Origin of the sequence: Polaromonas sp. (assembly GCF_013817205.1) — a bacterium.
GTDB lineage: Bacteria > Pseudomonadota > Gammaproteobacteria > Burkholderiales > Burkholderiaceae_C > Polaromonas.
Map to the genome: position 1 here is coordinate 1 of NZ_JACDDD010000007.1, position 57671 is coordinate 57671.

A 57671-nucleotide genomic window follows, 5' to 3' on the forward strand; every position below is an offset into this window, starting at 1 on the left:
TACGGACCGCGCGTTCGCGTACTTCGGGGGAAAACTTGTTTGATTTCTTCATGGCTCCATCTTCTCAAAGGTTGGAGCCTCCTCAATTCCCGGGGCGATTCATGTTGTGCTGGCGCAAGGGGCAGCGGAACATGCGGATATGGTTCGGAGTTGGGCCAGATCAGCTTGGGTAGCGTGGACGCCCCACCATGCAGTGGTGAAAGAATGGCTGGTGCGGTCTAACGTTCATAAGTGGACTCCCCCACAAGCGCAAAACTGACCGATAGTTTGGCAACTCAGCCCAACGACTCAATCAAATCCACATACTGCTGCATCGCGTCTTCCTGCGACGTGCCCTTGAGCTTGCTCCAGGCGTCCCATTTGGCGCGCGCGACCATCTCGCTGAAGCCTGGCTTTTTCTCCGTGTTGTCGCCCACGCTGCCCTGTTTGTACAGCGCGTAAATCTGTAGCAGGGTAGCGTTGTCGGGGCGCTCGCTGAGGTTCTTGGAATCGGCCATGGCTTTATCGAAAGCGGCTTTGAGGTCTGACATGAAGATGCTCCGTAGGTTGCGAAGGCCCCAGAAATTGGGGTAACTGCCCGGTATCTTAGCCACACCGTTGCTATCAGAATAGACCCTTGCCCCCACGCTTGTCACTGCGTGTACTGCGCTGCCCCCCGAGGGGGCGCATTTTTCTTGGGGCGGCCCTGCGAAAAACGGGCTCATCGCCTTTGATTTTTATCTGGAGTTTTCATGGTCACACGCGTTTCGGCCCAGGCAGCGGGCAAAAAAGTCGCGAAGAATGTACAGAAAAACGTGACGCGCGCGGTCTCCGGCACCCTGGGCCTGTCGGGCGAACGCATGAGCAAGGTGGACACCGCCTGGCTGCGCATGGACACCCCGTCCAACCTGATGATGATTGTCGGCGTCTGGCAGCTCACGCCGGGTGTCAGCCATGCGGCGGTCTGTGAGCGCATGGAGACCAGCCTGCTCAAGTACGGGCGCTTCCGCCAGCGCGTGATGGAAGACACCGCAGGCGCCACCTGGGTCGAGGACCGCTATTTCGACGTGAAGAACCACGTCATTGCGGAAAAGCTGCCCAAAAGCGCCAAAGGGCAGGAACAGGAGGTACTGCAGGACCGCGTGGCCGAGCTCGCCATGCAGCCGCTGGACCGCACACGCCCGCTGTGGCAAATCCACCTGGTCGAGGACTACACCAGCCCCGACGGCGTCAAGGGCAGCGCCATGATTGTGCGCATCCACCACTGCATTGCCGATGGCATCGCACTGATCTCGGTGACCATGTCGCTGGTCGATGGCGGCGCCGCGCCGCCCGAGCGACGCAAAAAGGAAACCGGCGGCGCCGAGGACTGGATTGCCGACACCCTGCTCAAGCCCTTTACCGACCTGACCGTCAAGGCGCTGGGCGCGGCCGGTGACGGCGCGGTGCGTTCGCTGCACCTGCTGAGCGATCCGCAAAAAGGCATGGCGGGCTCGATGGACATGGCCAAGGTCGTCTTGCAGGTGCTCAAAGACGGCGCCGCGCTGGCGCTGATGCCTGACGACTCGAAAACCCGGCTCAAGGGTAAACCGGGAACGACCAAAAAAGTCGCCTGGTGTCAGCCGATTCCGCTGGAGGAAGTCAAGGCCATCGGCAAGGCGCTGAACTGCTCGATCAACGACGTGCTGCTCAGTTGCGTGGCTGGCGCCATCGGCGAATACCTCAAGTCGCACGGCGACGATGTCAAAGGCCAGGAAATCCGCGCCATGGTGCCGGTCAACCTGCGGCCCATGGAGCAGGCCTACAAGCTGGGCAACCGCTTCGGCCTGGTGCCGCTGGTGCTACCCATCGGCGTGGACAATCCCGTAGAGCGCGTTTACGAAGTGCGCAGGCGCATGGCCGCGCTCAAGGGCAGCTACCAGCCGCTGCTGGCCTTCAGCCTGCTGGCGATCGCCGGCCTGCTGATCAAGCCGGCGCAGGACGCGATGCTGAACCTGTTCTCGAAAAAAACCACGGCCGTAATGACCAACGTGCCGGGCCCGCGCGAAAAACTGAAGTTCTGCGGCGCCACGCTGGAGCAAAGCATGTTCTGGGTGCCGCAGTCAGGCGACGTCGGCCTGGGCGTGTCCATCCTGAGCTACGGCGGCGGCGTGCAGTTCGGCGTAATCACCGACAGCACGCTCTGCCCCGAGCCCCAGCGCATCATCGACGAGTTCATTCCCGAATTTGCCAAACTATCCATCGTGACCTTGATGCTGCCTTGGGGGGAGTGAGCTGGTCTTGTAAGCTTTTTCGTGCTCTAGCCCACGACTGACGGGCGTAAGGAGCTATTGAATTCATAGCAACTCGTAGAGTCTGCAGGCATCGCGCTGTGGCACCGGCTTGCGGCGGGCAGTAGTTTTAACTCCCCACTCCCAACCCCCCGCCTCATTTGGCCGCGTGCGCTGCGCTCGCTTGCAAACATGACTGTTCGTTGGGATTCCCGCAGAAGAAGCGCTGCGCGCTTCTTCTGCTCCGGACTTTTGCCCCCGCATTAGTGTCGCCCCCACCCGTCGGGCTGGGCCGAGGAGCGGAGCCGAAAGTGGATCAGGACGGGCGATTGTCTGAGCGTAGCGAGTTCGAGCCCGGCCCCACTTTTGGCGAGCACCGGAGGTTGCCCGTAGCGAAGCGGAGGGACCCAGACCATCGGGTCGCCTTTCTTTCCGTTAGGTTTCTTTGGCGAGACAAAGAAAGGTAACTCGCCTGCCGGGGCGAGACCCGGCTTGTTCGAAGCACTCACACAGCACGGGCTTGCAAAAAAATTCGACCTGCCTCGAGGCTCAGACCTCGACCGGAAACCGCCGTGAAGCAATCTCCAGCAAACCATCAAAAATAAGCCCTTCCACCAGTTCCACTTCAATGGACATGCTGGGGGCCATCTTCCACCCCGCACCACCGGTCATGATGCATTCCGGCGCCTCACCGCAATGGCGGGTGGTGTTTTCGACCATGCGCTGCACCGCGCCGGCAATGGCAAAGGTGCCGCCACTGGTCAGGGCGTCGCTGGTGTTGGTCGGGAAGTCCTTCACGTCGCCGGTCGGCACATGCAGGCCGGCCGTGCCGGACTCGAGCGCGCGCAGCATGATGCCGTGGCCCGGCAGGATGATGCCGCCGAGGAACTTGCCCGAGGCGTCGATGACTTCGACGGTCACTGCCGTGCCCACCATCACGACCACGCAGGGCTTCTGGATCCCGCGGGCCAGCAGCCGCTGCCGCGCGCCTATCATCGCGACCCAGCGGTCGGCGCCCAGGCGTGCGGGATGGTCATAGCCATTGGTCACGCCGGCTTCCTGGGCACTCGGAATCACCCAGCGCGGCGCGACGTCCCAGAGTTCCATCTGTTCAATCACGCGGCGCTTGACCGCGTCGCCGGCGACGATGCAGCCAAGGATGTGCAAGGGGGCGGGCAGCCCGTTCCACTCATCGTCGGCGAGTTTGTCGATGTTTTCGAGAAACACAGCGCCATGGGCCAGCACCCGCGATCCCGCAACCGGGGCCTCGTACTGGGCCCACTTCAGGCGGGTGTTGCCCACGTCAAGTGCTAGAAATGTCATGTGACAGGATTATGAACACTTATGTGTGCGTGTCGGCGGGAGCCGTCACCGCAGTGACGTGAACGGCCGGCTGAAATCCACACTGCCGCCGCGCACGGCCTCATAGGCGCGTGAAGCGCGCAGCACCAGCGCATCGCCAAACATGGGACCGACAAACTGCAGGCCGATCGGCAAGCCATCGCTGGTTAACCCACAAGGCACGGTGCTGGCGGGTTGCTGGGTCAGGTTGAAGGGGTAGGAAAACGGTGTCCATCCCAGCATGGCGACAGGGTCCATGGGCGAATGGCCGGCGGGCCGTGCCTCGAAGGCCGGCACCGCGACGCTGGGCGTGACCAGCAGGTCGAAGCGCTGCATGAACAGGCGCATCTGCGAGCCCAGCGCGCCGCGTTGCAGATGCAAGCGCTGGATGTCGAGCAGGCTGAGCTTCTCGCCCAGCAGTGCCTCGGAACGAAAATCCGGGTCGGTCAGTGCCTGCTGCGCCGGGCTCAGGGTGTTCCAGACGGTCCAGGCACCCGCAAACCACAGACCAGTGGTGATCTCCAGCGGATCGTCAAAGCCCGGGTCGATCTGTTCGACGTGGGCGCCCAGTTCCGACAAAAGAGCCACGGCCTGCGCCACAGAACGGGCCACCTCCGGATGCACGTTTTTTGCATAACCCAGCGTGGGCGACCACGCAATGCGCAGGCCGCGTATGCCGCCGTCCAGCCCGTGCAGGTAATCGCTGCTGTCCGGCGGCAGCGAGGTCCAGTCGCGCGCGTCGGGCTTTTTGAGCACATTCATCATCAGCGCGGCATCAAACACGCTGCGGCTGTGCGGCCCCAGATGCGCCACCGAGCCAAAAGGCGACAGCGGGTAGGCGGGTACCCGCCCGAAACTCGGTTTGAGGCCAAAGTTGCCGCAGAAAGCCGCGGGGATGCGCACTGAACCGGCTCCGTCGGTGCCCACGGCCAGCGGCCCCATGCCGGAGGCAACAGCCGCCGCCGCGCCGCCGGAAGATCCCCCCGGTGTTTTCGACAGGTCCCGGGGATTGCGCGTGATGCCGGTACGCGGCGAGTTGGTTTCGCCCTTGCAGCCGAACTCCGGCGTGCTGGTCTTGCCGACAATCACCGCGCCGGCTTCACGCAGCCGGGCCGTGACCGGCGCGTCCACGTCCCAGGGCTGATCGACATCCACCGTGTGGCTGCCGCGCAGCGTCGGCATGCCGCGCGTCAGGATGAGATCCTTGATCGAGACCGGCACGCCGTCGAGTTCGCCGCAGGGTGCACCACCCCGCCGGAATTGTTGCCAGCGGGTTTCGCTGGCTGCGGCGGCTTGCAGCGCAGACTCCTGAGCCACCAGGCAAAAGGCCTTGAGCTGTGGATTCAGCGCATCAATCCGGGCCAGCACCGCACGCGTGGCGCCCACCGGTGAGGCCTCGCCGCTTTGATAAAGCTGCAGCAACTCGGTGGCGGTGCAGTCGGCAAGATCAGCAGGGGCAGCGGAGGGCATCATCGGGTACTCCAGACATCAGGGCCGGCGGCGCATGGCTTCCGGCAGGTTCTTCCACGGCAGGTCGGCCGGGTCGGCGGCCATCGGCCCTGCAGCCTTGGCCACAATGATGTCGGTTGTTGCATCGGCCACCAGCGGCGTGAAGTCGGCGCGGAAGTGGTTGGAGCTTTTGACCACAATGATTTTCATGGCTTCGGGCGTGATGCCGACCATGCGGAACAGTTCGCGGTCCAGCATCTGCATCTGCCCGCTGGCGACGGCCACGAGAATGCCGTCGATTTCGAGGCAGGCGCAAGGCCCGAGCGTGGCGGCCATGCCGGTCATCATGGCACCCCTGAGCGTCACCTGGCCGTCGCTCACAGCGCGCACCTTGAACTCGCCCTGCACCGGCGGATCGCTGTGCTGGCCGGTGAAGGTCGGCACCGCTTGCCCGAGACTGAGGGAGACGCTGGCGCCCACGCCGACGGCCCACGCGGCCTGCGCGGCAGCGGGGTCAAACAGCAGACCCAGGGCGACTTGGCCCGGGAACTGCCGGCCCGCGCCCTGCGCGAGCAGCGCATGCAACAGGCCGGTGGTGTTGCTGCTGCCGCCGGCGCCCGGGTTGTCTTGGGTGTCGGCGATGACCAGCGGCTTGTTCATCCCCGCTGCGCGGGCCAGCACATGCGCGACCGCATCCTGCGCCGGCAGGAAATCCAGCGTCCATTGCGCGGGCTCGGCGACCCGCGCATACAGATGTGCCAGCGCGTCCGGCGCACGCTCACCATGCGCCCAGACCATGGGACCGCACTCGTCGAAGTCGGAGGCTGGAAAGCCCATGCAAAAACTAAGGCGCACATCGAACTGTTTATCGGCGGCTGCAAGCGCTTCGTACAGGCCTTGCGCAGGCGCCATCCAGGTGCTTTGGGCGTTCAGCGGAATCAGGAAAGGCAGGCGCCGGAACTGGACATCCTCTTTGCGGCCAAGCGCCATGCGGCGCGCCAGCAGGTCGGCTGCCAGCTCACCGGTGGAGGCCATGTCGATGTGCGGGTAGGTGCGGTAGGCGACCAGTGCATCTGCCTGCGCCAGCATGGCTTCGGTCACATTCGCGTGCAGGTCCAGGCTGGCGACAATCGGCAGGTCCGGCCCCACCAGGGTGCGGATGCGGGTGATCAGTTCACCCTCGGTGTCGGCCACATGTTCTGCCACTCCGGCGCCGTGGAGGTCTAGGTAAACGGCGTCGAAGCCGCCTTGTGCGACATCGGCCAGCACCTCGGTGCAGATGCGTTCAAAAGCCTCCTGTGTCACATAGGACGACGGCGAGGCGCCGCACCAGCTGCCGGGCAGCACCTGCCAGCCGCGCGCCTGGGCGGCGGCGATGAAACCGCCGGCCGGCAGATTGACGCCGGTGAGCTGGTGCAGCATGGTCTGGCCCTGCATGAAAGCCGGGAACACATCACCGCGATTAAAGGCAGCCCAGTCTGCCTTGGTGGGCGCAAAGGTGTTGGTTTCGTGCTGGTAACCGGCGACAAGGATTTTCAAAAAGTAGCTCCGGGCGCGGCGTCCAGCAGCCGGCGCGTGTAGTCGTGTTGGGGGTGGGCGTACAGCTGGGCCGTTGGCCCTTGCTCGACAATTTTTCCCTGGTGCATCACGATGACCCGGTCGCACAGTTGCGCGGCCACCCGCAGGTCATGGGTGATGAAAAGCAGGCCCAGTCCGAGTTCGGCCTGGATCTCGCGCAGCAAGGCGAGGATTTGCGCCTGCACACTGACGTCGAGCGCGCTGACAGCTTCGTCCGCAACCAGTACGCGCGGCCGACAGGCCAGGGCGCGGGCAATCGCGATGCGCTGGCGCTGGCCACCCGAGAATTGGCTGGGGTAACGCTGCAGGCCTTCGGCCGGTAGCCGGACCTTGTCCATCAAAAGGACTGCGAGCGCCGTCGCTTCTGCGTGACTAGCTCCGAAATTGATAGCACCCTCGATGATGGAGTCACCGACCTTGCGGCGCGGGTTCAGCGATCGATTGGGGTCCTGAAATACCACCTGGACCTGGCTGCGCAGCGGCCGGAGCTTGCCTTCGCTGAATCCGGCGACATCGATCAGCGCGCTGTCCGCGTCCTGGCCGGGCGGTCGCCACAACACATGGCCGGCGGTCGGGTCGATCAGGCGGATCAGGCAGCGCGCCAGCGTCGATTTGCCGGACCCGGACTCACCCACCACACCCACGGTTTCGCCGGCCGATACCGCCACCGACGCGGCCTGCAGCGCATGGGTCAGGCGTTGGCGGCCCAGCCAGTCGCGCGCGACATAGGTCTTGCTGACCTCTTGGCCGCGCAGCAGCGGTGTACCGAGCGGCGCCGGACGCGCAGGCGGTGGCGTCATGCCGGGCACCGCGCCGAGAAGCATTTTGGTGTAGTCGGCCTTGGGGTTGCGCAGCACCTCGTCACGGGTGCCGTACTCGACGGCCCGCCCCTGGTTCATCACCAGCACCTCGTCGGCAATGTCGGCCACCACGCCCATGTCGTGCGTGATGAACAACACGGCGCAGCGGTGGCCGCCCGACAGGCCGGCCTGCAGGTCCTCGATCAGCTTGAGAATTTCCTTTTGTGTCGTGACATCAAGCGCCGTGGTCGGCTCGTCGCAAATCAGCAGGGCCGGCTGCAGGATCACCGCCATCGCAATCACGATGCGCTGGCGCTGGCCGCCCGAGAGCTGGTGCGGGTAGCTGCGCATCATGCGTTCGGGCTCGGGCAGCTTGACGCGTTGCAGGATGTTCAGCACCGCCTCGTTGCGGCGCTTGGCATTCCAGTCGGTGTGCTGTCTGAGCAGCTCGTCGATCTGGTCGCCGCAGCTCATCACCGGATTCAGCGCCGTCATCGGCTCCTGGAACACCATGCCCATGGCCTGGCCGCGCAAGGCGCGCAGGCGCTGCACGCTGGCATCGAGCAGGGACTCCCCCTGCAGCACAATGCGGCCCGGACCGGGCTTGAGCTCGCGCGCCAGCAGCCCCATCACCGCCGTGGCCATGACCGACTTTCCGGAGCCGGACTCGCCGACTACACACAGGGTCTGCCCGGCGTGAATGCGCAGGCTGATGTCTTCCACCGCGTATGCACGGTCGCTGCCCGGCGGCAGGGCCACATGCAGCTTGTCAATGACGAGGATGGGCGCGGTCTCGGTACTCATGAACCGCGTTTCGAAAATTTGGGATCAAGCACGTCGCGCAACCCGTCGCCCAGCAGGTTGATGGCCAGGACGGTGGGCACCAGGAACAGCGCCGGAAACAGCACGTTGCCCGGGTACTGGGTGAACTGCACCCTGCCCTCGGCCATGATGTTGCCCCAGGTTGGAATATCGGCAGGCAGACCCAGCCCCAGGAAACTCAGGATGGCCTCGGTCAGCACCGCCGACGCGGCGACAAAGGTTCCCTGAACAATCAGCGGCGCCATGGCGTTGGGCAGGATGTGCCGCCACAGGATCACCGGCGTCGGCGTCGCCAGCGCACGCGCGGCTTCCACAAACGGCTCCTCGCGCAAGGTCAGCACCATGGAACGCACCAGTCGTGTGACGCGAGGAATTTCCGGAATCGCGATGGCCACCACCACCGTCCACAGCTGTGCGCCCAGCGCCGCCACCAGCGCTATCGCCAGCAGGATGGCCGGGATGGCCATCAGCCCGTCCATGAAACGCATCAGCACCGCGTCGACGATGCGGAAGTAACCCGCCAGCATGCCCAGCAGCGCGCCGACACCGATGGCCACCACGGCGGTGAAAGCTGCCACCAGCAGCGAGGTGCGCGTGCCGAAAAGCACGCGGCTGTAGATGTCGCGGCCGAAGTTGTCAGCGCCCATCCAGAACGTGTGTTGGACCACTGTGCCGTCGAGCTGCGCAAACTCGCCGCGCACACCTGACGCGGTGTTGATGTGCGCCGAATCCATGGCCGCCGGGTCCACCGTGCCCAGCAGCGGCGCCAGAGCAGCCACAAGCAGCAACAGACCAATCACGCTGGCGCCGAAACGAAAGGCGCTGTTGACCCAGAGCCTTCGCCAGAGAAGCTGACCAGCGCCCATCAGTAACGAATCCTCGGGTCGAGAAACAGGTAACTCACGTCCACCAGCAGGTTGACGCCCACATACAGCAGGCTGAAAAACAGCACTAGGCCCTGGATCACCGGAAAGTCGCGGTTCAGCACTGCATCAACCGTCAGCGAACCGAGGCCGGGGATTGAGTACACCGTCTCCGTCACCACCACACCGCCGATCAGCAAAGCCACACCGATGCCGATCACGGTAACGATGGGGACTGCGGCATTGGCCAGGGCATGACGCATTAACACTGCGGATTCGGTCAGCCCCTTGGCACGCGCGGTGCGGATGTAATCCTCGGTGAGGGCCTCGGACACGCTGGCGCGCGTCACCCGCGCGATCAGCGCGACATAAATCATGGCCAGCGTAACCCAGGGCAGCACCAGTTGCCTGGCCCAGGTCCAGACACCCCCGCCGTCGCTGCCGAACAGGCGCCGGTACCCCTGCACCGGAAACCAGTCAAGCTGCACGGCAAACACGTAAATCAGCAGGTAGCCAGTGACAAAGACCGGAATGGAAAACCCGGCGACGGAAAAGCCCGACAGCACCCGGTCCAGCCAGCCGCCCATACGCCAGGCCGCGATGGTGCCCAGCGGCACCGCCACCAACACCGCCAGCACCAGCGTGCCGGCCGCAAGGCTCAACGTGGGCTCCAGGCGCTGCGCGATAAGCTCGGTCACGGGCTTGTTCAGGTAAAAGGAATACCCAAGGTCGCCCTGCAACACACCGCTGAACCAGATCCAGAACTGGACCAGCAGCGGCTTGCTCAGGCCCAGAGTCTCCCGGATTTTCTCGATGTCTTCGTTGGTCGAGTTGTTGCCGGCAATCACGGCCGCCGGATCCCCCGGCGTGAGCCGCAGGATCAGGAACACCACGACGGCCACCACCAGCAAAACAGGGATGGTGGCGAGCAGGCGCTGCAGCAGGAATCTCAGCATGGCCGACGGCGCCAAGCAACGTGGCGACCACTCTTTTTAAGCAGGGGCCGCGGATCTGGCTTTGCCAGTCCGCAGGCGCAGCGCCCCCTCGGGGGGCAGCGACGACACGTCAGTGCGGAGCGTGGGGGCACTAGTTCTTTTTGATGTTCCAGTACACCTGCGCACCGCCGGGCACGAGGCCGGAGATGTTGCTGCGCAGCGCCGCTGGATTGTTGTATTGGCCCAGATGCACATGCGTCGCGGTTTCAATCGCACGCAACTGCAACTGCTCGGCCAGCTTCTTCTTCTCGACCTCGGTGCTGGCTTGGGCAAACTTGACTTTCAAGTCCTCGATGACCTTGTCATCCTGCCAACCGAACCAGCCCTTGTCGCCAGTGGCATTGAGCATGGCCATGGTCAGCGGGTTCTGGATGTCACCGGCGGTCCAGGCCGTCATGAAGGCGTTCCAGCCGCCCTTGTCTGGTGCATCCTTCTTGGCGCGGCGAGCCAGCAGCGTGGACCAGTCCGACTGCTGCATGTCGACCTTGAAGCCAGCCGCTTCGAGCTGCTGCTTGGCAACCAGCGGCAACTTGGCAATCGAGGCCAGGTCGGTAGGCCGCATCAGCACGATGGGTTCGCCCTTGTAACCGGCCTCGGCCAGCATCTGTTTGGCTTTGGCAGGATTGGCCATGCCGGTGTAAATGCCGGTGTTGTCACTGGCGTAGGGCGTGCCGCAGGGAAACATACTCTTGCAGTATTTGTACATGCCGGGCGCCCCCACCTGGGTCTTGAGGAAGGCTTCCTGACCCATGGCAACCATGGCCGCCTGGCGGATCTTCACGTTGTCAAACGGCGCATGCAGGTGGTTGAAGCGGAAGATGTACTGCAGGCCGGCTGGTTGGGCGTCCACGATCTGCACGTCCTTGGCCGCCTTGAGCGAGGCGTACTGCTCAAAAGCCGGCTGCTCGACGATGTCCACCTCGCCGGCGATCAGTGCATTGAACTGGGTCTGCGGATCACGAATGATGATCCACTCCACGCGGTCCAGGTAAACGTTTTTGCCGCCTGTGGTGCCATTGGGCACTTCACTGCGCGGCTTGTATTTGTCGTTCTTGACATAAACCAGCTTTTCACCGGGCTTGTATTCCGACGTGACAAACTTGTAAGGGCCGGAGCCGATGTTTTCCTTGATCTGCTCGCTGCCCGGTGTGGCCGCGATGCGCGCCGGCATGATGAAAGGCACGTTGGAAGAAGGTTTGCCCAGGGCTTCGAGCATCACCCCGAAAGGCTGGTTGAACTTCAGAATAAAGGTTTTCGCATTGGCCGTTTCGTAACTGGCCAGGCTTTTGGCCATGACCCCGCCGAAGCTGTCACGGCTGGACCAGCGCTTGAGCGAAGCCACCACATCTTCGCTGGTGACCGGTTTGCCGTCATGAAACTCCAGGCCGTCGCGCAGGGTGAAAGTCCAGACCGTGTTGTCCTTTGAAGCCGAGTAGGTGTCGACCATCTGCGGCTTGACTTTGCCTTCCAGGTCAGTGCCAAACAGGGTGTCGTAAATCATGTAGCCGTGGTTGCGCGTCACGAAGGCCGTGGTCCAGACCGGGTCCAGGATGGTGATATTGGAGTGCGGCACCACTTTCAAGGTTTTCGCCTGGGCTTGGGCAGCGGCAGGCAGCATCAGGGAGGACACCAGCGCAGCAGAAGTGGCCAGGGCAACAAGGGATCGACGTTTCATGGCAAATTTTCCTTAGAAACAGGGGGTGGAGCAGTCGGGCAACAATCACACGGACTGTTTACGTAATGTAACCATAGCCGACGTGCAATATTCAAGCCACAGGGAAACACTGGATAAAACGGCACCTGCCTCAGATCACACCCAGCCAGCAGGCCCGCTGAATTGCCGCCATTTTGTTGTCCACCCTGAGCTTGGCCATGGCATTGGCCATGTGGTAGTTGATGGTACGTTCGGTGCAACGCAGGCGCTCACCGGTCTGACGCGCGGTCATGCCCTCAAAGGCCAGCGCCAGGCATTCGCTTTCACGCGGGCTCAACGGACTGCTGGCCGCCGCCATGGTGCGCTTGAACAAAGGCCAGATGTTCAGGGCCGACCAGACCAGCGCCGCAGCCTCGGCGCGGTCATGGAACTGGCGCGGACTGAACATGAAACATTCAAAGGCGCGGCCGGATGGCAAGGGGAACTCGACCCGCACCACGCTCTGGAATCCGTGGGCCAGCCACAACAGGCGCCAGCGGTCAACGCCGGCGCCCGAGTTGGCGATGTGCTGCCAGGCCACCAGCGGCGCATCGGACTCCCGCCAGGGCGCCCCAAAATCCCGACTTTCGGCCAGTGAGGCGGCCGGCTCCTGCAGGCGAGGGGGATGAACCGCCACCACCACCCGGTCCTGGCGCCGACCGAAAGGATCGGGGCCCAGCACAACCACCGCCTCGACCGCATATTCACGCAAGGCAGAAATCCAGTCTGCCAGCATGCTGTCCAGCGCAACACTGTCAAAGTTGACAGGGGATGGCATATTCGGTTTCTCTCCAGAACTGTGACAATGTGTCGAGTGATGTTCCCAGACTTATTCATGAACTCCGGAGTACCTGCCAGGATCAAGCGCATGCTTAACGCAGTCTGGCGCTACCCGGGCCTGTCGGGACGCCTGTCGACCCGGATCAAGGCCGAGCTTCAGGAGCAGATGATGCTTATTTTGCACCCATCGCCCTGGCGCTTGCGTTGGCTGGGACTGTTCACACTGGTCGGGCACCCGTTGTTCGGGTGGATCTGGGGCCACTGGCTGCCTCAGCCGTATGAGCACCCCGGCCTGCGCACGGTGATGGGCGCCATGGGGCTGCTGCTGATCTCCGAGAGCATCGCCAACGACCCGTCGAGCAAACTTTCTGCGCGAGTTTTTTCTCTGGTGTTCTGGATACAGCTGCCGGTTTTTTTCAGCTGGATGTATCTTTGCAACAGCGGCAACACGGTCTGGCTCGCCAGCTTTTGCGCGATGGTGCTGATTTATTACCACCTGACCGACTGGCGAGTCGCCACGCTGGGCACCGTCAGCGGGGTATTGCTTGCCGGGACGCTGTTTCATTTTTTCGGACCATCGGTGCTACCCATGGACGAACAGCAGCAAACCATCAATGCAGTGGTCATCATTTTCTGCTGGTCCAGCGCCCTGCTGCTGGGCATCTCGTCGGCCAACCTGCGGCGCGAACACCTGCAATACACGCTCACTACCATGGGGATCATGGCGCACGAATTGCGTACGCCGCTGGCCACCATCTCGCTGATCGGGGACGCCGTACGCAACGAGAACCAGAACGCCGGGGAGGCAAATGGGTCCCAGCAACTTGATCAGCTGGTGGTACGGCTGCATGGCCTGGTGCGCAACATGAACCAGCAAATCGACACGCAGATCGCCAATGCAAGCCTGTTGCGCCTGCCGATGCACAGGGAGACCGTGACCGCTGCCGCGCTGCTGCGCAACGTCGTCAAGGACTATCCCTACCGCAACTCGCGCGAGCGCGAGAGTGTGACCCTGGTGCTGCGCAAGGACTTCTCGTTCGAATCGTCATACCGGCTGTTCGCCCAGGTCATCAACAACCTGCTGAAGAACGCATTCCGTTCGCTGGCAGCCGTCAGCTCGGCACCCAAGCCCGGCGACCTGCGCATTGAAATGGGGGTGATCAACGGCGCCGGACGCATCGTCATCACCGACCAGGGTGTCGGCATCCCGCCAGAATTGCAAGCCCGCATCTTCGAGCCCTTTTTCTCTACCGATCACGGCACCGGTCACGGCCTGGGGCTGGCCTTCTGCCGGCAGGTGGTACAGGGCGCCGGCGGAACCATTCGCGTGAAGTCCGAACCCGGTCGCGGCGCCATCTTCATCATCGAAATGGCGCCCGTTGACGAGAGCGCATTCCGGCCCTGACTACTATCCAGGCACCCCATGAGTTTTCCACTGTTTCGCCGCCCCGGTGCCATCGTTTTTCTCGACGATGACCCCGACTATCTTGAGATGCTGGCCATGGTGTTGCCCCGGCAATGGCACATCAAACTCTACCTGCGGCCGCAAACCTGCATCCACCAGTTGCAGCAAGAGCCGCCCCTGTGGGAAGCTGATGCCTGGGCGCAGCAGGAAATCATCGACAACTGGCGCGCTGGCAGCCCGCTGATCCCGCAAATCCTGCAGTACTGGGCAGCCCAGGGGCAGCGCTACGACCTCAGCCAAGTTTGCGTCTTTGACTACGCGATGCCCGGCATGGACGGGCTGCAAGCCCTGTCCGAACTCACGGACTGGTCCGGTGGCCGCATCCTCCTTACCGGTCAGGCGGACGAGCATGTGGCGGTCAGCGCTTTCAACCGGGGACTGATTGACCAGTTCATTGCCAAACAGACACCCGACATTTCGCAACACCTGATCTCGGTGGTACAGCGCATGCTGGACCGGCCCCAGTTGCGGCACTCCCAGACCTGGCGGGCCGCGCTGACACAACCGCAACATGCATTGCTGCAGGTGCCGTCGGTGGCCCGGCAACTGAGCGCGCTGGCAGCCAACCACTGGGTAGAACATGTGGTGATCGGGCAGCCTTTCGGCATCCTCGGCATGGAAGCCGGTGGCGGTGTCAGCTGGCTGCAGCTGGAGTCTGCTTCCGGGCTGGTCGAGCTGGCCGAGCTGGCCGAGTCACAAGGCGTCGATGCCAAAGCGGCGGCCGGCATCCGGGAGGGGCGTCATCTGGTGGACCTGGAACTTCAGCAGGCGCTGGGGCGCAGCGATGGCCCACGACTGCTGCCGGCGTTTTCCATCGGGCACGAGGGCGCGGTGCTGGCGGCGCTGTTTCCGCTGGACATTCCAGCCAGTCAGCGCGGCTGGGTTGGCTACAAACACTGGCTCAAAAAAACAGGGCCACGCAAGGTGCAGGATTAGGGAAGCGCCTAATAGGCGCCCATCGCCTGGGCCGCGCGCGCACGCCGTGCAATCGGCCAGTCCCACGGTTTGACCAGCGGCGCCACCGCGCGCGCCACGCCTTCCACATGATTGAGTTCGGCCTCGGTCAGCGCGGCATGCAGGGTCAGCCGCACCATGGCACGATTGCGGCTGGTGGCCGGCGCACAAAATACCGCACCGAAAACGCCTCGTTCCTCCAGGTGGTCGCGCAGCACCATAGTGTCTGGCTCGGTCCCGGCCTCCAGAGAAATGATCTGCTCCGTCCCCTGGTGGATCGGGTAACCCATGTCAGACAGGCTGCTGCGCAGCCGCAAGGTGTGGGCCTGCAGGCGCTGGCGTTGTTCGTCGCGTTTTCGGATCACCGCGAGAGTGGCGCCGAGACCGGCGATCTCGTGAGGCAGCAGGCAGGAACTGAAGATGTTGGGAAAGCTGGAACTCAGGATGTAGTAGCGCAATTCCGCCGGCGCCGTGAAAAAGCCGCCGCGGCCGGCAAAGGCCTTGGCCAGGCTGGCTGTGATGAAGTGCACCCTGTCGGTCAGCCCGAGCTCCGCGCACAGGCCGGTCCCGCCGGGCCCGTGTGTGCCGAGCGAATGCGACTCGTCCACCAGCATCATGCAGCCGTGGCGCTCAGCTACTTCCACCATTTCGCGCAAGGGGCACAAGGCGCCGGTGGTGCTGTAAACCGAATCCACCACGACCACGCCCGGGCCGTGGCGCGACAACATCCGGTCCAGGTGGGCCGGGTCGTTGTGGCGAAACGGATGCGCCGGCGCGCGCGCCGCGTGTGCCCCTTCCCATAGCGACGTGTGCGCCAGGGTGTCGAGGTATACCGGCGTTTGGGGGTCGGCAATCGCCTGCAGCAAGCCGACGTTGGCCGCATAGCCGGACTGGCACACAAACCCGTCTTCCTTGCCTACCCACCGGGCGAGATTTTTCTCGAGAGTACGCGCAGGGTGCTCGCCGTGGACAAACACCCCTGACTGGATCACGAAGTCCCTGTCGCACTGCAAGGCCGTCACCTGCGCACGAACGATGTCCGGGTGACCGGTCAGGCTGAGGTAATCGTTGCCGTCCAGTCGGACGGCATCGGGACCGGCAGCCCGGCCGTGCAGCACGAACTTGCCGCCCCATTGCCCTTCCCAGCGCGGCTTGAAATCACGCGCGATGCGTTGCTGCAAATGCATGGACAGGACGGGGTTGGCGAGAGATTTTGTTACCGGCGGCGCCCGTGGAACCTCAAGAGGGTATGCAAGCATGGTGGTTACCTTGTGAAAAAGTACCCCCATTGAAGATGAATCCGGTTAAGTTGGAGCCGCTGCCCCTGTCAACATTGACAGGGGTAAGACTCCGAAAAAGACTCGTTGTGGTGTCGTCCACAAAAATCGAATCCTTTTGTACTAATCGGCACGCCTACCGACTCCCGCCCGTGAGACTCAGTGCGGCCAGGGCCATGATCTTGGCACTGTCCACCAATTCCTGAATGCCCACGTATTCGTCGGGCTGATGGGCTAGATCCAGAATGCCGGGGCCATAGGCAATGCAGGCATCGAGCTTTCCGGTGCGCACGATGTGTTTTTGGTCGTACGTGCCGGGGCTGGAAATGTAGCTGGCCTCACGCCCCAGCACGCGGGCGATGGCACGGGCGGTGGCCAGCACTACTGGTGCGTCCCGTGGCGTGGCCGTCGGCACAAAACTCATGATGTCACGCACGCCGTAGTCAAACCCTGGCCGGCTGCGCTTGAGCTCCTCAAGCATGGCGACGATTTCAGCCTTGACGGCCTCAAGGTTCTCCTCGGCAATGAAGCGCCGGTCCAGCACTGCGCGGCAGGAATGTGCCACCACCGGCGACGGTAGATCGCCGGTCGGCCGGTTCAGCGCGTCCATGGAGAACATCTGTTCGACCTGACCGCCGTGCAGGCTGTTGATGTTCAGCGTGCTGACCCGCGCGCCGGGCGGCTCCACCGGCTCAGCTGTGTGGCGCTGCAACAGGCGCGGCTGCAATTGGGTTTCCAGCAGGTGGATGAAGGCACTCATGTGGTTGATGGCGCTGTCCCCCAGGAAAGGCATGGAGCCATGGGCAATGCGACCCCGGGTTTCGACCTCGCCCCACCAGACGCCGCGGTGACCGAGGCAGATGCGGTCCACGCCCAGCGGCTCGGGAATGATCACGTGGTGCACGCGCGGCCGGGTGAAATAACCGCGCTCGGCCAGGTAGCCCACGCCGGCAAAACCACCCGATTCTTCATCGACAGTGCCCGAAATTTCCAGCGCGCCTGCAAACGGTACGCCTTCTTCGAGAATGGCTTCGCAGGCGATCACGCTGGAAGCCAACCCGCCCTTCATGTCGCAGGTGCCGCGGCCGTAAACCTTGCCGTCCCGGACCTCGCCGCCGAAGGGCTCGGTGGTCCAGCCGGAGCCGGCTTCGACCACGTCGATGTGGCTGTTGAAGTGCACACACTCCCCGCCGGTCTGGCCTTCGTAGCGCGCGACGACGTTGATGCGAGGGTGCGAATCGCGGTCGCCCGGCGCGCCGGTAGCGCGTATGTATTCCACCGCAAACCCGCGTTTTGCCAGCCGCTCGCCCAGCAGGCGGGCACAGGCTTCGTAAGCATCGCCGGGTGGATTGGTCGTGGGGATGCGTACCAGGGCTTGTGTCAACGCGATCACCTCGTCGCGTTTGGATTCGATGCGTTTGAGCAGGCTGTCGTGGTTCATGGGGGCAGTTTATGTGAACCGTGCCGCGCTGTCTCTTGGTCCGTTCACTGCAGCAGACGGCGGAACGAGCGCAAACTCCCAGTATTCACCAGCAGGGGCCGCGGATCTGGCTTTGCCAGTCCGCAGGCGCAGCGCCCCCTTGGGGGGCAGAGAGATACACGCAGTGAGCGAACGTGGGGGCCTTAATGCTGTCGCCACGGCAACCCGCGAAAACGCCAGCCGCCGCGCGCGCCGCGGTGCGCATCGGCATCCGGATCACCCTCAAACCCTTCGAGGATGTTGTAGGCCTCCAGGCCCAATTCTGTCGCGCGTCTGGCAGCCGTTATCGAGCGCACCCCGCTGCGGCACAACAACACCGCCCTGCCGCCGGCCGGCACTGCGGCCTTCACCGCTTCGTCAAACTGCGGATTCATTGCCATGCCCGGCCACTGCTTCCAGGCCAGCGCGACCGCACCCGGCACAAAGCCAACCCAGTCACGCTCGGCATCGGTACGCACGTCAATCAACACCGCGTGCCCGGCCTGCCACCACTGGCAGGCGAGTTCGGGCGACACATTGCCGGCATAACCGTCGGCGGTCTGGACCTCCAGCAGAGTCGCACCGTCGGCGTCCTGGCGGCCCCCACCCAAGCCCGAGTTCTGGTTCGCCGGCAGGGCCTCGTCCATGCGCGCCGGCCGCGGCAAGCCGAGCTGGTCCATGGTGGCAACAAACTCCACCAGGCTTTTCCCGGCGATGCGCGTATTGCCGGCCTTCTCGGCGCCAATAGTGGAATGGGTGCGGCCCTGGTCGTCGTGCCCGGGCCAGACCACGGTGTCGTCCGGCAAGGTGAACAGCCGCTGCGTGATGCTGTGGTACAGCGCCTCTGCGCTACCCGACTGGAAATCGGTGCGGCCGCAGCCATCGATCAGCAAGGCGTCGCCAGTAAATACATGCTTGCGCCACAGGTAGCTCACGCTGCCGGCCGTGTGACCGGGCGTGTGAATGACGCGAACCTGTTCGCCACCGAACTGCAGCACATCGCCGTCACCAAGCTGGGTGGCAGCGGTCGCGATGCCGCAGCCCTCTGGTGCCGCCGTCCGGGCGCCCGTATGTTCAACCAGCTGCCCGCCACTGGTAATGTGGTCGGCGTGCGCATGGGTTTCCACGGTCCACACCAGTTTGAGAGCGTGGTCGCGAAGCAGCGCCAGGTCACGTTCGAGCCAGCTGTCCACCGGATCGATGAAAAGCGCATCGCGCGTAGCGGGGTCAAACAACACGTAGCTGTAGGTGCTGGAAGCAGGATCAAACAGTTGTAGCGGTGTCATGGCATGTTCATGTTGGCAAGTGAGACGGACACACCCAAGTTTAGGCGGGCGGGCGCCGGCCGTGTTGCAAAAGCCCGCACGGCGTCTGGCCCATACGCATCACGTGCTATCACTTTTATAGCTGTTTGTGCTTGTCCCGCAAGGGCTGGAGGCCAAAAACACCGTCAACGCGCTTGGTCGCGCTGAACCTTCAGACGGACTTCCTGAGCCGGCCCGTGGTTCCCGGCCTTTCGGCCTGGGGCTGCCGCAGCTGCTGTACAAATAAGCAGCCGGACCGGCGGATTTTCACCCCGGGGCGCGCAAGCGCTCCATTTTTGTTGGCAAAGGCGCTAAGATTGACGTTTACGTAAACGTCAACAACCGCAGCGCCGACCTGGAGACAACACATGGCGAAGAAGAGTCCCACCGTTCCGCTCCTTGCCGGCTGGCAAGTGCCTGCGGTAAAACCTGCGGAGGCCTTTTCACTGGCCACCCTGGACCCCGGTGCCAAACCCTGCTCCAGCGGTGACAAGGAAACAGACAAGGCCGAGGTGGACGCACTCGCGAGCGAACTGGACGGCCTGCAGAACCTGTTTTACGCCGACAAGCGCTACAAGCTGCTGGTCCTGCTGCAGGGCACCGACACCTCCGGCAAGGACGGCACGATTCGGGCCGTGTTCGGCCGCACCAGCCCGCTGGGCGTGCACACGGTGGGCTGGAAGGCGCCGAGCGAGGAAGAGCGCGCTCACGACTACCTGTGGCGCATCCACCGCCAGGTGCCCGGGGCGGGCGAAACCATGATTTTCAACCGCAGCCACTATGAAGACGTGCTGGTCCCGGTGGTCAAAGGCTGGATCACGGCCGAGCAGACCGCACAGCGTTTCGCCCACATCAATGACTTCGAGCGCATGCTGGCCGAAACCGGCACGGTGATCCTCAAATTCATGCTGCACATCAGCTTCAAGGAACAGGGTCAGCGCCTGCAGGAACGGATCGACGACCCGGCCAAGCGATGGAAATTCAGCATGGGCGACCTGGAGGTGCGCAAGCAGTGGGCCGACTACCAGAAGGCCTACGAAGCGCTGCTGCAGGCGACCAGCACACCCTGGGCCCCCTGGACGGTGGTGCCCGCCGACTCCAAGACCCACCGCAACCTGATGGTGGCCACGCTGGTACGCGACAAGCTGAAGTCGCTGGACCTGTGTTACCCGCCCGACGATCCGGCGCTGACCGGATTGAAGATCGAATAATCTCCCCGCATCGCAGCCACAAGACAACCTCCAGAGAGCGCCGCCATGACCGACCTGTCCGCTGAATACAAGGCCCTTGCCAGCTACCGCCCCACCCACAAGGTGCGTTTTGTCACCGCCGCCTCGCTGTTTGACGGGCACGACGCCGCCATCAACATCATGCGGCGCATCCTGCAGGGCATGGGCGCCGAGGTCATTCACCTGGGCCACAACCGCAGCGTTGACGAGGTCGTGACCGCAGCGCTGCAGGAAGACGCGCAGGGCATTGCCATCAGTTCTTACCAGGGCGGCCATGTCGAGTACTTCAAGTACATGGTGGATCTGCTCAAAAGCCGCGGCGGCGAGCATATCCAAGTGTTTGGTGGCGGCGGCGGCGTGATTGTGCCGCCGGAAATCCGCGAGCTGCAGGCCTACGGCGTGACGCGTATCTACAGCCCCGAGGACGGTCAGAAAATGGGCCTGGCCGGCATGATCGGCGAGATGGTCATGCGCTGCGACAAGGACCTGACCGGCTTCTCCCCTGCGGACTCCCAGGCCATCGAAGGTCACGGCGAAATGGCCTGGCGGGCGCTGGCCCAGTTGATCACGGCGCTTGAAAACGAAAAGGCGGATGCCGCTCTGGTGCAAACTTTGCGAACGCAGGCAGAAGGCAAAAAGATACCTGTACTGGGCATCACCGGCACAGGCGGCGCCGGCAAGTCCTCGCTGACCGACGAGCTGATACGCCGTCTGCGCCTGGACCAGAATGACCAGCTGCGTGTGGCCATCATCAGCATTGACCCATCGCGGCGCAAGAGCGGCGGCGCCCTGCTCGGCGACCGCATCCGTATGAACGCGATCAACCCCTGGACCGTTCCCCAGGTCGGTCAGATGACCAGCGACAGCGGCCAGCGTGTGTTCATGCGCAGCCTGGCCACGCGTGACTTCGGCTCCGAAATCAGCAAGGCCCTGCCCGACGTGATTGCCGCATGCAAGGTCGCGGACTTCGACCTGATCGTGGTCGAGACCTCGGGTATCGGCCAGGGCGACGCGGCCATCGTGCCGCATGTGGATGTGCCCCTGTATGTGATGACACCGGAGTTTGGCGCGGCCAGCCAGCTCGAAAAAATCGACATGCTGGACTTTGCCGAGTTCATCGCTATCAACAAGTTTGACCGCAAGGGATCGCTCGACGCGTTGCGCGACGTTGCCAAGCAGGTGCAGCGCAACAAGGAAGCCTGGACCACGCCGGCCGATCAGATGCCGGTGTTCGGCACCATGGCCGCTCGCTTTAACGACGACGGCGTCACCGCGCTGTACCAGGCGCTCAAGCCGCGCCTGGCCGGGCTGGGGCTGACCCTGTCCGAAGGCACACTGCCGAAGACCGGGGTACGCCACAGCACCAACCAGACCCCGGTGGTCCCGGCAGCCCGCACACGTTACCTGGCCGAGATCAGCGACACGGTGCGTGGCTACAAGAAGCGCGCCCGCGCCCAGGCCCAGCTCGCACGCGAAGTGCAGCAGCTCAAGGCCGCCGCCGCGATGCTCAAGATCGACAAGCCGGACCGTGCCCCGGCCGCCGAAGCCGCGCTGGATCTGGCGGCTCACCGCAAGGCACGCATCGATGCCGACGCCCGCGCCCTGCTGGCGCAGTGGCCCGACATGCAGCAGGCTTACGCCGGCGACGAGTACGTGGTGAAGATTCGCGACAAGGAGATCCGCACCGCCCTGACAAGCAAGTCGCTGTCGGGCACGACCATCCGCAAGGTCGCGCTGCCGCAGTACGAAGACCACGGCGAAATCCTCAAGTGGCTGATGCTGGACAACGTGCCCGGCAGCTACCCCTACACCGCCGGCACCTTCGCCTTCAAGCGCGAGGGCGAGGATCCGACGCGCATGTTCGCCGGTGAAGGCGACGCCTTCCGTACCAACACGCGGTTCAAGCTGCTGTCCGAAGGCATGGCCGCCAAACGCCTGTCCACCGCGTTTGACTCGGTCACGCTTTACGGCAACGACCCGGCGCTGCGCCCTGACATCTACGGCAAGGTCGGCAACAGCGGCGTCAGCATTGCCACCCTGGACGACATGAAGGTGCTCTATGACGGCTTCGACCTGTGCAGCCCGAGCACATCAGTCAGCATGACCATCAACGGTCCGGCGCCAACGATTCTCGCGATGTTCATGAACACCGCCATCGACCAGAACATAGCCAAGTTCAACAAGGACAACGGCCGCGATCCGACCCCGACCGAGACCGAAAAAATCCGCGAGTGGGTGCAGGAAAACGTACGCGGCACGGTACAGGCCGATATCCTCAAGGAAGACCAGGGCCAGAACACCTGCATCTTCTCGACCGAGTTCAGCCTCAAGGTCATGGGCGACATCGCCCAGTATTTTGTGCACCACAAAGTGCGCAACTTCTACAGCGTGTCGATCAGCGGCTACCACATCGCCGAAGCCGGCGCCAACCCGATCAGCCAGCTGGCCTTCACGCTGTCAAACGGCTTTACCTTTGTCGAAGCCTACCTGGCACGCGGCATGCACATCGACGACTTTGCGCCCAACCTGAGCTTTTTCTTCAGCAACGGCATGGACCCCGAATACACCGTGATGGGCCGCGTTGCGCGCCGCATCTGGGCCGTGGCCATGAAGGAGAAATACGGCGCCAACGAACGTAGCCAGAAACTGAAGTACCACATCCAGACCAGCGGCCGCAGCCTGCACGCGCAGGAGATCCAGTTCAATGACATCCGCACGACACTGCAGGCGCTGATTGCGATTTATGACAACTGCAACTCGCTGCATACCAACGCCTTCGACGAGGCCATCACCACGCCGACCGAAGAGTCCGTACGCCGCGCGATGGCCATCCAGCTCATCATCAACCGCGAGTGGGGGCTGGCGAAAAACGAGAACCCGTCACAGGGCGCCTTCATCATCGAGGAGCTGACCGAGCTGCTGGAAGAAGCCGTGCTGCTGGAGTTCGAGCGCATCGCCGAGCGCGGCGGCGTGCTGGGTGCGATGGAAACCGGCTACCAGCGCGGCCGCATCCAGGACGAGTCTATGCATTACGAAATGCTCAAACACACCGGAGAGCTGCCCATCATCGGCGTCAACACCTTCCGCAATCCCCATGGTGATGCGGTGCAGGACAAGCTGGAACTGGCGCGCTCCACCGATGAGGAAAAGCAGAACCAGCTCAGGCGCCTGAACGACTTCCACGCCTGCCACGCCGCAGAATCCCCCGCCATGCTCCAACGCCTGCAGCAGGCGGTGATCAACAACGCCAACGTGTTTGAAGTGCTCATGGACGCGGTGCGCGTCTGCTCGCTGGGGCAGATCACGAATGCCCTGTTTGAAGTGGGTGGGCAGTACCGCCGGAATATGTAGCTGCTATTTATTTGATAGCTGCTTACGTCCGCTGTACATGGGCTGATGGCACTTTTTACTGTGAACTCAGCATCGCGCTGCGTCCCCGGTCCGCCTGGCGAGCCAAGCCATACGCGTTATCCAACATGGATCATGGATCCCAAACCAAGTCGGGGATGACACAGTCAGTTTGATAAGCATTACAACGCGGTCTACAACAACAAACCATTCGGCACCCGGCCACGCCACAGGCGCGGGCCGCCAGCGCGCAGCAAAAAGCCCCGAAGGACGGGGCTTGCTGCAAAAACACTCCCATCCGTGAATCACGATGGCAGCGGGTGCACCTGAGGGCTTAACCGCCTTTGTGCGGGCGCTTGCCGGGGTTCTTCTTGCTGCGGGTCCAGGTTCCACGCTCCAGGCTGACCTTCTGGCCACGGCCGGCGGTGCGGGTCATGCCGGGTGCAGGAACGGGTTTGGGGGCGCAGATGTCGGCTTCGACGCGGATTTTTTTGGGCATGGAGGGCTCCGGGTTGGAAAAATGGCAGAACCCGATATTTTAAGCTACTGGATGGCCGGCCCGCCGAGAGGCTGGAAACAGGCCATGGACGTCACACCGACGCGCGCAACGGCAGGTTGACCAGCAGGTTCTGCGGCTTGAGCCGGAGCACGCGTTCGGCATTCATCATCAGGCCCAGGTACACCGGCTTGCCGGCCACGTCGGCGCGCATTTCCTGCGGATCGGCAAAGTCCAGCCGGAACAGACTGACCAGGCGCTGCATGCGCTCGGGTTCGACCTCGCGGCCTTCGTACAGGTCGTTGAGCAGCGCTGTCGAATCAAGGTCCAGCCCCACATGCCAGCGCCAGGCTTCGTCGTCGACCTTCTGCAGCGGCCGGATCGTGACGGCCACGCCAAGGAAGTGCTGCACCCACTTTTCAAGCACACGCGCCAGCGCCTTCAAGCCCGAGCGCGCGCGGGTCATGGTGAACACCAGGCCATGACTCAGGTCGTTGCTGACCTCATGCCTGAGGTCGAGCAGGAAGTTGTGGCGCTCGCTGTCCTGCCAGTAGTCGGGGGCATTGCTGTCTGACAGCACCTGCATCTCGATACTGCGCAGCGGGGCCTTGGCCTCTGCCAGAAAACGCCCGAAGTCACCGAGTCCGCCGTGGTCATTGAGCATGTCGAGCCGCTCGTGGTCGCCGGCCAGCACCTGGCCAACTTCGGTGGAGATGCGCTGCGGGCGAAACAGCATCTCGGCCGCACGCACTTCGTAGGCATCTGTCGCGTCGTCGAGCAGGTTGCGAACGACCGCCTGGGCCAGCAGGTCAATGAACAGCGGCGGGATGCTGATGCTGCCGGCGCGGAACAGGCCCAGGTAATACGCCTCCAGCGTGCCGGCGTCGAGCAAGCCGTCGCGAAAGCGCAGGAACAGGCCATAACTCTCGCGTGCGTCGGGGTCGTTCAGAGCCTGCAGTTCAGCCTCACTCACCGGCCTGGAGGGCGCGGCCTGCAAGGCGGCATGCAGGGCTTGTTCGGCCGCACACGACTCCGGCAGCAGCGCCAGCTCGGGCCGGTCGAGGAACAGGCGCAGGTAGTCGTCGGTGGGCAGCAGCCAGCCGCGCGGATTGCGCTGGAGCCGGCTGAAACCGCTGGAAGGCCAGAAATCTTGCATGGGGACCATCCTCTCACATCGCCGGCAGTACCTGTTTGCTCTGTTTTTGATAGCTGACTGCGCATATCCGATAAGGGCTAGAAGCCAATTTGATGCATTAACTTCTGGCGCAAGCGGCAAGCCCGGAAACTCGCCCCACAACCAGTGTTTTCTCGTTTTGCGTACAGTGGAGCAACATGCGCTTCGCTGCGCGAGATGGAGACAAGCCATGCACCCTGCCCCGAACATCAATCGCCAGACCTTTGCCGCCCTGCTGCTCGCCTGCCTGTGCGCAGGCGTGCTGCCGCCGGCCTATGCGCAGTTGCCGACTGTCACCACCCGCACCGAAATCTGGATCGGCAACGGCCAGCCCATCGATCTCGACGCGCATGACCGCGCGCAGTGGGAATACTGGCAGATGCAGCGCGAACAACAACGCCGCCAGCTGGAGTTGACGCGCCAGCAGGACGCGCAATTGCGGCAGAGCCAGGAATCGATAGGCGAGCGAGCGCTGCGCGAGCAGGCGCAGCGCAACGGAACCTGGGTGCCCGCACCCCCTGGCCTCAGCGACCAGGAGCGTATCTGGCGCGACCAGCAGCAGATGCAACGCGAGGCATGGCGCCAGCAGCGCGCGCAGACGCGCCACGACAATCAGCGCATCCGCCAGGAGAGCGAGACCTTTGGCCAGCGCGCGCTGCGCGAGCAGGCGCAGAACCGGCGCGAGCAGGGCCGCATGACAACGTCCCCCTAAGCAACGGGCGCAGCGCTCCGGTACAGCAGCGCCTCTTGCTCCAGCCAAGTGCGAAACAGCGCCAGCGCCGTGTTGTCCGACTTCTGCTCCGGGTAGATCAGGTAATAACGTCGGTCGCTGACAAATTCATGTTTGACCAGTTCAACCAGCCGGCCCTGCTTCAAATCGTCCTCAATCAGAAAACGCGGGATCAGCGCCAGCCCCTGCCCGTGGATGGCCGCCTCGGTGGTGATGGAAAACAACTCCATGCGCGCGCCGGCCAGGTCGCCCTCGACCACCAGCCCTAGCGAGGCGAACCAATGCCGCCAGGCATAAGGCCGGGTGCTCATCTGCAGCAGTGGCATGCCGTCCAGGTCGGCGGCTTTCAGGGTGCGCTTTGGTCTAACCAGCGCCGGGCTGCCAACGGCGACGATGCTTTCGTCCATCAGGAAGCAGGACTCGGTGCCGGGCCAGCCGGCCTCCACCGCGCAAATCGCCGCGTCCAGCGCGGTATCGGCAAACAGAAAAGGGCGGGTGCGCGAGGACAGGTGCACGGTGATATCAGAATGCAGCTTGTGAAAACCCGCCAGCCGCGGCACCAGCCAGCGGGCTGCAAAGGTCGGCACCACGCCGAGCTCGAGCGCGCCGCCGGCGCCGCCGCGCGCCATCATGTCCAGCGTGTCGCGCTCCACATCGTCGAGCCGGGAGCGCACGCTGCGGGCATAACTGGCACCAGCTTCGGTCAGCAACACGCCACGTTTGGTGCGCCGGAACAGCTTGACGCTGAGGAAGTCTTCCAGCCCGGCGATCTGGCGGCACACCGCGCTTTGCGTCACCGAATGCTCCTCGGCGGCCTGGGTGAAACTCTGGTGGCGCGCGGCGGACTCAAACAGTGCCAGCGCCGTGGTAGAAGGAATGTTGCGTCGCATGTCGGCACCTGACAGATTTCGGAGTTCCTTTTTAGCACAGATGTGTGACAAAACATGGTTTGCGCGGGTGGCTGACACCGCGTATGCTCACGGATACCGCCGAAATTTCACCCGCCTGGATTGCGATTTTCGCACACAGAGCCTCTTCCCCCTTTTCCTGGAGACCTTCATGAGCACTTCCACCAAAAAAGCCAGCTTCCACTGGGCCGACCCGCTGTTGCTGGACCAGCAGCTGAGCGACGACGAACGCATGGTGCGTGACTCGGCGGCCGCCTATTGCCAGGACAAACTTGCGCCGCGTGTGCTGGAAGCCTTCCGCCACGAAAAAACCGACACCGCGATTTTTCGCGAGATGGGCGCACTCGGCCTGCTGGGCGCGACGATTCCGGAAGAATACGGCGGCGCCGGCCTGAACTACGTCTGTTACGGCCTGGTGGCGCGCGAGGTGGAACGCGTGGACTCCGGCTACCGCTCGATGATGAGCGTGCAGTCCTCGCTGGTCATGGTGCCGATCAACGAATTCGGCAATGAAGCCACCAAGCAAAAATACCTGCCCAAGTTGGCCAGCGGCGAATGGATAGGCTGCTTCGGCCTGACAGAGCCGAATCACGGATCCGATCCCGGCAGCATGATCACACGCGCCAAAAAAGTGGCGGGCGGTTACGCGCTGACCGGCAGCAAGATGTGGATCACCAACAGCCCGATCGCCGACGTGTTTGTGGTCTGGGCCAAGGACGACGAGGGCTCTATCCGCGGTTTTGTGCTCGACAAGGGTAGCAAGGGCCTGAGCACGCCGGCCATCCACAGCAAGGTCGGCCTGCGCGCTTCCATCACCGGCGAAATCGTCATGGACGAGGTGTTTTGCCCGGAGGAAAACGCATTTCCAGAAGTGCGCGGCCTCAAGGGCCCGTTCACCTGTCTGAACTCTGCCCGCTACGGCATTGCCTGGGGCGCGCTGGGTGCGGCCGAAGACTGCTTCGACAAGGCGCGCCAGTACACGCTGGACCGCAAGCAGTTCGGCCGCCCACTGGCGGCGAACCAGCTGATCCAGAAAAAACTCGCCGACATGCAGACCGAAATCGCACTCGGCCTGCAGGGCTGCTTGCGCCTGGGACGCATGAAGGACGAAGGCACGGCAGCGGTCGAGATTACTTCGATCATGAAACGCAACTCCTGCGGCAAGGCGCTGGACATCGCGCGCATGGCGCGTGACATGCTGGGCGGCAACGGCATCAGCGACGAGTTCGGCGTGGCGCGACACCTGGTCAACCTGGAAGTCGTCAACACCTACGAAGGCACGCACGATGTGCACGCGCTGATCCTCGGCCGGGCCATCACCGGCATTGCCGCCTTCTCCTGAAGTCATGAACAGTGCTGCTGAGATGCGCCCGCCGCCGCTGACCGGTGTGCGGGTGTTGGACCTGTCGCGCGTGCTCGCCGGTCCCTGGGCCGGCCAGTTGCTGGCCGACCTGGGCGCCGACGTGGTCAAGGTCGAAAAGCCGGGCAGCGGTGACGACACCCGCGCCTGGGGGCCGCCTTATTTGAAAGATGCTTCCGGGCGCGACACCACAGCGGCCACTTACTTTCTCTGCGCCAACCGCAACAAACGTTCCGTCGCCATCGACATCGCCACACCGCAAGGCCAGGCGCAGGTGCACGCGCTGGCGCAGCAGGCCGACGTACTGCTGGAAAACTTCAAGGTCGGCGGGCTTAAACGTTACGGGCTGGATTACGCCAGCCTGAAGGAAGGCAACCCGCGGCTGGTCTATTGCTCCATCACCGGTTTCGGCCAGACCGGGCCCTATGCCGCGCGCGCCGGTTATGACTTTTTGATCCAGGGCATGGGCGGGCTGATGAGTGTGACCGGCCAGCCCGATGGTGAGCCCGGTGCCGGGCCGCAAAAAGTCGGCGTGGCGCTGACCGACATCATGACCGGCCTGTACGCCACGATCGCGGTGCAGGCAGCGCTGGCCGAGCGAGAGAAGTCCGACCTCGGACAACACATCGACCTGGCCCTGCTGGACGTGCAGATCGCCTGCCTGGCCAACCAGGCTTCCAACTACCTGGCGGGTGGCATGGTGCCGCGCCGCATGGGCAATGCGCACCCCAACATCGTTCCCTACCAGGCTTTTCCGACAGCCGACGGCGACATCATCCTGGCGGTCGGCAACGACGGCCAGTTTGCGAAATTCTGCACCGTGGCTGGCCACCCGGAATGGTCTGGCGACGAGCGCTTCTCAAGCAACGCCCAGCGCGTGGCGAACCGCGCCGTGCTGGTGCCGCTGCTGCGTCAGGCGACGGTGATGCGCACCTCCGCCGACTGGATCGCAGCGCTGGAGGCCGCAGGTGTACCCTGCGGCCCGATCAACCGCATCGACGAGGTGTTTGCGGATCCGCAGGTGATCGCGCGCGGCCTGCAGATTCACCTGCCGCATCCGCTGGCCGGCAGCGTGCCGCTGGTGGCAAACCCCATACGCCTCTCGGGATCACCGGTGGCTTACCAGCGCCCGCCGCCGCTGCTCGGGGAACACACCGAGGAAGTGTTGGCGCAGTGGCTGGGGTCCGCCGCTGCTGCCTGACGTCTGGCATCAGGGTCTGGCGCCTCTTTGCAAGTAAAAACTGGGGAAATATGTACGTAACACACCCAAGACAAATGGGTGATGACAAAGACAAAAAGCCAGCGTTAATTGCTGGCTTTTTTCTTGGCTGGTTGCGGCGCCTTCTTGGGCTGCGGTGGCGTGGACAACATGCGACGAAGCACGTCATCAAAGCCCGGTGCAGGCTGTTCAGGGCTTGGTGTTTTCGACATCATCAATATTGATTTGCTGATTTTTGACGGGCGGCCTGCAAATTATCAGTGGGTACTTATTGGCGATATTGCCGGACAAATTGGTGAGGGCCAGATCATTGCCCTTCGCTTTATTTTCTGAATCGAATGTAATTAAGCTTATAGGGGTCTTGAGCTGCTTTTGGGCTGTGATGGCGGAAGCAACGTGAATAGCATCAGGAGCCGAAGGATAAAGCCCAACCCCGTTCACGTTTACTTTGTTGATCTTGTAATAACTTCTTATCTCGCTTGCCAAATGACATATCGGTGTACTGGCATCAACAAAATGAAAGTTGGTCCGCGAATACATGTCACGGAAAAAATCAACTTGGTCATTGTTCAATCTAGCCTCGAAAACCTCTGTTAAGGCTATCGATGAAGTTGTGATTCCGACAAGGCCCATCCCGAATTTGCGAACTTGATCATTGACGTATTGCACTTCGCCAGGACGGTGCGTTTCTTTTTGCAAGAAAGCAAGGAATATGCAGCTATCCCAGTATTCGAATTCAATGCCATCCATTGCGCAAATTCTTTATAAATTCGACCGAACTTTTCCCATCCGTGGCATCTTCAGAGCTTTGGAAGCTCGAAAGGTCGCCCAAGGGTTTATTTGGGGGTAGTACTTCAATCGAATCTACAAATACTTCATAAGGAGAGAAGTCTCCTTCTTGGTATTTCAGAATCCCGTGAACGATGACGTTCTGCTCCACTGCCCCCGACGCTTTTTCTAAGAGCGAGTCTTCAAAAATACATTTCACACGCGCGCCAATGGCTGGATAAATGTGAAAAGACTTTTGTTCAGACTGCCCGTTATATTTTTTTATCGCGCCCTTTATAGAGCCTATCGACGTATAGTTTTTTGCAAGCAACTTTTCTAGATTTACTACGGTCTCAGAAGTCACATTGGCAACTACTTCGCCTCGAAAACTGAGCCACATATTGGAATAGTTTTTCCCCATGCCGCCAATTAATTCTTTCAGGCATTCGAGCAAGTAATGATTTGCTGTAGCTCGATAAACGCCTTGAGTGATCGATGCGACCACTTGGGAAAAGTGCAGAAAAATTTCTTGCTGATGCTCTTCGAAATTCTTTATGGGTTGCGTTCTTAACGATATGGCCGTGGGGCTGCTATGCGTCAAGTTCGAGACCAAAAAATCAACGGTATTCTTGTCCAGCCCGTACAAATATTTATCAGTCGCTTGGAGCGATCTGCGCAAAGAATCCATCTTGTCCGACAAAACGCCCAAGCGCACGTCTCCAGCATCGGATGGAAGTCCATCCATATGCAGGGTTAGCGTTTCTTGAGTCTGCTTTTCGTCCATTTCAGTTTTGCATTAGGGTCCGTGGTGAATCCCGGTATGTCAGGCGCTTACCGCCAATACCCTTAAGCGCCAGCATCGCACGCTCAGTATCGTTGAATCCTAGAGATTGACGGGTGTTGTACCTAAAGTCAAATTCATTAACGTAGCGCTGCAAATGTTGTGCGCCGACATGGTGAAACGTACCAATCAAACCACGTTTCAGGATAGAGAAGTAACCCTCAACCGTATTGGTAGTTACGTGACCACGGGCATACTCCTGACGGCTGTGATTCACCGTCTCATGCGTTGCATATTCTTTGCCGGGCTTCTTGTAAATCACCGATTGGTCGGTCATCAGGTTGGCATCTTTGGATATGTTTTTGTCCATAACGGACTTGAGCGATTTAGAGGTCACTTCGGTCACATGGAAAGAGCGAACACCGCCGCCACGCTGGACCAAAGAAACGATTTTCTCTTTATGGGAACCGCCACGGATACCCGCATAAGCTTTGCCCACTTTGCTTTGATGGCTGTTACCCCAATAGGTTTCATCCACTTCGACAGTGCCACCGCCAGAACCCATCAAGCCGCCTTGATTGTTGGTCATTGCCTCACGAATGCGGTGAGACATAAACCATGCGGTTTTGTAGGTAACACCAAGCATGCGTTCCAACTGTTTCGAGGAAATGCCCTTCTTGCTTGCGCAAATGAGATGCACCGCTTGCAACCAAATGTGAAGCTTGATCTTGCTGCGCTCAAAGACCGTACCCACAGTCACCGTGAACTGATCACGGCAGCTAGAGCATTTGTACAGACCGGGGCGGTGCGATTTTCCCTCAAGGGCGTAGTGGTTGCCAATGGTGCCGCAGTGTGGGCAGATCACCCCGTTAGCCCAGCGAACGGACTCAAGGTATTCACGCGCCTTGTCAGCGTCTTGGAATTGGGGGAGATTTAGTACGGCGGCCATTTGATTTCTTTCGGTGTGGCTCAATTATGCGTACTTTAGTCGGGTGTGTCAAGTATATATTTCCCAAAAACTGCCTCAAGCCCCCGTCGGACGGGCGGAACCAGCTATCTATTTGATAGCATTCGAACGTGCTCGGGCCACCGTGGCTGGCAGATCTTCCCACGCACCCCGCCCCGGCGCGTAACGGACGCGCATGTAGGCCGCAAGTTCCGCAATCTGCGCATCACTGAGGCTGTGGCGGAAGGCCGGCATGAAGCCGACCTGGGCCGACACCGGCTCACGGATGCCGTCCAGGATCACCCGCACCAGGTTGTCAGGCCGCGCGCTGTGCATCTTGCTGTTCAGCGCCAGCGGCACATTGGCGCCCAGCAGGGTCGGGCCGTCACCGTCGTGGTGGCAGGATGCACAGGCGCCGTTGAACAGGCGCTGGCCGGGGCCAGGCAGCGTCAAGCTTGTTTGCTGCGCGGCCAGCACCGCCTGGCTGGCGCGTGCGGCGCTCTCTGCCTCTGGCAGCGGCTGGTTGTACGAAGCGAGGTGCACAGCCATGGCGCGGACGTCTGCGTCCGGCAGCGCGGCCAGCTCTTTGACCACCGGCGCCATCGGCCCGGCGGCGGTACCGTGTTGCGGTGAATGCCCGGTACGCAAATAGTTGTAGAGCTGCTCACTTGTCCACGGCACCGGCGCGCGGGACAACGCGGTCAGCGCGGGCGCTTCCCAGCCCTCTACCATGGCGCCGCTCAGGAAGGCCTTGCCGCCGCGCTCGGCGCCCAAGGCATTGCGCGGCGTGTGGCAGGCGCCGCAGTGGCCGAGACCGTTGACCAGGTAGGCGCCGCGGTTCCACTCGACGCTTTGGGTGACGTCCGGCTGATAGGCCGCGGCTTCATGGAACAACGCATTCCATCCGGCCATCAGCGGGCGCACGCTGAAGGGGAATGCCAGCGTTGTTGCAGGCACTTCCGAGCGCACCGCCGGCTGCGCCATCAAATACGCATACAGCGCTGTCAGGTCCTCGTCGCTGGTTTTGGCGAATGCTGTGTAGGGAAACGCCGGGTAGAGATGGTGGCCGTCGCGCGAAATCCCCTCGCGCATGGCACGCTGGAAAGCACTGAAGGACCACAGGCCAATGCCGGTCTGGGCATCGGGTGTGATGTTGGTGGTCACGACCTGGCCAAAAGGCGTGTCCATGGCTAGGCCCCCAGCATTGGGCGCGCCGCCGGGCGCCGTGTGGCAAACCACACAGTCACCCGCTGCAGCGAGCTGGCGGCCGCGTTCAATGGTGGCAGCGGTGTAAATGCCCGCGCTGCTGCTGGCCACGGGAGCAATCGCAGGTCGCCAGCCGAGCAAGGCCGCCGCGATGCCGAACACGCTGGCCAGGACGGCTCCGCCGCGCCCCCAGGCCTTGCGGTTTTTCGGCCAGCTTGCAGTTACGGGCAAAGGATCGCCGGCAGGTTCAGGAGTCGATGGCAGGCGTGCGGGTTCGCTGTCGGGCGCCGGGTTCAACGCTGTACGTATCACTTCGGGCGTGAACGGCGGCTGGCGAAAACGCACACCGGTCGCATCAAAAATCGCATTGGCGATCGCCGCAGTGCCGGGCACCGATGCCGACTCGCCGGCGCCGAGCGGTGGCTCGCTTGGGCGCGCCATTGTCACCACCTCGATCATCGGCACATCGCGAAAACTCAGGATCGGATAGGCACCCCATTCGAGCGCGGCCACGGTGTTGTTGACGGGGTTCAAGGCCACCTGCTCGGTCAGGGCCCGGCTGGTGGTTTGCACCACATTGCCGTGGATCTGGTGCTGCACGCCGGCCGGGTTGATCAGCGTGCCGGCGTCATGGCCCACCACCACGCGGCGCACATGAACCTCGCCGGTCTTGCGGTTGACCTCCACATCAGCCACCCACGCCGCCCAGGCCGCGCCAAAACCCGGCCACTTGCTGTGCACATAACGCGCATAGGCCACGCCCTGGCCGTGCACAATGTCCTGCGCGCCGGCCTTGTCAGGTGCCTGCTGCTGCGGCTGCGTGTGCGGCTTCCAGCCCGCGCGCTCGGCGGTGGCGCGCACCAGTTCGGCGGCACGCGGCTCGCTCAGGTAACGCAAGCGGAACTCGACCGGATCCACACCGGCGGCAGTCGCCAGCTCGTCGATGTAGGACTCGTGCGCAAAGGCGTTGGGCAGCGCCGAGACGCCGCGCAGCCAGGACGCACGCAACATGGGCGCCATGTCGTTGACGCTGATGCGCAGGTTGTCGTAGTCGTAAGGCGGGCGGGCGCTGCGGTCACCCATCTCGTAAGCCTGGGCCACTGGTTCGATGGTTCGCGTCAACAGCAGCGCCAGGGTCGGCGAGCCGTTCGAGGGGTAAGACGTCTGAAAATCGTAGGCTGCGACCGAGCCGTCGGTATTCAGCCCGCCGCGCACCTGCATCAGCTGTGCCGCGCCCTTGGGCTCCCAGGCATGCTCCTGTTCGCGCGTGAGCTGCACCCGCACCGGCGCACCGACGGCGCGGGAGAGCAGCGCTGCATCGGCCGCCACATCGTCGGCGCAGTTGCGGCCATAACAACCCGCCGCTTCCATGCGGACAACGTCGATGGCGACATCGGCCAGGCCCATGAGGCGCGACAGGTCGGCGCGCAGTACATGCGGGTTCTGCGTGCCGGCCCAGACCGTGAGGGACTCTCCAAGCCAATCGGCGACGGCGCAGGATGGTCCGATGGAGCCATGCATCTGGTAAGGCCAGACATAGTTGCGCGCCATGGCCTGCGCCGCACCGGCAATGGCTGCGTCTACATCACCTTCATCTACCAGCCTGCGCTGCGTTGAGGGGTTGTCGCGGATGGCCTGCTCCAGATCGTCCAGCTTCTGCAGGCCCGGCCAGTCCTTCCACGTCACTTTGAGTTCGCGCAAGGCCTGCTCGGCGAACTCCTCACGCTCGGCGACGACGCCGACAAAATCGCGGATCACCACCACCGCGCGCAGGCCGGGGATGTGCGCAATGGAAGATTCGTCCACCGATTCCAGCGTGTTGCCGATGAAGTCGCCATGGTCCGCGCCGGCGTATGGCGGGCGCACGACGCGGCCATGCAACATGCCGGGCACCCGCATGTCATGCACAAAAGTCAACTCGCCGGTGACCTTGGCAGGGATATCCACGCGCGGCTGGGGGGTGCCGACGATGCGGTAGTCGACTGCGGGTTTCAGCGCTGTGTCGAGTGCCAGTGACAGTTCGACATGCTGGTTGCTAACCAACGCGCCGTAACCCACTGAGCGGCTTGCATCGTCGCGCACGCTGGCCAGGCCATCGCGCATGTCCACGGCACCTGCCTCGACGCCCAGCCGGGCGGCAGCCTGTCCCAGCAGCCAGGCGCGCGCCTGGGCTGCCGCAGCACGCAGCGGCGCCGCATGGATCTGGATGGAGGCGCTGGCGATGGTCGCGCCCTGGTTGGGCGCGCAGGCGGTGTCGCCCAACACCATCTTGATGCTGCCCATGTCCAGTTCGAGCTCTTCCGCCACGATCTGGCTCAACGCCGTCCGGATGCCGGTGCCCAGGTCCACGTGGCCGTTCAACGCCGTCACACTGCCGTCGTCCCACACCGCCAGCAGGATTTCCACACCTTCCAGCGGGTTCGCCGTGACCAGCGCGGGCTGGCCCGGCGCGGGCGGCGGTGGTGGTGGCGGTTCGCGCGTGACCAGCAACACGCCGGTTGCCGCATGAAAGCCGGCGCGCGTCAGTGGCCTGTCGGCGCGCCGTGTCATGAGCACGCCTCGCCCGCGTTCCGCATCAATTCGGCGGCACGCCGCACCGCCTTGAGGATTTCCAGGTGGGTGCCGCAGCGGCACAGATTGCCGGACAGCTCGCGGCGTATCTCTTCATCGGTCGGGTCGGGCTTGCGGGCCAGCAACGCAGCGGTCATCATGATCATGCCGCTCAGGCAGTAGCCACACTGGGCCGCCTGCTCGTCAATAAAACCCTGCTGCACCGGATGCAGTGTGCCCGGCGAACCCAGGCCTTCGAGGGTGGTGATGGCCCGGCCGCCCGCGTGCACGGCCGGAATCACGCAGGCCCTCGCTGCCACACCATCAACCAGCACCGTGCAGGCGCCGCATTCACCGAGGCCGCAGCCGTACTTGGGGCTGTTCAGGCACAGGTCGTTGCGCAGCACGGTGAGCAGGCTGGCCTGCGCTGATACGGGCACGGCCCGCTGCGCCCCGTTGATGCTGAAGCTGACCACCTGCAAGCTCATGATTACGCGCGCCTGTCGCCGGGATTCAAGCCAAAGTCAAGGCTGCGGCGAAGCCGGGAGTCTGTGAGCAAGACTTCCGGCAGGATTCTTCGCAGGGCGGTGGCGCATGAGGCTATCTCCTGAAAGGATGGGACGCCGGAACCCAGCGCGCTACACACTGAGGTAGGCCCGTCTGACTTCTTCATTGGCCGCCAGTTCGGCCATGGCTCCCTCATAGCGGATCTGGCCCTTTTCCAGCACATAAGCCCGGTCCGACACCAGCTCCGCAAAATGCATGTTCTGCTCGGACAGCAGAATGCTGACGCCCTGCGACTTGAGCTCGACGATCATCTGCGCCATCTGCTCGACGATCACCGGTGCCACACCTTCAGACGGCTCATCCAGCAGCACGAGATAGGGGTTGCCCATCAGCGAGCGCGCTACCGTCAGCATCTGCTGCTCGCCGCCACTCATGCGGCCACCCTGGCGGTCGGGCATCTCGCCGAGGTTGGGGAAAAGCTTGAACAGGCGCTCGGGCGTCCAGAACGGAGCCTGGCTGCCATCCGGCCAGCGGCGCGGCGGCTGTCGCCCCACTTCCAGGTTCTCCATCACCGTCAGGTCGGTGAATATGCGCCTGTCTTCCGGCACAAACCCAAGCCCCATGCGCGCCGCATGGTGCGGTTCGCTTTTTGAAATATCGGTACCAAGAAACGAAACACTGCCGCGCCGCTTGTCCAGCATGCCGATCAGCGTTTTGAGCGTTGTGGACTTTCCGGCGCCATTGCGGCCCATCAGCGCCACCACCTCGCCGCGCCGCACTTCAATGCCCACGTCGTAGAGAATCTGTGCCGCCCCGTACCAGGCACACAAGCCTTTGGCCTCCAGCAAAATTCCTTCTTTGGCAGTGCTCATGATGCGGCGTCCTTTTCCAGCGTCTTTTTCTCGAAAGTCTTGCCGCTGCCGAAATAAACTTCCTGCACCTTGGGATGATCGCGGATCTCCATCGGTTTTCCTTCTGCAATCAACCGGCCCCGCGCCAGCACGATCATGCGGTCGGCGTAGGCAAACACCACATCCATGCTGTGCTCCGTGAACAGCACGGCCATGCCACGGTTTATGACCAGCTGTTTGGTCAAGGCCATCAGGTCATTGCGCTCCCTGGGCGCCATGCCCGCAGTGGGCTCGTCCATCAGCAGCAACTTGGGGTTGTTGGCCATGGCCATGGCGAGTTCCACCCGCTTGATGTCGCCGTAGGCCAGCACGCTGCAGGGCCGGTCCGCCTGGCCCTTCATGTGGACTTGGTCGAGCAGCACCAGCGCTTCTTCGCGCTTGTGATCGGCCGCCCGGCGCCACATGGAGAACAGTTTGCGGTCCGACGACAGCAGGGCCATCTGGACATTTTCCACGACCGTCAGCGACGAAAACGTCTCTGCGATCTGGAAGGTGCGGCTGACACCCAGCCGCCAGATGTCCCGCGGAGCCAGTCCCGTCAATTCCTGGCCGTCCAGTTCGATGGAGCCGGCATCGGCCCGCAGTTGGCCATTGACCATGTTGAAGGTGGTTGACTTGCCCGCACCGTTGGGACCAATCAGCGCCAGCAGCTCGCCGGCGGCCAGCTCGAAGCTGATGCCGTCGACGGCCCTGACGCCGCCAAATGATTTGCCGAGACCGGCTACCTTGAGCAAACTCATGATTGCCCCTCTTTCGCGCCGCGCAGGCGCAGCAGCAGCTGTTTGGCAAAACCTGCGATGCCTTGCGGAAACAGCAGCACCAGAATCAGGATGATGGCCCCGAGCATGGCGCGCCAATAGTCGGTGTTGCGCGCCACTGTGTCATGCAGCCAGGTGAAAGTAACGGCGCCGACAATCGGGCCCACCAGCGTCTGGACACCGCCCAGGAGAACCATGACCAGTCCGTCGATGGATTTGCCGACATGCAGACTTTCCGGGGAAATGCTTCCTTTGGAGAATGCATACAGCGCGCCCGCCAGTCCCGCGAAGGTGCCGGCGATGACAAAAGCCACCCATTGGATGCGTTTGACGTCGATACCGATGGCGTCGGAGCGAAGCACCGAATCGCGCGCAGCACGCATGCCGTAGCCGAAAGGGGAATAAAGCATGCGATGCATCAACAACACTGTGCCTGCGACCAGCGCGAGCGTCAGGTAGTAATACATCTTCTTGTCAGCCAGCCACTCCGACGGCCAGACACCGGTGAGCCCGTTGCTGCCACCGGTAAACGCATCCCACTGGTAGCAGATGGCCCAGGTGATCTGCGCAAACGCCAGGGTCAGCATGGCCAGGTACACACCCGAGAGGCGCACACAGAACCAGCCGTAAATGAGCGCACCGATGGCGGCCAGTGCAGGTGCGACGACCAGCGCCATCCCCATCGGCAGGTCCAGGCTGCGCACCAGCAGGGCGGCCCCGTAGGCCCCCAAGCCGAAATAGGCCGCGTGACCGAAGGAATGCATGCCGGCCGGGCCCATGATGAAATGCAGGCTGGCCGCAAACAGCACGGCCACCAGCAAATCAATCAGCAGAACCGTGACATAAGGCGACTGCGCGGTCAGCACAGGCATCAGGGCAAGCAGGGCCAGCAGGGCCGCGCCGCCCCAGGTGTAGAGGCGATCAGGCGGCCGCAGCGGCTCCTCGGCCGTTCCGGCATGGCGGCTGGGCGCCTGTGGCCGGCCGAACAATCCCCAGGGCCTGGCCACCAGAACCACGGCCATCACGAGGAACTCCACCACCAGCGTCAGTTTGGAAAATGAAATGCTGACGCCCCAGATTTCAATCAAGCCCAGCCAGATGCAGATCGCCTTCAGCTCGGCGATGAGCAGGGCAGCCACATAAGCGCCGGGAATCGACCCCATGCCACCGACCACCACCACGACAAAGGCGGCTCCGATGATGTGGAGATCCATGTCCAGGTTGGCCGGCTCACGCGGCAGCTGCAAGGCCCCGCCCAGCCCAGCCAGCAGCGCACCCAGGGCAAATACCGCTGTGAACAGCCAGGCCTGGTTGACTCCGAGCGCGCTGACCATCTCCCGGTCTTGTGTGGCAGCGCGCACCAGCGTGCCCCATCGGGTTTTGGTCAGCAGCAGCCAGAGCAGGCCAAGCACCACCGGACCGGCAACGATCAGGAACAGGTCGTATGCGGGGAATTGCCGACCCAGGATGGCGACCGAGCCTGTCAGCCCGGGTGCCCGCGGGCCCAGCAACTCTTCAGGCCCCCAGAACCACAACACGCCGTCCTTGATGACCAGGCCCAGTGCAAATGTCGCCAGCAACTGGAACAGCTCGGGGGCGCGGTAAATCCTGCGCAGCAGCAGGACTTCCACCAGCGCACCGAGCACCCCTACCGCGAGCGCAGCAAGCAACAGGGCCGGCCAGAATCCGATGATCCCGCCAAGGTTGGCCACCAGGGAATAGGCCACATAAATGCCGACCATGAAAAACGAGCCGTGTGCAAAGTTGACGATACGGGTGACACCGAAAATCAGCGACAGTCCTGCGGCCACCAGAAACAGCGACGATGCTCCGGCCAAGCCATTAAGCAACTGGACGACAAAACCTGAAAAGCTCATGAGCTACCCTTTGTATGCGGGAGGAAAGCCACTGGCAGACGCTTGCGCAGGCCAACGGCCTGTTGCCAACACCCACCGCTTGCAAAGCCCGGCCGGCACCCGCGCGCATGGCACGGGACCGAACTGGGCTCGGCCGTACGCCAGCCTGCTTAATCGGCGGGACGCAGCTTCTTGACTTCTGCGGCCGTCGGCTGGAACTTCGCGCCATCCATGTAGCGGTAGTCGACCATCACGCCTTTGCCGCCATCGTTTTTTGTGCGCCCGACATAAGCGCCCATGGTGGACTGGTGGTCTTCGGTCCGGTAGACGACGGGGCCAAAAGGCGTGGTGACTTTCAGGCCGCGGAAGGCGGCAATCATTTTTTCCGTGTCAGTGGACTTGGCCTTCTTCATGCCCTCGGCCAGCGAGATGATGGCGCTGTACCCCACGACCGAACCGAGGCGTGGATAGTCCTTGTACTTGCCGTGGTAAGCGAGGAAAAAGGCCTTGTGCTCAGGCGTCTGGACACCGTACCACGGGTAGCCGGTCACAAGCCAGCCGTTGGGCGTCTCGTCTTTCAGCGGATCCAGGTACTCGGGCTCACCGGTCAGCAGGCTGACGACTTCCCGCCCCTGAAACAGCCCGCGCGTATTTCCCTCACGCACAAACTTGGAGAGGTCGGCGCCGAAAAGCACGTTGAAGATCGCATCTGGTTTGGCATCGGCCAGGGCCTGCACCACGCTGCCGGAGTCCACCTTCCCCAGCGGGGGCGCCTGTTCGGCCACAAACTCCACATCAGGCTGCGCCTCCTTGAGCAGCTTCTTGAAGCTGGCTGCGGCGGACTGGCCATACTCGTAGTTGGGATACACCACAGCCCAGCGCTTTTTCTTCATGGCCGCAGCATCGGGCACCAGCATGGCCACCTGCATGTAGGTCGAAGCGCGCAGGCGGAAGGTGTAGCGGTTGCCGTTTTGCCAGACGATCTTGTCGGTCAGCGGCTCTGCGGCGAGGAAGAAGAATTTTTTCTGCTTTGCGAAATCCGTCAGCGCCAGCCCGATGTGCGAGAGGAAGGAGCCCGTCAGGACATCCACCTTTTCACGTGAGACCAGCTCTTCAGCGGCCCGCACCGCATCGCCAGGGTTGGCATTGTCGTCGCGAACGATCAGTTCGATTTTTTTGCCGTTGACGCCGCCGGCCGCATTGATTTCCTCAACCGCCAGCTCCATGCCTTTTTTGTAGGGTTCGAGGAAGGCGGGTTGCGCTTTGTAGCTGTTGATCTCGCCAATCTTGATGACCCCCTGCGCATGGGCCACCCCCATCGAGGCGACCAGACCCAGAACAGTCATGCTGCCCAGTATTTTGTATTGCATCTTCATAAGAACTCCTGCTTGTCGTGGACCGGAAAGGGTGGTGAAGCGGCCCGTCTAGCGGAGCCCGTCTTCACCCTGGATTTCGTGGAGCTGCAAGCCGCCCACGCGCGGCAAAGGTCGGCCGCTGTCTGTCACAACAACAGCGACCACAATCTCATTGGCCCGGGGCGCATCCGCCACACGGGCTTCCATCGCATCGAAATGGCTGCGCACAAAAGCCGCGTCCTTGTGCCCAAGCGGCACATCAATCGCAGTGCCCAGTCCACCGCGCTTTTTACTTGAGGGCACCAGGGCCGCGCCTTTTTCGACAGCCAGACGCAGCGGCGCGCCCAGCTTGGGGTGCAGAATGGCCGCAGCATGCTCGATCTCGCCGGCCTCGCCAACAATGGCGGCCTTGCCGTAACTCTGTGCTTGGCCGGGGGCGATGCCCAGGGCCTGCACGCATTTCTGGCCCAGCAACGCACCCAGTTCTTCGCCGATGGCGATCAACTCGTCCAGGTTCTCCTGGTAAACGCCGGCAAACGGGTTGGCGATGACAGCCATGGCCAGCGCCCGGCGTGTCGGCGGATTGACCCGCTGGCCCATTTCCATGTGGGTTTCGTCGACCTGGACGATGATCTTGCGAATGTTTGCTGTCATGTGTTTTCCTTGTACATCTTGCGGCGCCGCCGCTTCAGCGCAGGCCGTCCCACTTGCTGATTGCGCCCGCAGCGAGGCCGCCAACCCGGGCGTGGACGCGCGGGCCGGTGCTCATCGCCAGGATAAAAACGATTTCATCAGCCAGCGGTGCACCTGGAACGCGGACTTCGATGGCGTCAAAATGGCTGCGCACGTAGGCGGCATTGATGTGGGTCATGGGCACGTCCAGCGCCGCCCCGGGGCCGCCCACCTTTTTGGTCGAAGGCACGATGGACAGGGCATTGCCAGGGCGGCCGGATTTCCCCTCGCCCTGCCCCTTGGCATAGGCAGCGGCATCGCCCTTCCAGCCCAGCAGCTCACGCATGGCGTAGCCTCCCGGTACATGCCACAGCGCGCCGTGTTCGAGTTCACCGGCGGCACCAATGATGGCCCCTTTGCCGTAGCCCTCGATGCGTTCGGTGGGCACATCCATGGCCGCGAGCAGCTTGCGCGCCATCGCCAGCCCAACCGGATCCAGCGCCGCCATCATCGGCAGGATCTCGGGCTCATAACGACCGGCAAAGGGATTGGTCAGCACCACACCGACCGCACCGCGCAGCAGGGGCAGGGCAGCCACCGGCCCGAATTCGTGCCGGATCTGCTCCACGTGCGTGAAGATGCGTCGTATTTCAATCATCGCTGTGTGCCCATCTGTTTCATTAAGCAAATACCGAACCAAGTTGCTGGCTGCTGCAGTGATTTTCTGGTGTTCCCATGGCCGCAGTATCGGTGCTGGCAATCTGATTCTGACAAATCAGCACAGCCGACCAGATCAGACCGGCTGCGCGCAGCGTCTGCGCACGCTTGAGACCCGCGCGCAAGGCCTGCTGCACCAGCACCGGCTCCAGTGGTGGAACCTCTACCGTGACCAGCAAGTCACCCAGGTCGGAGTCGTCCTTCAACTGACACGCTGGACGGCGCTGGATTCGGGGATCAGCCAGGTTGACGGCATTGGCAATGACAGTGGCGGCCGCGTCGGCTTCAGACGCCGTGCCGGCCAGCACCGTCACGCTGTCGGCAATGCCCAGTGAGAAGCTCCTACCACGCCAGCCGCTGGTGGCCACACCGCGCACCGGCAGCTGGTTGGAAATTTCAAACTGTCCATCCGTACAGATGCCGCCGCGCAACTCGTCGACATCCAGTCGCGCCAGATCGGCATACAGGCCGACCCGCACCGATTGCGAAGGTGCCAAGTGCAGCGCAATGTCTCCGCCGTTGTTGACCCAGGCCCGCGCCACGCCGGCGGTGCAATAGCAGGCTATCAGTTCCTGCGCCACGGCGCCGGCCACCGCAGCCATCGGAGTGATGAAACTGTTCTTGTACGGCTGGCAGGCTCGCCACATGCGTCGCGCAACCGGGCCGCGTAGTGGACAGCCGCCCTGCACCGGAAGCCGAAGGAGCGGAAGTTCTTCCACGAGCTCGCCCAGAATGCCGCGAAAACGCAGCCACGCATCTTCATGGGCTTCTTCTACGGACGCAGGGGCTCCACTGGCACCAAGCACCACATCCATAGGACCGTGCTGCAGATGCCAGCGGCCATCAGGCAAACGTGTGCGTTGGGCGTCCATGCGGATCACTAACCGAGGAGGGGTTGACGCGCCAGCGGCCAGGGGTTGGCGGCAGGCCGTGCTGACCACTGCAGTGACGATGGCGCGCCTTCGTTGTGCCAGGCACCGCGGGACAAGGCCTCTTCCAGCGTGCGCACATGATCCATGTGACCACCCAGCGCGCGGTAGTCCTCCAGCTTCATGCTGAATTCGATTGGCGCGACCACGGCCGGCGTGGGTACGGTGCCAAAACTGTTGTCCGGCATGCGCATGACATCGACCATGATGGTGATGCCTCCGCCCGGCCAGACATAGGCCGGCGCGCCGCCGCAGGTGACATTGACCAGCGCACTCTTGATGGCCCGCGTCAGCAGCACCGGATTTTCTGTCACGCCCGCGCGCAGGCTGCCGCCCGCGCCACCGAGGAACAGCACGGTGGACAGCGAAGGCTCGCAGTTTTCACCGATACGCTCGACGACCAGTCGAACCTCGTCAGGCATGTCCTGCTCGACGGGCACCAGCTCTTCATTGAGCACATACCAGTTCGCATGCTCGCCGGTGGTGGACGTCATCAGCAGGCGCAGGCCGGGCCAGGCGCCATCGGTGTCCCAGCCCTCGATGATCGACAAGGGATCGGCAATGTCGGTGCCGCCCCAGCCGGTTCCCGGATTGGCCACCTGAAAGTAGCGGCCTGGTGTCGATTTGCGGCCACGCATCCGGATGCCCGAGGCGCGCATGTCCAGGCAGCGGCCCGCCTGATGCTCGGTCAGCACGCCCGTGATGTGATCGTCCACCACCACCACTTCGTCGGCTTTGCCGAACAGCTGTTTCGCAAAAATGCCTATGGTGGCGGAGCCGCAACCCACACGCATGCGTTGCTCCTCGACCCCGTTGACGATGGGCGCGCGGCCAGCCTGGATGACGATCTGCGAGCCCCCGTCAATGGTGAACTCCACCGCCTTCTTGTTGCCCAGCGATTGCATCATGTCCATGGTGACGCGGCCTTCCTTCTTGCTGCCGCCGGTCAGGTGGTGCACACCCCCCAGTGACAGCATCTGCGAGCCGTATTCCGCCGTCGTCACATGGCCGACCACCTCGCCCTTGCAGCGCACATTGGCCTGTTCGGCACCCAGGAACCGGTCGGTGTCTATCTTCACCTTGAGGCTGCAGTAGCTGAAGATGCCTTCGGTCACCACCGTGACCATGTCGACGCCGTCCACCTTCGAGCACACGATAAAGGGCGCGGGCTTGTAGTCGGGGTAGGTGGTGGAGGAGCCGACCCCTGTCACAAACACCTCGTCCGCCAGCAACAGATCGCCGCTCCATGATGACGGGGCGGGCTGAATTTCGGGGCCATTAGCAAGCGCCGGCCGGCCGGCGAAGGCCACCACCTTGGCTTCGGTTTTCAACAGACTGCGGCGCAGCAACAACACCGGATCGGTACGGACCAGGGCGCCGCCGCTGTTGGCGTAGCGATCACAGGCACCGGTGCGGCCATCGGAAATCTGGCACAACACCGGGCAGGCGTTGCACTCGACTTTTTCACCGTTCATGCGCTCGTTGCGCGGCCTGGCCTTTTCCAGCACCTGTGCAAAGGCCGGCGCATCCATGCCCGGCAGGCCATCCGTCTTGGTATGTTCCGTCATCGTGTTCGCCTCTTGTCGCGTCAGACTCGCCATCGTGGTGCATCAACACCAATGTAGTGCGCGCTTAATTTAAATGTTGTATTTGCTACATTTGAAGTCAATGTAGCGCAGGGAAATTTGCAAAGCAATAGTATTTGCACGCTTGCCTGAATATTTATTTCAATGATGTTGCAATCACTTAATTTTCATGTTGCATTTGCTACATCAATATGGCACATTTGCATCTGCCCGGCCGTTGTCGCTGCCGGCCGCACCGCTAAAAGGACCCACGTGACCCCTGTCATGACCGCCTCCTGCATCCACCCCAAATACCCGGATGGTGTCGACTCCGGCACTCTCCTGAAACCCGGCATCCGACCGCTGCGGGCCGCTACCCTTGTCGCAGAGGCGGCACAATGGCGGGGTAAACCCGGCAAGCGGAGGGTCCTGGATCCCGCGCTGCCGGCTCATCACAACTGATTGCAACTTTCCAACCTTCATCACCATGAGCGCCTTCAACGAAGAAACCGTCTTGTCCGTCCACCACTGGACCGACAAGCTGTTCACGTTCACCACCACCCGCGACACTTCGCTGCGCTTTAGCAACGGCCACTTCACCATGATCGGTCTGCGCGTCAATGACAAGCCCCTGCTGCGCGCCTACAGCATCGTCAGTCCCAATCACGAGGAACACCTGGAGTTCCTCAGCATCAAGGTGCCCGACGGCCCGCTGACCTCCCGCCTGCAGCACATTCAGGTCGGCGACAAGATCATCGTCGGGCGCAAACCCACCGGCACACTAGTGATCGACTACCTGCTGCCCGGCAAACGGCTGTACCTGCTGTCTACCGGGACTGGCCTGGCGCCCTTCATGAGCATCATCCGCGACCCGGAAACCTACGAGCGTTTCGAGCAGGTGGTGCTGGTCCACGGTGTGCGCCAAGCTGACGAGCTGGCCTACCACGACTTGGTGGTGGAGCACCTGCCCCAGCATGAGTTTTTGGGTGAGCTGATTTCAAAACAGCTGCTTTATTACCCCACGGTCACGCGCGAAAGCTACCGCAACATGGGCAGGGTCACCGACTTGATGGAAAGCGGCAAGATGTTTGAAGACCTGAAACTGCCGGCGCTGGACTCGGGCAGCGACCGTGTGATGATTTGCGGCAGTCCGGCCATGCTGAAGGACCTGAAACACATGCTGGAGAAAAAAGGTTTCCATGAGGGCAACACTTCCAAACCCGGCGACTTCGTCATTGAACGAGCTTTCGCAGATCAGTGACTATGGCCCCAACGCTCGTCGCTACTTGTGCCTTCGGCGTTTTTAGCTGACACCATGGTTGCCAAAGCCACGAAGTCCCGTGCAGCAACCACACGCGTTGCGGTGGGCAAGCGACCAGGTGTGCGTGAGCAGGCAGCACAAACCACACGCGACAACATACTGCGGGCCGCCACCAAGGTGTTCGCGCGTTATGGCTACGACGGCGGCAGCGTGGAAAAAATCTCCCAGTCGGCCAAGTCCTTCGACCGGATGATCTACTACTATTTCGGCAGCAAGGAAGGCCTGTTCATCGAGGTGCTGGAAGACATGTACCGCCGCATGAATGATGCCGAACTGGAGCTGACCCTGGATCTGGCGCAACCCGTGGAGTCGCTCAAGGACGTGATCAATTTTGTTGTGAGCTATTACAGCAAGAACCCCGAATTCATCACGCTGTTGAACACCGAAAACCTGCACCGCGGCAAGCATATCTCCAAGTCGTCCCGGGCCCGGGACTACTCCTCTCCGGCGATCGCCATCATCCGCCAGCTGCTCGAAAGCGGCGCGGCCCAAGGGATTTTCCGCGCCGATGTTTCCGCGCGCAATGTCTACCTGCTGATTGCGGCAACCGCCTATTTCTACATCTCCAACCGCCACACCCTGTCAGCTTTCCTCGGTGAGGACCTGCAAACACCGCAAGCGCTGGCGCAGTGGCAGGCCTTCATCATCAGCACCGTGCTGCGCACCGTGATGCTGAACCCCTGACCCTTTCGAAAGTTACCCCATGGCAGAAGCAGCAGCAAGCGGCAAGTCAGGCAAAGTGGTCATCACCAACATCGGCTTGCTGCTGTCGGGCGACATCGACCATCCCATACTTGACGCCGATACCATCGTCGTCAACGACGGCCTGATCGTCGCCGTCGGCAAGGCCAAGGATTGCGACACGGCGCGCGCCCACACCACCATAGACGCACACCAGACCTGTGTCGCACCTGGCCTGATCGACAGCCATGTGCACCCGGTCTTCGGCGACTGGACGCCGCGGCAAAACCAGATCGGCTGGATCGATTCGACCATGCACGGCGGTGTGACCACCATGATCTCGGCTGGCGAGGTGCACCTGCCGGGCCGGCCCAAGGACATCGTTGGCCTGAAGGCCCTGGCCATCACCGCGCAGCGTGCCTTCGACAACTTCCGCCCCGGCGGCGTCAAGGTGCTGGCTGGCGCGCCCATCCTTGAAAAGGGCATGGTCGAGCAGGACTTCAAGGAGCTGGCCGAGGCCGGCGTGGGCCTGCTTGGTGAAGTTGGCCTGGGTTCGGTCAAGGCTGGCTACGAAGCCAAGGAGATGGTGGCCTGGGCGCGCAAGTACGGTATCCAGAGCACCATCCACACCGGCGGACCGTCGATTCCGGGCTCAGGCCTGATCGACAAGGACGTGGTGCTGGAAGCCGATGCCGATGTGATCGGCCACATCAATGGCGGGCACACCGCGCTGTCCGAGCAACATGTCTGTGAACTCTGCGAAAAATCCTCGCGCGCGATTGAAATCGTGCATAACGGCAATGAGAAGGTGGCGATTGCGGCGGCGCAGGCCGCGCTGCAGCTCAAATGCCCGCACCGCGTGATTCTGGGTACCGACGGGCCCGCCGGCTCGGGCGTGCAGCCGCTGGGCATGCTCAGGCTGATCTCCCTGCTGTCCGGCCTGGGCAACATCCCGGCCGAACTGGCCTTTTGTTTTGCCACCGGCAACACCGCACGGATCCGCAAGCTCAACTGCGGCCTGATCGAGGTCGGGCGTGATGCCGACTTCGTGTTCATGGACCGGGCACAACACACGGCCGGCCGCGACCTGCTCGACAGCGTGCAGCTCGGTGACATTCCCGGCGTGGGCATGGTGATGATTGACGGTATCGTGCGCTGCGGACGCAGCCGCAACACGCCACCGGCCACCACCATCCCCAGCGTGGTCGACACCGCCCTGCACTGACATGCCGCAATTCGCCTCGCCGACCCGCGACGAGCTCGCGTTGCTCGAGCCGCTGGAGCGTCTGGGCTTGACCGACATCGTGCTGGTCGCCACCGCTGGGCAGGCCGAAGACGCCTGGAAGTTCCTGTCGGGCTGCAGCGCACTCGGTTTCGACACCGAATCCAAGCCCACTTTTTTTCGCGACCAGGTGTCGGAGGGTCCGCATGTGGTCCAGCTGTCCACTCTGGACAAGGCATGGGTGTTCCAGCTCTTCGATGCGCGTTGCCGCGAGGTCGTTGCTGCCCTGCTGGAGGCAGAACACATCGTCAAGGTCGGCTTCGGCCTGGCCGGTGACCACACGCAGATCCGCCGCACACTGGGCGTGGAGCCGCGCAATGTGCTGGACCTGAACCTTGTCTTCCGTAAAAAGGGCTATGCGAAGGAGATCGGCGTGCGCGGTGCGGTCGCGGTGCTGTTCAATCGCCGCTTCATGAAATCAAAAAAGGCCACAACATCCAACTGGGCCAATCGCCAGCTCAGCGAGAGCCAGCTGGTCTATGCGGCCAACGACGCCTGGGCGGCGATGCGGGTGTTTGACGCGCTGGATTTGCAGCAGCCCTAAAAGCTCTCTTCCAGGCCAAAGCGCTGCCCGAAGGCCGCGCAAAAAGACGCGTTACCGCTGATGCACAGGGTCAGCACATGCCAAGGCGGTGATGCACCATCAACCCGCTCATGCAGGTCGACATCCCATTCGCCGCCGTCGTCGAGCGGCCCGCGCTGTCCGGAAAACGTGGTTTCGGCCCATTCCAGCACCTCAGCGATTTCAGCACGCAGCGCTGCCAGTTGCGCCGGCCGCACCGAGGCCATGGCATCAAAGCTTCCGCTGCCCTGGGGATCCTCGCTGTAATCGAATTCGAGGAACTGCAGGCTCATTCGCCGGGTTCGGGATCCTGCGGGGACGCCTCGCCGCCACTCTCCGCTTCCAACAGACGCGGGCGGTGCGTGCGCCGGCCCTCTTTGGCCAGCAACTCGAGGTAAAACGCATCAGCACCCTCTTTGGCGGCGGCATCGACCAGCGGCAGGATGGTCGCGAAGTGCACCACCGTGGCTGTCTCCTCGCTGGCGCCGAAGCGGCAGTCGAAGTCCCAGAAATCCACGCCCTCGGGCAACGCTACGCGGCGTTGCCGCTTGACGTATTTGCGGATGTCGTGTTTGACCGCGTCCAGCACGCGGTCGCGGTTTTTTCCTTCGATGTTGAGCTTGAATGTCTTTTTCACGGATGCCTTGAAGTCGGTCGGCGCCTGCCCCTGAAAAGAGCCGGATCGCCATGTGTCGATTATGCGGCTTGCCCTGCCGGACCCCGGGCTGAGGGGCTTAAACTGCAGGGCTGCAGTGTCTGAACCCAATCACTGCCCTCCCTTAAAGCCCTGTTCATGCCATTTTCCTCTCTGGGGCTGTCCCCCGCCCTGCTGCGCGCCGTCGACGCCCGGGCTTACCTGGCCCCCACGGCCATCCAGGCGGTCGCAATTCCAGCCGTGCTGCAAGGCCGCGATGTGTTGGCCTCGGCGCAGACCGGCTCGGGCAAAACAGCTGCCTTTGCCCTGCCGCTGCTGCAGCTGCTGCAGCAAGCGAACAGCGAGAAGCCACGTCGTGTGCGCCTGCTCGTGCTGGTGCCTACGCGCGAGCTGGCAGCGCAGGTCGGCGAGGAAATCCGCAGCCTGGGCCAGCATTTGCCGCAGGCGCAGAAGGTGGCCATTGTTTTTGGCGGTGTGTCCATCAACCCGCAGATGATGAATTTGCGCGGCGGTGCCGACATCGTGGTGGCCACGCCGGGCCGGCTGCTGGACCTGGCTGACCACAACGCGGTGGTGCTGTCGCACGTGGCGGCGCTGGTGCTCGACGAGGCCGACCGCCTGCTGGACTTGGGCTTTGCCGATGAGCTGGGCCGCATTCTCGCGTTGCTTCCCGCGCGGCGGCAAAACCTGTTTTTCTCGGCAACCTTTCCACCCGCCGTGCAGGCGCTGGCCAATGAGTTGCTGCGCGACCCCGTGCACATCGATGCGCCGGCGGAGCCGGAGGGCGAACCCGACATCACGCAGCGCGCCATCGCGGTTGATGCGGGCAGGCGCACGCAGTTGCTCAGGCACCTGATCACGCAAAACGCCTGGCGCCGGGTGCTGGTGTTTGTCGCGACCAAACATGCCGCTGAAATTGTTGCTGACAAGTTGCGCAAGGCCAGGATTTATGCCGAGCCCTTTCATGGCGAGCTGAGCCAGGGCAAACGTACGCAAGTGCTGGCCGACTTCAAGGCGTCTCGGCTCAAGGTGGTGGTCGCCACCGACGTGGCCTCGCGCGGCATTGACATCGCGCAGTTGCCGGTGGTCGTCAACTACGACCTGCCGCGCTCGGCGCAAGACTACATCCACCGAATTGGCCGCACCGGCCGCGCCGGTGAAAGCGGCCTAGCCCTGAGTTTTGTCAGCACGAATACAGAAGCGCATTTCCGCCTGATCGAAAAACGCCAAGGCGTGAGCCTGCCGCTGGAGCAGGTCGAGGGTTTTGAGCCGCTGCAAACCGCCCCCGGTACGCCCGCAGAGCCGGTTGCACCGTCCACTGGCGGCATCAAGGGCAAACGCCCCAGCAAGAAGGACAAGCTGCGCGCCGCAGCGGCAGACAGCAGCCAAGACTGAGAGTGCTCAGTCGCCGGCGTCCACCCGGGCGTTCACGCTGGTGATGGCATAACCTTTCTCGTTGATCTGCTGCTCCAGCTTGGCAATCGCGTATTTGTCCATCTGTTCGGCTTGGGCGCCGCCTTCCAGTCCGCGCGCCTCTGTCTCCCAGTCGGTGTTGGTCGCCTCCTCGGGGATCACCCGGCCTTCGGGAACGGCCAGATAGGAAAAACGGTGGCCCGATTCGGCCCGGCGGTAAATATCCACTCGCATGCTTGCTCCTTTACGCTTGCTGGACACCCCACCTTAACGCGGTGCGACAGCAGCGCTGTAGGAGAAACCCGCATTCGCGACTGTCCGCTGCAGCAGGGTGGCACTGCCCGAAATGCTCTCGTTTTGATAGCTACTCTCGCATAAAGAGCAAGGGCTACTGGCCTTTTTCTTAACTATTTTGCGGGCATCCCGCACGATAGACCGGCACGCTGCCCCCAGACACGCAGGTGACCGGCCGGCCGGTCCATCCACGCTAAGCTGCGCCGCATCGGGCTGACATCTGGCCTCACATTCCCAGGAGCACACCCATGCAAGATCTCTTTTCCCTGAAGGGCCGCACCGCGCTGATCACCGGCGGCTCGCGCGGCATAGGCCGCATGATTGCTGCCGGGTTTCTGGCGCAGGGCGCGCGGGTTTACATTTCGGCACGAAAAGCCGCAGCCTGCGACCAGACTGCCAAAGAACTTGCCAGCTTGGGGCATTGCGTCTCTTTGCCGGCCGACGTGTCCACGCCTGAAGGCATTGCCGGGCTGGTCAACGCATTTTCAAAACATGAAAGCCAGTTGGACATCCTGGTCAACAACGCCGGCGCAGCCTGGGGTGCGCCCTTTGACGAGTTCCCGGAAAACGGCTGGGACAAGGTGGTGGACCTGAACCTCAAGACACCCTTCTTCCTGACCCAGGCGCTGGCCCCGCTGCTGCGCAAAGGCGCGGCACAGCGACCGGCCAAAGTCATCAACATCGCCTCCATCGACGGTATTTCGGTCAACCCGATGGAAACCTACTCCTACGCGGCCAGCAAGGCCGGCCTGATTCAGTTGACACGCCGCATGGCGCTGCGCCTGATCGAGGACAACATCGTCGTGACGGCGATTGCACCGGGTGCTTTCGCCTCTGACATGAACAAAGACGCGCGCGATCACGAGGAGGCGGTGGCCGCACGCGTGCCGGCCGGGCGTGTGGGTGAAGACGCCGACATGGCCGGCGCTGCAATTTACCTGGCGTCCCGCGCCGGCGACTACGTCGTCGGCTCCACATTGGTGGTCGATGGCGGTGTCACGCACGCGCGCTGAGACATACTGGCCGGCGCAAATGGCTGGTCCTTACCTTTTTTGACATCTGGCGGTGTCAACTTGCGGTGCAAAGTGAGCGGAGAAAACACATCCGCCCACACTGCAGCGTATTGATCAAACGGGACGTAGGGCGGCACGTAAAACTACCTAAGTCCTAACCCGCTCACGTCGAGCAAGGCGACTCGATAGCATCAGTCCTTCTCGCGGACGGGCTTGCGCTTGTCCGTTCAACGACAGCAGCCGGAGATCAATTTGTCAGCGGAGTTCATTCTTGAAACGCAGGGTTTGACCAAGGAATTCAAGGGATTCGTGGCTGTCAACCAGGTGGACCTGAAAGTCCAGCGCGGACACATCCACGCGCTGATCGGTCCCAACGGTGCCGGCAAGACCACCTTCTTCAACCTGTTGACCAAATTCCTGCACCCGACCACGGGCACGATTCTTTTCAATGGCACTGACATCACAACCGAGCAGCCGGCCCAGACCGCGCGGCGCGGCATCGTGCGCTCTTTCCAGATTTCGGCCGTATTCCCTCACATGACCGTCCTCGAGAACGTGCGCGCTGCGTTGCAGCGCAACCTCGGCACCTCATTTCATTTCTGGAAGGCCGAAAGCACGCTGTTTCACCTGCACGAGCGCGCCCGCCAGTTGCTGGCCGAGGTGGATCTGCAGGATTTTGCCGAGGAACTGACCGTCAACCTGCCCTACGGCCGCAAGCGCGCGCTGGAGTTGGCCACCACGCTGGCGCTGGAACCCGAGCTCATGCTGCTCGACGAGCCGACCCAGGGCATGGGTCACGAAGACGTGGACCGCGTGACACAACTGATCAAGCAGGTCTCTGCCGGTCGCACCATCCTGATGGTGGAGCACAACATGAACGTGGTGGCCTCGATCGCCGACCGCATCACAGTGCTGCAGCGCGGCGCCATCATCGCCGACGGCCCCTATGCCGAGGTGTCGAAAAACCCGCTCGTCATCGAAGCCTACATGGGCAGTGCCAACACCGAGTTGCAGGGAGCGCACTGATGACCAAAGAATTTTTGAAAATCGAGGACCTGCATGCCTGGTACGGCGAGTCGCATGTGCTGCACGGCGTCAACCTGACGGTGCACGAGGGTGAAGTGGTCACGCTGCTGGGCCGCAACGGCGCGGGCCGCACCACCACCATGCGCGCCATCGTCGGACTTACCGGCACGCGCAAGGGCTCGATCCGCATCCAGGGCGAGGAAACCATCAAGCTGGCACCGCACAAGGTGGCGCGCCTGGGCGTCGGTTATTGCCCGGAAGAACGCGGCATCTTCGCCAGCCTGACAGCCGAGGAAAACCTGATGCTGCCGCCGACCATAGCCCCGGGCGGCATGAGCCTGGACGAGATCTACGACATGTTCCCCAATCTGAAGGAGCGCGCGTCCAGCCCCGGCACGCGGCTATCAGGCGGCGAGCAGCAGATGCTGGCGGTCGCACGCATTTTGCGCACCGGCGCCCGCCTGCTGCTGCTCGACGAAATTTCCGAAGGCCTGGCGCCCGTGATTGTGCAAAAACTCGGCGAAATGATCCTCGCGCTCAAGGCCAGGGGTTACACCATCGTCCTGGTCGAGCAGAACTTTCGCTTTGCTGCGCCACTGGCCGACCGCTTTTACGTGATGGAGCACGGCACCATCGTCAAGCAGTTTGCCCAGAACGAGCTGACCCAGAACATGGGCATGCTTCAGGAATACCTCGGCGTCTGACAGGCGCCTGGCCATCCACAAAAGAATTTTTACCGCTTTCGACCACAACCCAAGGAGACCCCATGAAACTCAACATCCTAGTCGCCGCGATGGCCCTCGGCCTCGGTAGCATCGCAGCCGTCGCCCAGACGAACACCGGCCCCGTGAAGATCGGCTTCATCACAGACATGTCCAGCCTGTATGCCGACATCGACGGCCCGGCTGGCGGCGAAATGATCAAGTGGGCGGTGCAGGACTTCGGCGGCAAAGTGCTGAATCGACCGATCGAAGTGCTGACCGCCGACCACCAGAACAAGGCCGACGTGGCCAGCTCCAAGGCCCGCGAATGGATCGACAAAGACGGCTTGTCCATGCTCATCGGCGGCACCAGCTCCGGCACCGCGCTGGCCATGGCCCAGGTAGCGCTGGAAAAGAAACGCCCCTTCATCGTGGTCGGCGCTGGCTCGGCACGCCTGACCAATGAAGCCTGCTCGCCTTACACAGTCCACTACGCCTACGACACCGTCGCGCTTGCGAAGGTCGCCGGCACCGCCCTGGTTCAGGCTGGCAACAAGAACTGGTTCTTCCTGACGGCCGACTACGCTTTCGGACACTCGCTGGAAAGCGATTCATCCAATGTGGTCAAGGCCAACGGCGGCACCGTGGCTGGCGCGGTACGGCATCCGCTGAACGCGTCTGACTTCTCCTCCTTCCTGCTGCAGGCCCAGTCGTCCAAGGCCCAAATCCTCGGTCTGGCGAACGCCGGCGGCGACTTCACCAACTCGATGAAGGCGGCCAAGGAATTCGGCATCAACAAAACCATGAAGATCGCCGGTCTGCTGGTGTTTATCAACGACGTGCACAGCCTTGGCCTGTCCAACACCGAAGGCCTGCAACTGGCCGATAGCTGGTACTGGAACCAGGACGACGCATCCCGTGCCTTCGCCAAGCGGTTCTTCGACAAATACAAGCGCATGCCTTCGAGCCTGCAGGCGGCTGACTATTCTGCCGCGACGACCTACCTGAACGCGGTGAAGACCGTCGGCTCGACCGACGCCGACAAGGTCATGGCGGAGATGAAGAAAACCGGCGCCAATGATTTCTACAGCAAAGGCAAGATCCGCGCCGACGGCCGCATGATCCACGACATGTATTTGTTTCAGGTCAAGGGCAGCAAGGAATCGACCACACCGTGGGACTACTACAAGATGGTGGCCAAGGTTCCCGGCGCGCAAGCCTTCACCACGGTTGCCGAGTCCAAGTGCTCGCTGATCAAGAAGTAATCACAACGAGGTGACAGGCAGCCGGCCGGTGGCCGGCTGCAACGCAGGCAAGAACAACGACTCTCATGGAAATATTCGGCATTCCCCATCAAGCCTTCCTCGGCCAGCTCATGCTGGGCCTGGTCAACGGCGCGTTTTACGCCATGCTCAGCCTCGGCCTGGCGGTCATTTTCGGCCTGCTGGACGTCGTCAACTTCGCGCATGGCGCACTGTACATGCTGGGCGCGTTCGCCGCCTGGATCATGCTCGACAAATGGGCCGTGAATTTCTGGTTCGCTCTGATCCTTGCCCCGCTCGCCGTTGGCGTCCTCGGCGTGGTCATCGAGCGGCTTTTTCTCAAGCACCTGTACGGGCTGGACCCGCTGTACGGCCTGCTGCTGACCTTCGGTCTGGCGCTGATCTTTGAAGGCGTGTTGCGCGAACAGTACGGCGTGTCCGGCCAGTCCTACCCGGTGCCCGACCTGCTGTCAGGCGCCACCAACCTCGGCTTCATGGTCCTGCCGAACTACCGCGCCTTTGTCGTGCTGGCGTCGCTGGTGGTCTGCCTGGGAACCTGGTATCTGATCGAGCGCACCCGGCTGGGGGCCTATCTCCGGGCCGGCACCGAAAACGCCAAGCTGGTGCAGGCCTTTGGTGTCAACGTGCCGCTGATGGTGATGTTGACCTACGGCGCCGGCGCCGCACTGGCCGGATTGGCGGGTGTGCTGGCCGCACCCATCATCCAGGTCAATCCACTGATGGGCTCCAACCTGATTATCGTGGTCTTCGCGGTGGTGGTCATCGGCGGCATGGGCTCCATCCTGGGATCTGTGATCACCGGACTGGGCCTGGGTGTGGTCGAAGGGCTGACGCGTGTTTTTTACCCCGAGGCATCCAGCATCGTGGTCTTTATCATCATGGTCATCGTGCTGATGCTGCGACCGGCAGGCCTGTTCGGCAAAGAAGCATGACAGCCCCCACGCTCCCCACTTCGTGTGGTTCGCTGCCCCCCGAGGGGGCGCTGCGCCTGCGGCCTGGCAAAGCCAGTTCCGCGGCCCCGGCTTGCAAATACTCCCCGTCGCTCGCAGGCTCGTAAAAATGAATAGCAACAACAAACTGACCCGTTTCACCTACCTGGCCATCCTGGTCCTGCTGCTGGTTTCGCCGCTGATGGGGCTGTACCCGGTGTTTGTGATGAAGCTGCTGTGCTTCGCACTGTTCGCTTGCGCCTTCAACCTGCTGCTGGGCTTCACCGGTCTGCTGTCTTTCGGGCATGCGGCTTTCTTCGGCTTCGCGGCCTATGTCACTGGCTGGTTCATCAAGGCCATGAGCTGGTCGCCAGAACTGGGCATCCTCGCCGGTGTGGTGTCGGCGGTGCTGCTGGGCCTGGTATTCGGCGCGATCGCGATCCGGCGCCAGGGCATCTACTTCGCCATGATCACGCTGGCGCTGGCCCAGATGGTGTTTTTCCTGTGCCTGCAGGCGCCTTTCACCGGTGGTGAGGACGGCTTGCAGGGGGTGCAGCGCGGTAGCCTGTTCGGCCTGCTGCCCCTGGCCTCGGACACCAGCATGTACTACTTCGTGCTCGCGGTGGTGGTGGGCTGTTTTCTCGGAATCTCGCGCATCGTGACCTCGCCTTTCGGGCAGGTGCTCAAGATGATCCGCGAAAACGAGCCTCGCGCAATTTCCCTGGGCTACAACGTGGACCGCTACAAGCTGCTGGCCTTTGTGCTGTCAGCAGGACTGACCGGTCTGGCGGGTTCACTGAAAACGCTGGTTATGGGTTTCGCCACTCTGTCGGACGTGCACTGGTCCATGTCGGGCGAGGTGATCCTGATGACGCTGTTGGGCGGCGTCGGCACCTTCTTCGGTCCGGTGTTCGGCGCGGGCATCGTGATCTCACTGCAGAACCTGCTGGCTGACAAGGTCGGCTCCTGGGTCACGGTCATCATCGGCGTGATTTTTGTGATCTGCGTGCTTTCCTTCCGCAAAGGCGTGGTTGGTGAAGTGCAGGCTTACATAGAGCGGCGCCGGCGCACTGCGGCAGCGCCCGAAAACTAAAGCGGGCTCCGAGCGTGGCCTTGCGCAGCGCAGGGCCGCCCCAATCAGCACAGCCCCCTCGGGGGGCAGCGAGCTACACGCCAGTGAGCGAGCGTGGGGGCATTAATCTTCAATGCCCGCGGTAGAGAGGGCATCAGTGACGTGTTCCGGCAGCACCAGGTTGCCGCTGTCATCCGGCAGGGCCTCGATGCTGATCACTGGCGCCGAGGAGCTGACGCCACCGAACATGGTGGCGAACGCTGCGGATGCGGCATCCTGGCCAGTGGCAAAACGCACAAAACCCATCGGAATCGCCGTGCCTGAAGGGTCGAACATATACCAGCGGTGACCTACATACACCTCGACATAGGCGTGGAAGTCGGTCGGACCCAAAGCGGGGTCCGCGCCGTAATCGATACCGCTGA

The 57671-nt window shown here is 62.6% G+C and carries 51 protein-coding genes and 1 pseudogene (1 of these 52 running past the window's edge); 19 read left to right on the forward strand and 33 right to left on the reverse strand.

Annotated elements, in window-relative coordinates; genetic code table 11:
- Positions 1–275: 275 nt before the first annotated feature.
- Complete coding sequence (locus tag H0W47_RS02815; RefSeq protein ID WP_296920407.1) at positions 276–530, reverse strand: acyl-CoA-binding protein; 255 nt, start codon at positions 528–530, stop codon at positions 276–278.
- 201 nt (positions 531–731) lie between these two features.
- Here H0W47_RS02815 and H0W47_RS02820 point away from each other — a divergent pair, with 201 nt between their 5' ends.
- Entirely contained in the window at positions 732–2252 is a 1521-nt protein-coding gene (locus tag H0W47_RS02820; protein ID WP_296920409.1) for a wax ester/triacylglycerol synthase family O-acyltransferase, read from the forward strand.
- Between the two features lie 546 nt (positions 2253–2798).
- On the opposite strand, the gene H0W47_RS02825 is transcribed toward H0W47_RS02820, so the two are convergent.
- From H0W47_RS02825 to H0W47_RS02860, 8 genes are all read right to left on the reverse strand, one after another.
- The gene (locus tag H0W47_RS02825; protein WP_296920412.1) at positions 2799–3572 is read right to left on the reverse strand and encodes a type III pantothenate kinase; all 774 of its coding nucleotides are present in this window, start codon (positions 3570–3572) and stop codon (positions 2799–2801) included.
- 45 nt (positions 3573–3617) lie between these two features.
- Positions 3618–5063, reverse strand: coding sequence for an amidase (locus H0W47_RS02830; RefSeq protein ID WP_296920415.1), 1446 nt, complete (start codon positions 5061–5063; stop codon positions 3618–3620).
- 15 nt (positions 5064–5078) lie between these two features.
- A complete protein-coding gene (locus H0W47_RS02835) occupies positions 5079–6578 on the reverse strand; it encodes a M81 family metallopeptidase (protein ID WP_296920419.1) in 1500 nt (499 codons plus the stop codon).
- Positions 6575–8221, reverse strand: coding sequence for an ABC transporter ATP-binding protein (locus tag H0W47_RS02840; protein ID WP_296920422.1), 1647 nt, complete (start codon positions 8219–8221; stop codon positions 6575–6577). Before H0W47_RS02840 ends, H0W47_RS02835 begins: the two co-directional genes overlap by 4 nt.
- A complete protein-coding gene (locus H0W47_RS02845) occupies positions 8218–9105 on the reverse strand; it encodes an ABC transporter permease (protein WP_296920425.1) in 888 nt (295 codons plus the stop codon). Before H0W47_RS02845 ends, H0W47_RS02840 begins: the two co-directional genes overlap by 4 nt.
- The gene (locus tag H0W47_RS02850) at positions 9105–10058 is read right to left on the reverse strand and encodes an ABC transporter permease (RefSeq protein WP_296920428.1); all 954 of its coding nucleotides are present in this window, start codon (positions 10056–10058) and stop codon (positions 9105–9107) included. Before H0W47_RS02850 ends, H0W47_RS02845 begins: the two co-directional genes overlap by 1 nt.
- Positions 10059–10188: 130 nt before the next feature.
- On the reverse strand, positions 10189–11772 hold the full coding sequence (locus H0W47_RS02855; RefSeq protein ID WP_296920431.1) for an ABC transporter substrate-binding protein: 1584 nt from the start codon (positions 11770–11772) through the stop codon (positions 10189–10191).
- 130 nt (positions 11773–11902) lie between these two features.
- A complete protein-coding gene (locus H0W47_RS02860; protein ID WP_296920434.1) occupies positions 11903–12568 on the reverse strand; it encodes a helix-turn-helix transcriptional regulator in 666 nt (221 codons plus the stop codon).
- Between the two features lie 90 nt (positions 12569–12658).
- On the opposite strand from H0W47_RS02860, the gene H0W47_RS02865 reads away from it, so the two are divergent.
- Both H0W47_RS02865 and H0W47_RS02870 read left to right on the forward strand, forming a co-directional pair.
- The gene (locus H0W47_RS02865) at positions 12659–13975 is read left to right on the forward strand and encodes a sensor histidine kinase KdpD (protein ID WP_296920437.1); all 1317 of its coding nucleotides are present in this window, start codon (positions 12659–12661) and stop codon (positions 13973–13975) included.
- 18 nt (positions 13976–13993) lie between these two features.
- Positions 13994–14971, forward strand: coding sequence for a response regulator (locus H0W47_RS02870; protein WP_296920440.1), 978 nt, complete (start codon positions 13994–13996; stop codon positions 14969–14971).
- A gap of 8 nt (positions 14972–14979) precedes the next feature.
- Here the strand turns inward: H0W47_RS02870 and cqsA are convergent, their stop codons facing one another.
- The 4 genes and pseudogenes from cqsA to H0W47_RS02890 all read right to left on the reverse strand — a co-directional run.
- On the reverse strand, positions 14980–16248 hold the full coding sequence (cqsA, locus tag H0W47_RS02875) for an alpha-hydroxyketone-type quorum-sensing autoinducer synthase (protein ID WP_296920443.1): 1269 nt from the start codon (positions 16246–16248) through the stop codon (positions 14980–14982).
- A 154-nt stretch (positions 16249–16402) separates the two neighbouring features.
- Positions 16403–17707: an acetylornithine deacetylase/succinyl-diaminopimelate desuccinylase family protein gene (locus H0W47_RS02880; protein WP_296920446.1), complete on the reverse strand. Its 1305-nt coding sequence runs from the start codon at positions 17705–17707 to the stop codon at positions 16403–16405.
- A 182-nt stretch (positions 17708–17889) separates the two neighbouring features.
- Positions 17890–18336 carry a rhodanese-like domain-containing protein gene (locus H0W47_RS02885; RefSeq protein ID WP_296920610.1) on the reverse strand — a complete coding sequence of 149 codons (447 nt, stop codon included), beginning with the start codon at positions 18334–18336 and terminating at the stop codon, positions 17890–17892.
- A 174-nt stretch (positions 18337–18510) separates the two neighbouring features.
- Positions 18511–19011 (reverse strand): annotated as a pseudogene (locus H0W47_RS02890) (MBL fold metallo-hydrolase); the annotation flags it as partial.
- 386 nt (positions 19012–19397) lie between these two features.
- Between H0W47_RS02890 and H0W47_RS02895 the strand changes: the two are divergent.
- Positions 19398–20240 carry a PPK2 family polyphosphate kinase gene (locus H0W47_RS02895; protein WP_296920449.1) on the forward strand — a complete coding sequence of 281 codons (843 nt, stop codon included), beginning with the start codon at positions 19398–19400 and terminating at the stop codon, positions 20238–20240.
- Between the two features lie 45 nt (positions 20241–20285).
- Positions 20286–23609 carry a fused isobutyryl-CoA mutase/GTPase IcmF gene (icmF, locus tag H0W47_RS02900; RefSeq protein ID WP_296920452.1) on the forward strand — a complete coding sequence of 1108 codons (3324 nt, stop codon included), beginning with the start codon at positions 20286–20288 and terminating at the stop codon, positions 23607–23609.
- Positions 23610–23940: 331 nt separating this feature from the next.
- Here the strand turns inward: icmF and H0W47_RS02905 are convergent, their stop codons facing one another.
- Together H0W47_RS02905 and H0W47_RS02910 are read right to left on the reverse strand one after the other, a co-directional pair.
- Entirely contained in the window at positions 23941–24105 is a 165-nt protein-coding gene (locus tag H0W47_RS02905; RefSeq protein ID WP_296920454.1) for a hypothetical protein, read from the reverse strand.
- A gap of 91 nt (positions 24106–24196) precedes the next feature.
- Positions 24197–25258: a DUF6352 family protein gene (locus H0W47_RS02910; RefSeq protein WP_296920457.1), complete on the reverse strand. Its 1062-nt coding sequence runs from the start codon at positions 25256–25258 to the stop codon at positions 24197–24199.
- Positions 25259–25466: 208 nt separating this feature from the next.
- Here H0W47_RS02910 and H0W47_RS02915 point away from each other — a divergent pair, with 208 nt between their 5' ends.
- Positions 25467–25988 (forward strand): hypothetical protein, encoded by a 522-nt coding sequence (locus H0W47_RS02915; RefSeq protein WP_296920460.1) that lies wholly within the window; start codon positions 25467–25469, stop codon positions 25986–25988.
- On the opposite strand, the gene H0W47_RS02920 is transcribed toward H0W47_RS02915, so the two are convergent.
- Positions 25985–26896: a LysR substrate-binding domain-containing protein gene (locus H0W47_RS02920; RefSeq protein WP_296920463.1), complete on the reverse strand. Its 912-nt coding sequence runs from the start codon at positions 26894–26896 to the stop codon at positions 25985–25987. The genes H0W47_RS02915 and H0W47_RS02920 overlap by 4 nt on opposite strands.
- Before the next feature lie 169 nt (positions 26897–27065).
- Between H0W47_RS02920 and H0W47_RS02925 the strand changes: the two genes are divergently transcribed.
- Positions 27066–28256, forward strand: coding sequence for an acyl-CoA dehydrogenase (locus H0W47_RS02925; protein ID WP_296920465.1), 1191 nt, complete (start codon positions 27066–27068; stop codon positions 28254–28256).
- Between the two features lie 4 nt (positions 28257–28260).
- Entirely contained in the window at positions 28261–29475 is a 1215-nt protein-coding gene (locus H0W47_RS02930; RefSeq protein ID WP_296920468.1) for a CaiB/BaiF CoA-transferase family protein, read from the forward strand.
- Between the two features lie 207 nt (positions 29476–29682).
- Here H0W47_RS02930 and H0W47_RS02935 read toward each other — a convergent pair whose 3' ends face one another.
- From H0W47_RS02935 to H0W47_RS02995, 13 genes are all read right to left on the reverse strand, one after another.
- Complete coding sequence (locus H0W47_RS02935) at positions 29683–30243, reverse strand: PIN domain-containing protein (RefSeq protein WP_296920471.1); 561 nt, start codon at positions 30241–30243, stop codon at positions 29683–29685.
- Positions 30230–31045, reverse strand: coding sequence for a hypothetical protein (locus H0W47_RS02940; protein ID WP_296920473.1), 816 nt, complete (start codon positions 31043–31045; stop codon positions 30230–30232). Before H0W47_RS02940 ends, H0W47_RS02935 begins: the two co-directional genes overlap by 14 nt.
- A gap of 1 nt (position 31046) precedes the next feature.
- Positions 31047–31991, reverse strand: coding sequence for an IS1595 family transposase (locus H0W47_RS02945; RefSeq protein ID WP_296920476.1), 945 nt, complete (start codon positions 31989–31991; stop codon positions 31047–31049).
- Positions 31992–32099: 108 nt separating this feature from the next.
- Positions 32100–35744: a molybdopterin cofactor-binding domain-containing protein gene (locus H0W47_RS02950; RefSeq protein WP_296920480.1), complete on the reverse strand. Its 3645-nt coding sequence runs from the start codon at positions 35742–35744 to the stop codon at positions 32100–32102.
- On the reverse strand, positions 35741–36232 hold the full coding sequence (locus H0W47_RS02955; RefSeq protein ID WP_296920484.1) for a (2Fe-2S)-binding protein: 492 nt from the start codon (positions 36230–36232) through the stop codon (positions 35741–35743). The genes H0W47_RS02950 and H0W47_RS02955 overlap by 4 nt, the downstream gene beginning before the upstream one ends.
- Positions 36233–36382: 150 nt before the next feature.
- Complete coding sequence (locus H0W47_RS02960; RefSeq protein WP_296920487.1) at positions 36383–37123, reverse strand: ABC transporter ATP-binding protein; 741 nt, start codon at positions 37121–37123, stop codon at positions 36383–36385.
- The gene (locus tag H0W47_RS02965) at positions 37120–37902 is read right to left on the reverse strand and encodes an ABC transporter ATP-binding protein (protein ID WP_296920491.1); all 783 of its coding nucleotides are present in this window, start codon (positions 37900–37902) and stop codon (positions 37120–37122) included. The genes H0W47_RS02960 and H0W47_RS02965 overlap by 4 nt, the downstream gene beginning before the upstream one ends.
- Positions 37899–39797, reverse strand: coding sequence for an ABC transporter permease (locus H0W47_RS02970; protein ID WP_296920494.1), 1899 nt, complete (start codon positions 39795–39797; stop codon positions 37899–37901). Before H0W47_RS02970 ends, H0W47_RS02965 begins: the two co-directional genes overlap by 4 nt.
- Before the next feature lie 149 nt (positions 39798–39946).
- Positions 39947–41122, reverse strand: a complete 1176-nt coding sequence (locus H0W47_RS02975) for an ABC transporter substrate-binding protein (protein ID WP_296920613.1) — start codon at positions 41120–41122, stop codon at positions 39947–39949.
- A gap of 78 nt (positions 41123–41200) precedes the next feature.
- The gene (locus tag H0W47_RS02980; protein ID WP_296920497.1) at positions 41201–41785 is read right to left on the reverse strand and encodes an amino acid synthesis family protein; all 585 of its coding nucleotides are present in this window, start codon (positions 41783–41785) and stop codon (positions 41201–41203) included.
- A 34-nt stretch (positions 41786–41819) separates the two neighbouring features.
- Entirely contained in the window at positions 41820–42461 is a 642-nt protein-coding gene (locus H0W47_RS02985; protein WP_296920500.1) for an amino acid synthesis family protein, read from the reverse strand.
- 22 nt (positions 42462–42483) lie between these two features.
- Entirely contained in the window at positions 42484–43392 is a 909-nt protein-coding gene (locus H0W47_RS02990) for a UPF0280 family protein (RefSeq protein ID WP_296920503.1), read from the reverse strand.
- 8 nt (positions 43393–43400) lie between these two features.
- Positions 43401–45017: a 6-hydroxynicotinate reductase gene (locus tag H0W47_RS02995; protein WP_296920506.1), complete on the reverse strand. Its 1617-nt coding sequence runs from the start codon at positions 45015–45017 to the stop codon at positions 43401–43403.
- 484 nt (positions 45018–45501) lie between these two features.
- Between H0W47_RS02995 and H0W47_RS03000 the strand changes: the two genes are divergently transcribed.
- The 4 genes from H0W47_RS03000 to H0W47_RS03015 are packed head-to-tail and all read left to right on the forward strand — an operon-like array spanning position 45502 to position 48842.
- Positions 45502–46275, forward strand: a complete 774-nt coding sequence (locus H0W47_RS03000; protein WP_296920509.1) for a ferredoxin--NADP reductase — start codon at positions 45502–45504, stop codon at positions 46273–46275.
- 54 nt (positions 46276–46329) lie between these two features.
- Positions 46330–47019 (forward strand): TetR/AcrR family transcriptional regulator, encoded by a 690-nt coding sequence (locus tag H0W47_RS03005; RefSeq protein WP_296920512.1) that lies wholly within the window; start codon positions 46330–46332, stop codon positions 47017–47019.
- 19 nt (positions 47020–47038) lie between these two features.
- Complete coding sequence (locus H0W47_RS03010; RefSeq protein WP_296920515.1) at positions 47039–48241, forward strand: amidohydrolase family protein; 1203 nt, start codon at positions 47039–47041, stop codon at positions 48239–48241.
- A 1-nt stretch (position 48242) separates the two neighbouring features.
- Entirely contained in the window at positions 48243–48842 is a 600-nt protein-coding gene (locus H0W47_RS03015; protein ID WP_296920518.1) for a 3'-5' exonuclease, read from the forward strand.
- On the opposite strand, the gene H0W47_RS03020 is transcribed toward H0W47_RS03015, so the two are convergent.
- Positions 48839–49153 carry a hypothetical protein gene (locus H0W47_RS03020; protein ID WP_296920521.1) on the reverse strand — a complete coding sequence of 105 codons (315 nt, stop codon included), beginning with the start codon at positions 49151–49153 and terminating at the stop codon, positions 48839–48841. The genes H0W47_RS03015 and H0W47_RS03020 overlap by 4 nt on opposite strands.
- Positions 49150–49497 (reverse strand): DUF6172 family protein, encoded by a 348-nt coding sequence (locus H0W47_RS03025; protein ID WP_296920523.1) that lies wholly within the window; start codon positions 49495–49497, stop codon positions 49150–49152. Before H0W47_RS03025 ends, H0W47_RS03020 begins: the two co-directional genes overlap by 4 nt.
- A gap of 156 nt (positions 49498–49653) precedes the next feature.
- Between H0W47_RS03025 and H0W47_RS03030 the strand changes: the two genes are divergently transcribed.
- Positions 49654–50910 carry a DEAD/DEAH box helicase gene (locus tag H0W47_RS03030; RefSeq protein WP_296920526.1) on the forward strand — a complete coding sequence of 419 codons (1257 nt, stop codon included), beginning with the start codon at positions 49654–49656 and terminating at the stop codon, positions 50908–50910.
- Positions 50911–50916: 6 nt separating this feature from the next.
- Here the strand turns inward: H0W47_RS03030 and H0W47_RS03035 are convergent, their stop codons facing one another.
- On the reverse strand, positions 50917–51162 hold the full coding sequence (locus tag H0W47_RS03035; RefSeq protein ID WP_296920528.1) for a DUF6139 family protein: 246 nt from the start codon (positions 51160–51162) through the stop codon (positions 50917–50919).
- Positions 51163–51470: 308 nt separating this feature from the next.
- Here H0W47_RS03035 and H0W47_RS03040 point away from each other — a divergent pair, with 308 nt between their 5' ends.
- From H0W47_RS03040 to H0W47_RS03065, 6 genes are all read left to right on the forward strand, one after another.
- Entirely contained in the window at positions 51471–52235 is a 765-nt protein-coding gene (locus H0W47_RS03040; RefSeq protein WP_296920531.1) for an SDR family oxidoreductase, read from the forward strand.
- 252 nt (positions 52236–52487) lie between these two features.
- Positions 52488–53261 (forward strand): ABC transporter ATP-binding protein, encoded by a 774-nt coding sequence (locus H0W47_RS03045; RefSeq protein WP_296920616.1) that lies wholly within the window; start codon positions 52488–52490, stop codon positions 53259–53261.
- Positions 53261–53965 (forward strand): ABC transporter ATP-binding protein, encoded by a 705-nt coding sequence (locus H0W47_RS03050; protein ID WP_296920535.1) that lies wholly within the window; start codon positions 53261–53263, stop codon positions 53963–53965. Before H0W47_RS03045 ends, H0W47_RS03050 begins: the two co-directional genes overlap by 1 nt.
- Before the next feature lie 62 nt (positions 53966–54027).
- Positions 54028–55227 (forward strand): ABC transporter substrate-binding protein, encoded by a 1200-nt coding sequence (locus H0W47_RS03055; protein ID WP_296920538.1) that lies wholly within the window; start codon positions 54028–54030, stop codon positions 55225–55227.
- A 65-nt stretch (positions 55228–55292) separates the two neighbouring features.
- Positions 55293–56177, forward strand: a complete 885-nt coding sequence (locus H0W47_RS03060) for a branched-chain amino acid ABC transporter permease (RefSeq protein ID WP_296920541.1) — start codon at positions 55293–55295, stop codon at positions 56175–56177.
- A gap of 127 nt (positions 56178–56304) precedes the next feature.
- A complete protein-coding gene (locus H0W47_RS03065) occupies positions 56305–57267 on the forward strand; it encodes a branched-chain amino acid ABC transporter permease (protein WP_296920543.1) in 963 nt (320 codons plus the stop codon).
- 102 nt (positions 57268–57369) lie between these two features.
- Here H0W47_RS03065 and H0W47_RS03070 read toward each other — a convergent pair whose 3' ends face one another.
- Positions 57370–57671: the 3' portion of a transglutaminase family protein gene (locus tag H0W47_RS03070; RefSeq protein WP_296920545.1), read on the reverse strand. Its footprint extends 571 nt past the window's final position; the window shows 302 of its 873 coding nt (coding positions 572–873); its start codon lies beyond the right edge, outside the window; its stop codon occupies positions 57370–57372.

Excerpts from the sequence above, each read along its gene's own strand:
- H0W47_RS02815 (WP_296920407.1), bottom strand. The coding sequence starts at position 530 with ATGTCAGACCTCAAAGCCGCTTTCGATAAAGCCATGGCCGATTCCAAG.
- H0W47_RS02820 (WP_296920409.1), top strand. The coding sequence starts at position 732 with ATGGTCACACGCGTTTCGGCCCAGGCAGCGGGCAAAAAAGTCGCGAAG.
- H0W47_RS02825 (WP_296920412.1), bottom strand. The coding sequence starts at position 3,572 with ATGACATTTCTAGCACTTGACGTGGGCAACACCCGCCTGAAGTGGGCC.
- H0W47_RS02830 (WP_296920415.1), bottom strand. The coding sequence starts at position 5,063 with ATGATGCCCTCCGCTGCCCCTGCTGATCTTGCCGACTGCACCGCCACC.
- H0W47_RS02840 (WP_296920422.1), bottom strand. The coding sequence starts at position 8,221 with ATGAGTACCGAGACCGCGCCCATCCTCGTCATTGACAAGCTGCATGTG.
- H0W47_RS02845 (WP_296920425.1), bottom strand. The coding sequence starts at position 9,105 with ATGGGCGCTGGTCAGCTTCTCTGGCGAAGGCTCTGGGTCAACAGCGCC.
- H0W47_RS02850 (WP_296920428.1), bottom strand. The coding sequence starts at position 10,058 with ATGCTGAGATTCCTGCTGCAGCGCCTGCTCGCCACCATCCCTGTTTTG.
- H0W47_RS02855 (WP_296920431.1), bottom strand. The coding sequence starts at position 11,772 with ATGAAACGTCGATCCCTTGTTGCCCTGGCCACTTCTGCTGCGCTGGTG.
- H0W47_RS02860 (WP_296920434.1), bottom strand. The coding sequence starts at position 12,568 with ATGCCATCCCCTGTCAACTTTGACAGTGTTGCGCTGGACAGCATGCTG.
- H0W47_RS02865 (WP_296920437.1), top strand. The coding sequence starts at position 12,659 with ATGCTTAACGCAGTCTGGCGCTACCCGGGCCTGTCGGGACGCCTGTCG.
- H0W47_RS02870 (WP_296920440.1), top strand. The coding sequence starts at position 13,994 with ATGAGTTTTCCACTGTTTCGCCGCCCCGGTGCCATCGTTTTTCTCGAC.
- cqsA (WP_296920443.1), bottom strand. The coding sequence starts at position 16,248 with ATGCTTGCATACCCTCTTGAGGTTCCACGGGCGCCGCCGGTAACAAAA.
- H0W47_RS02880 (WP_296920446.1), bottom strand. The coding sequence starts at position 17,707 with ATGAACCACGACAGCCTGCTCAAACGCATCGAATCCAAACGCGACGAG.
- H0W47_RS02895 (WP_296920449.1), top strand. The coding sequence starts at position 19,398 with ATGGCGAAGAAGAGTCCCACCGTTCCGCTCCTTGCCGGCTGGCAAGTG.
- icmF (WP_296920452.1), top strand. The coding sequence starts at position 20,286 with ATGACCGACCTGTCCGCTGAATACAAGGCCCTTGCCAGCTACCGCCCC.
- H0W47_RS02905 (WP_296920454.1), bottom strand. The coding sequence starts at position 24,105 with ATGCCCAAAAAAATCCGCGTCGAAGCCGACATCTGCGCCCCCAAACCC.
- H0W47_RS02910 (WP_296920457.1), bottom strand. The coding sequence starts at position 25,258 with ATGCAAGATTTCTGGCCTTCCAGCGGTTTCAGCCGGCTCCAGCGCAAT.
- H0W47_RS02915 (WP_296920460.1), top strand. The coding sequence starts at position 25,467 with ATGCACCCTGCCCCGAACATCAATCGCCAGACCTTTGCCGCCCTGCTG.
- H0W47_RS02920 (WP_296920463.1), bottom strand. The coding sequence starts at position 26,896 with ATGCGACGCAACATTCCTTCTACCACGGCGCTGGCACTGTTTGAGTCC.
- H0W47_RS02925 (WP_296920465.1), top strand. The coding sequence starts at position 27,066 with ATGAGCACTTCCACCAAAAAAGCCAGCTTCCACTGGGCCGACCCGCTG.
- H0W47_RS02930 (WP_296920468.1), top strand. The coding sequence starts at position 28,261 with ATGAACAGTGCTGCTGAGATGCGCCCGCCGCCGCTGACCGGTGTGCGG.
- H0W47_RS02935 (WP_296920471.1), bottom strand. The coding sequence starts at position 30,243 with ATGGATGGCATTGAATTCGAATACTGGGATAGCTGCATATTCCTTGCT.
- H0W47_RS02940 (WP_296920473.1), bottom strand. The coding sequence starts at position 31,045 with ATGGACGAAAAGCAGACTCAAGAAACGCTAACCCTGCATATGGATGGA.
- H0W47_RS02945 (WP_296920476.1), bottom strand. The coding sequence starts at position 31,991 with ATGGCCGCCGTACTAAATCTCCCCCAATTCCAAGACGCTGACAAGGCG.
- H0W47_RS02950 (WP_296920480.1), bottom strand. The coding sequence starts at position 35,744 with ATGACACGGCGCGCCGACAGGCCACTGACGCGCGCCGGCTTTCATGCG.
- H0W47_RS02955 (WP_296920484.1), bottom strand. The coding sequence starts at position 36,232 with ATGAGCTTGCAGGTGGTCAGCTTCAGCATCAACGGGGCGCAGCGGGCC.
- H0W47_RS02960 (WP_296920487.1), bottom strand. The coding sequence starts at position 37,123 with ATGAGCACTGCCAAAGAAGGAATTTTGCTGGAGGCCAAAGGCTTGTGT.
- H0W47_RS02965 (WP_296920491.1), bottom strand. The coding sequence starts at position 37,902 with ATGAGTTTGCTCAAGGTAGCCGGTCTCGGCAAATCATTTGGCGGCGTC.
- H0W47_RS02970 (WP_296920494.1), bottom strand. The coding sequence starts at position 39,797 with ATGAGCTTTTCAGGTTTTGTCGTCCAGTTGCTTAATGGCTTGGCCGGA.
- H0W47_RS02975 (WP_296920613.1), bottom strand. The coding sequence starts at position 41,122 with ATGACTGTTCTGGGTCTGGTCGCCTCGATGGGGGTGGCCCATGCGCAG.
- H0W47_RS02980 (WP_296920497.1), bottom strand. The coding sequence starts at position 41,785 with ATGACAGCAAACATTCGCAAGATCATCGTCCAGGTCGACGAAACCCAC.
- H0W47_RS02985 (WP_296920500.1), bottom strand. The coding sequence starts at position 42,461 with ATGATTGAAATACGACGCATCTTCACGCACGTGGAGCAGATCCGGCAC.
- H0W47_RS02990 (WP_296920503.1), bottom strand. The coding sequence starts at position 43,392 with ATGGACGCCCAACGCACACGTTTGCCTGATGGCCGCTGGCATCTGCAG.
- H0W47_RS02995 (WP_296920506.1), bottom strand. The coding sequence starts at position 45,017 with ATGACGGAACATACCAAGACGGATGGCCTGCCGGGCATGGATGCGCCG.
- H0W47_RS03000 (WP_296920509.1), top strand. The coding sequence starts at position 45,502 with ATGAGCGCCTTCAACGAAGAAACCGTCTTGTCCGTCCACCACTGGACC.
- H0W47_RS03005 (WP_296920512.1), top strand. The coding sequence starts at position 46,330 with ATGGTTGCCAAAGCCACGAAGTCCCGTGCAGCAACCACACGCGTTGCG.
- H0W47_RS03010 (WP_296920515.1), top strand. The coding sequence starts at position 47,039 with ATGGCAGAAGCAGCAGCAAGCGGCAAGTCAGGCAAAGTGGTCATCACC.
- H0W47_RS03015 (WP_296920518.1), top strand. The coding sequence starts at position 48,243 with ATGCCGCAATTCGCCTCGCCGACCCGCGACGAGCTCGCGTTGCTCGAG.
- H0W47_RS03020 (WP_296920521.1), bottom strand. The coding sequence starts at position 49,153 with ATGAGCCTGCAGTTCCTCGAATTCGATTACAGCGAGGATCCCCAGGGC.
- H0W47_RS03030 (WP_296920526.1), top strand. The coding sequence starts at position 49,654 with ATGCCATTTTCCTCTCTGGGGCTGTCCCCCGCCCTGCTGCGCGCCGTC.
- H0W47_RS03035 (WP_296920528.1), bottom strand. The coding sequence starts at position 51,162 with ATGCGAGTGGATATTTACCGCCGGGCCGAATCGGGCCACCGTTTTTCC.
- H0W47_RS03040 (WP_296920531.1), top strand. The coding sequence starts at position 51,471 with ATGCAAGATCTCTTTTCCCTGAAGGGCCGCACCGCGCTGATCACCGGC.
- H0W47_RS03050 (WP_296920535.1), top strand. The coding sequence starts at position 53,261 with ATGACCAAAGAATTTTTGAAAATCGAGGACCTGCATGCCTGGTACGGC.
- H0W47_RS03055 (WP_296920538.1), top strand. The coding sequence starts at position 54,028 with ATGAAACTCAACATCCTAGTCGCCGCGATGGCCCTCGGCCTCGGTAGC.
- H0W47_RS03060 (WP_296920541.1), top strand. The coding sequence starts at position 55,293 with ATGGAAATATTCGGCATTCCCCATCAAGCCTTCCTCGGCCAGCTCATG.
- H0W47_RS03065 (WP_296920543.1), top strand. The coding sequence starts at position 56,305 with ATGAATAGCAACAACAAACTGACCCGTTTCACCTACCTGGCCATCCTG.